This window comes from Moraxella canis (assembly GCF_002014965.1).
GTDB lineage: Bacteria > Pseudomonadota > Gammaproteobacteria > Pseudomonadales > Moraxellaceae > Moraxella > Moraxella canis.
The window spans coordinates 29347-87017 of record NZ_MUXT01000008.1 but is presented as its reverse complement, the minus strand read 5'-3'; the positions used below and the strand labels follow the sequence as shown (position 1 = coordinate 87017).

49 protein-coding genes, 1 pseudogene and 1 CRISPR repeat array (1 of these 51 running past the window's edge) are annotated in these 57671 nt (G+C 45.9%); of the genes and pseudogenes, 23 read left to right on the top strand and 27 right to left on the bottom strand.

Annotated elements, in window-relative coordinates; genetic code table 11:
* Positions 1–231, top strand: partial view of a hypothetical protein gene (locus B0180_RS06530; RefSeq protein ID WP_078256197.1) — the 3' portion only. 123 nt of this gene lie to the left of the window's left edge; the window shows 231 of its 354 coding nt (coding positions 124–354); its start codon lies beyond the left edge, outside the window; it ends in the stop codon at positions 229–231.
* Between the two features lie 68 nt (positions 232–299).
* Here the strand turns inward: B0180_RS06530 and B0180_RS06525 are convergent, their stop codons facing one another.
* Positions 300–782 (bottom strand): cytochrome c peroxidase, encoded by a 483-nt coding sequence (locus B0180_RS06525; protein WP_078256196.1) that lies wholly within the window; start codon positions 780–782, stop codon positions 300–302.
* A 104-nt stretch (positions 783–886) separates the two neighbouring features.
* Between B0180_RS06525 and B0180_RS06520 the strand changes: the two are divergent.
* A pseudogene (locus tag B0180_RS06520) lies at positions 887–1418 on the top strand (IS1595 family transposase).
* A gap of 199 nt (positions 1419–1617) precedes the next feature.
* Here the strand turns inward: B0180_RS06520 and ndk are convergent.
* Entirely contained in the window at positions 1618–2049 is a 432-nt protein-coding gene (gene ndk, locus B0180_RS06515; RefSeq protein ID WP_003658352.1) for a nucleoside-diphosphate kinase, read from the bottom strand.
* Between the two features lie 245 nt (positions 2050–2294).
* On the opposite strand from ndk, the gene ychF reads away from it, so the two are divergent.
* The 6 genes from ychF (at position 2295) to B0180_RS06485 (ending at position 9496) form a co-directional block, all read left to right on the top strand.
* Complete coding sequence (gene ychF, locus B0180_RS06510) at positions 2295–3386, top strand: redox-regulated ATPase YchF (protein WP_078256195.1); 1092 nt, start codon at positions 2295–2297, stop codon at positions 3384–3386.
* A gap of 185 nt (positions 3387–3571) precedes the next feature.
* Positions 3572–4063: a hypothetical protein gene (locus B0180_RS06505; protein ID WP_078256194.1), complete on the top strand. Its 492-nt coding sequence runs from the start codon at positions 3572–3574 to the stop codon at positions 4061–4063.
* 219 nt (positions 4064–4282) lie between these two features.
* A complete protein-coding gene (locus tag B0180_RS06500; RefSeq protein ID WP_078256193.1) occupies positions 4283–4999 on the top strand; it encodes a TetR family transcriptional regulator in 717 nt (238 codons plus the stop codon).
* A 246-nt stretch (positions 5000–5245) separates the two neighbouring features.
* Complete coding sequence (locus tag B0180_RS06495; protein WP_078256462.1) at positions 5246–6100, top strand: exodeoxyribonuclease III; 855 nt, start codon at positions 5246–5248, stop codon at positions 6098–6100.
* Between the two features lie 276 nt (positions 6101–6376).
* Positions 6377–8131 (top strand): L-lactate permease, encoded by a 1755-nt coding sequence (locus tag B0180_RS06490; RefSeq protein ID WP_078256192.1) that lies wholly within the window; start codon positions 6377–6379, stop codon positions 8129–8131.
* Positions 8132–8287: 156 nt separating this feature from the next.
* Complete coding sequence (locus tag B0180_RS06485; protein ID WP_049235901.1) at positions 8288–9496, top strand: alpha-hydroxy acid oxidase; 1209 nt, start codon at positions 8288–8290, stop codon at positions 9494–9496.
* Between the two features lie 207 nt (positions 9497–9703).
* Here the strand turns inward: B0180_RS06485 and B0180_RS06480 are convergent, their stop codons facing one another.
* From B0180_RS06480 to rsmG, 8 genes are all read right to left on the bottom strand, one after another.
* Positions 9704–10696, bottom strand: a complete 993-nt coding sequence (locus tag B0180_RS06480) for a DNA polymerase III subunit delta' (protein WP_078256191.1) — start codon at positions 10694–10696, stop codon at positions 9704–9706.
* Positions 10697–10710: 14 nt separating this feature from the next.
* Positions 10711–11472, bottom strand: coding sequence for a 3-deoxy-manno-octulosonate cytidylyltransferase (gene kdsB / locus B0180_RS06475; protein ID WP_078256190.1), 762 nt, complete (start codon positions 11470–11472; stop codon positions 10711–10713).
* Between the two features lie 15 nt (positions 11473–11487).
* On the bottom strand, positions 11488–12447 hold the full coding sequence (locus tag B0180_RS06470; RefSeq protein ID WP_078256189.1) for a bile acid:sodium symporter family protein: 960 nt from the start codon (positions 12445–12447) through the stop codon (positions 11488–11490).
* Positions 12448–12474: 27 nt separating this feature from the next.
* Positions 12475–13512 carry a tetraacyldisaccharide 4'-kinase gene (gene lpxK, locus B0180_RS06465; protein ID WP_078256188.1) on the bottom strand — a complete coding sequence of 346 codons (1038 nt, stop codon included), beginning with the start codon at positions 13510–13512 and terminating at the stop codon, positions 12475–12477.
* A gap of 30 nt (positions 13513–13542) precedes the next feature.
* On the bottom strand, positions 13543–14640 hold the full coding sequence (locus B0180_RS06460) for a ParB/RepB/Spo0J family partition protein (protein ID WP_078256187.1): 1098 nt from the start codon (positions 14638–14640) through the stop codon (positions 13543–13545).
* Positions 14641–14708: 68 nt separating this feature from the next.
* Positions 14709–15188, bottom strand: a complete 480-nt coding sequence (locus B0180_RS10275) for a hypothetical protein (RefSeq protein WP_233424946.1) — start codon at positions 15186–15188, stop codon at positions 14709–14711.
* Between the two features lie 15 nt (positions 15189–15203).
* Positions 15204–15980 (bottom strand): ParA family protein, encoded by a 777-nt coding sequence (locus B0180_RS06450; protein ID WP_049235894.1) that lies wholly within the window; start codon positions 15978–15980, stop codon positions 15204–15206.
* 40 nt (positions 15981–16020) lie between these two features.
* Complete coding sequence (gene rsmG, locus B0180_RS06445; protein WP_078256186.1) at positions 16021–16698, bottom strand: 16S rRNA (guanine(527)-N(7))-methyltransferase RsmG; 678 nt, start codon at positions 16696–16698, stop codon at positions 16021–16023.
* Between the two features lie 215 nt (positions 16699–16913).
* Here rsmG and B0180_RS06440 point away from each other — a divergent pair, with 215 nt between their 5' ends.
* From B0180_RS06440 to B0180_RS06425, 4 genes are all read left to right on the top strand, one after another.
* Complete coding sequence (locus B0180_RS06440) at positions 16914–19286, top strand: ATP-binding protein (protein WP_078256184.1); 2373 nt, start codon at positions 16914–16916, stop codon at positions 19284–19286.
* 52 nt (positions 19287–19338) lie between these two features.
* A complete protein-coding gene (locus tag B0180_RS06435) occupies positions 19339–19707 on the top strand; it encodes a DUF6636 domain-containing protein (protein WP_078256183.1) in 369 nt (122 codons plus the stop codon).
* 155 nt (positions 19708–19862) lie between these two features.
* Positions 19863–20516 (top strand): endonuclease III, encoded by a 654-nt coding sequence (gene nth, locus B0180_RS06430; protein WP_078256461.1) that lies wholly within the window; start codon positions 19863–19865, stop codon positions 20514–20516.
* Positions 20517–20818: 302 nt separating this feature from the next.
* The gene (locus B0180_RS06425) at positions 20819–21406 is read left to right on the top strand and encodes a biliverdin-producing heme oxygenase (protein WP_078256182.1); all 588 of its coding nucleotides are present in this window, start codon (positions 20819–20821) and stop codon (positions 21404–21406) included.
* Positions 21407–21500: 94 nt separating this feature from the next.
* Here B0180_RS06425 and B0180_RS06420 read toward each other — a convergent pair whose 3' ends face one another.
* The 4 genes from B0180_RS06420 to B0180_RS06405 all read right to left on the bottom strand — a co-directional run bounded on the left by B0180_RS06420 (position 21501) and on the right by B0180_RS06405 (position 26018).
* Entirely contained in the window at positions 21501–22496 is a 996-nt protein-coding gene (locus B0180_RS06420; RefSeq protein WP_078256181.1) for a fumarylacetoacetate hydrolase family protein, read from the bottom strand.
* Positions 22497–22537: 41 nt separating this feature from the next.
* On the bottom strand, positions 22538–23083 hold the full coding sequence (locus tag B0180_RS06415) for a VOC family protein (RefSeq protein WP_078256180.1): 546 nt from the start codon (positions 23081–23083) through the stop codon (positions 22538–22540).
* 298 nt (positions 23084–23381) lie between these two features.
* A complete protein-coding gene (locus B0180_RS06410; RefSeq protein ID WP_078256179.1) occupies positions 23382–24671 on the bottom strand; it encodes an adenylosuccinate synthase in 1290 nt (429 codons plus the stop codon).
* A gap of 54 nt (positions 24672–24725) precedes the next feature.
* A complete protein-coding gene (locus B0180_RS06405) occupies positions 24726–26018 on the bottom strand; it encodes an ATP phosphoribosyltransferase regulatory subunit (protein ID WP_078256178.1) in 1293 nt (430 codons plus the stop codon).
* Positions 26019–26388: 370 nt separating this feature from the next.
* On the opposite strand from B0180_RS06405, the gene B0180_RS06400 reads away from it, so the two are divergent.
* Together B0180_RS06400 and B0180_RS06395 are read left to right on the top strand one after the other, a co-directional pair.
* Positions 26389–27678, top strand: coding sequence for a magnesium and cobalt transport protein CorA (locus B0180_RS06400; RefSeq protein ID WP_078256177.1), 1290 nt, complete (start codon positions 26389–26391; stop codon positions 27676–27678).
* Positions 27679–27818: 140 nt separating this feature from the next.
* Complete coding sequence (locus B0180_RS06395; protein ID WP_078256176.1) at positions 27819–29672, top strand: monovalent cation:proton antiporter-2 (CPA2) family protein; 1854 nt, start codon at positions 27819–27821, stop codon at positions 29670–29672.
* 71 nt (positions 29673–29743) lie between these two features.
* Here the strand turns inward: B0180_RS06395 and B0180_RS06390 are convergent, their stop codons facing one another.
* A complete protein-coding gene (locus tag B0180_RS06390; RefSeq protein WP_078256460.1) occupies positions 29744–31060 on the bottom strand; it encodes a Na+/H+ antiporter family protein in 1317 nt (438 codons plus the stop codon).
* A gap of 254 nt (positions 31061–31314) precedes the next feature.
* Between B0180_RS06390 and lon the strand changes: the two genes are divergently transcribed.
* Both lon and B0180_RS06380 read left to right on the top strand, forming a co-directional pair.
* Complete coding sequence (lon, locus tag B0180_RS06385; RefSeq protein WP_233424945.1) at positions 31315–33762, top strand: endopeptidase La; 2448 nt, start codon at positions 31315–31317, stop codon at positions 33760–33762.
* Between the two features lie 62 nt (positions 33763–33824).
* A complete protein-coding gene (locus B0180_RS06380) occupies positions 33825–34436 on the top strand; it encodes an inner membrane-spanning protein YciB (protein ID WP_049237705.1) in 612 nt (203 codons plus the stop codon).
* Positions 34437–34497: 61 nt separating this feature from the next.
* Here the strand turns inward: B0180_RS06380 and B0180_RS06375 are convergent, their stop codons facing one another.
* The 3 genes from B0180_RS06375 to B0180_RS06365 are packed head-to-tail and all read right to left on the bottom strand — an operon-like array spanning position 34498 to position 36630.
* Positions 34498–34899, bottom strand: coding sequence for an ExbD/TolR family protein (locus tag B0180_RS06375; protein WP_049237703.1), 402 nt, complete (start codon positions 34897–34899; stop codon positions 34498–34500).
* Between the two features lie 10 nt (positions 34900–34909).
* Positions 34910–35458: a MotA/TolQ/ExbB proton channel family protein gene (locus tag B0180_RS06370; RefSeq protein WP_078256174.1), complete on the bottom strand. Its 549-nt coding sequence runs from the start codon at positions 35456–35458 to the stop codon at positions 34910–34912.
* Positions 35459–35514: 56 nt separating this feature from the next.
* Positions 35515–36630, bottom strand: a complete 1116-nt coding sequence (locus B0180_RS06365) for a TonB family protein (RefSeq protein ID WP_078256459.1) — start codon at positions 36628–36630, stop codon at positions 35515–35517.
* A 337-nt stretch (positions 36631–36967) separates the two neighbouring features.
* Between B0180_RS06365 and B0180_RS06360 the strand changes: the two genes are divergently transcribed.
* Positions 36968–38578, top strand: coding sequence for an ABC transporter substrate-binding protein (locus B0180_RS06360; protein ID WP_167366932.1), 1611 nt, complete (start codon positions 36968–36970; stop codon positions 38576–38578).
* A 16-nt stretch (positions 38579–38594) separates the two neighbouring features.
* Here the strand turns inward: B0180_RS06360 and nadB are convergent, their stop codons facing one another.
* Together nadB and nadA are read right to left on the bottom strand one after the other, a co-directional pair.
* Entirely contained in the window at positions 38595–40148 is a 1554-nt protein-coding gene (gene nadB / locus B0180_RS06355; protein ID WP_078256172.1) for an L-aspartate oxidase, read from the bottom strand.
* On the bottom strand, positions 40148–41257 hold the full coding sequence (gene nadA, locus B0180_RS06350) for a quinolinate synthase NadA (RefSeq protein ID WP_078256171.1): 1110 nt from the start codon (positions 41255–41257) through the stop codon (positions 40148–40150). The genes nadB and nadA overlap by 1 nt, the downstream gene beginning before the upstream one ends.
* Positions 41258–41468: 211 nt before the next feature.
* Here nadA and B0180_RS06345 point away from each other — a divergent pair, with 211 nt between their 5' ends.
* Positions 41469–42404 carry an NUDIX hydrolase gene (locus B0180_RS06345; protein WP_078256170.1) on the top strand — a complete coding sequence of 312 codons (936 nt, stop codon included), beginning with the start codon at positions 41469–41471 and terminating at the stop codon, positions 42402–42404.
* 22 nt (positions 42405–42426) lie between these two features.
* Positions 42427–43284 carry a carboxylating nicotinate-nucleotide diphosphorylase gene (nadC, locus tag B0180_RS06340; protein ID WP_078256169.1) on the top strand — a complete coding sequence of 286 codons (858 nt, stop codon included), beginning with the start codon at positions 42427–42429 and terminating at the stop codon, positions 43282–43284.
* Between the two features lie 62 nt (positions 43285–43346).
* Here the strand turns inward: nadC and B0180_RS06335 are convergent, their stop codons facing one another.
* Both B0180_RS06335 and prfA read right to left on the bottom strand, forming a co-directional pair.
* The gene (locus B0180_RS06335; protein ID WP_078256168.1) at positions 43347–43736 is read right to left on the bottom strand and encodes a tautomerase family protein; all 390 of its coding nucleotides are present in this window, start codon (positions 43734–43736) and stop codon (positions 43347–43349) included.
* Complete coding sequence (gene prfA / locus B0180_RS06330; protein ID WP_078256167.1) at positions 43736–44815, bottom strand: peptide chain release factor 1; 1080 nt, start codon at positions 44813–44815, stop codon at positions 43736–43738. Before prfA ends, B0180_RS06335 begins: the two co-directional genes overlap by 1 nt.
* Positions 44816–45070: 255 nt before the next feature.
* On the opposite strand from prfA, the gene B0180_RS06325 reads away from it, so the two are divergent.
* The 3 genes from B0180_RS06325 (at position 45071) to B0180_RS06310 (ending at position 49472) form a co-directional block, all read left to right on the top strand.
* Entirely contained in the window at positions 45071–46321 is a 1251-nt protein-coding gene (locus B0180_RS06325) for an NRAMP family divalent metal transporter (RefSeq protein WP_078256166.1), read from the top strand.
* Positions 46322–46567: 246 nt separating this feature from the next.
* Positions 46568–47830: a 4-aminobutyrate--2-oxoglutarate transaminase gene (gabT, locus tag B0180_RS06320; RefSeq protein WP_078256165.1), complete on the top strand. Its 1263-nt coding sequence runs from the start codon at positions 46568–46570 to the stop codon at positions 47828–47830.
* A 151-nt stretch (positions 47831–47981) separates the two neighbouring features.
* Positions 47982–49472: an APC family permease gene (locus B0180_RS06310; RefSeq protein WP_078256163.1), complete on the top strand. Its 1491-nt coding sequence runs from the start codon at positions 47982–47984 to the stop codon at positions 49470–49472.
* Between the two features lie 206 nt (positions 49473–49678).
* Here the strand turns inward: B0180_RS06310 and B0180_RS06305 are convergent, their stop codons facing one another.
* Entirely contained in the window at positions 49679–51163 is a 1485-nt protein-coding gene (locus B0180_RS06305) for an NAD-dependent succinate-semialdehyde dehydrogenase (RefSeq protein ID WP_078256162.1), read from the bottom strand.
* Positions 51164–51407: 244 nt separating this feature from the next.
* Here B0180_RS06305 and B0180_RS06300 point away from each other — a divergent pair, with 244 nt between their 5' ends.
* The gene (locus tag B0180_RS06300) at positions 51408–52202 is read left to right on the top strand and encodes an IclR family transcriptional regulator (RefSeq protein ID WP_078256458.1); all 795 of its coding nucleotides are present in this window, start codon (positions 51408–51410) and stop codon (positions 52200–52202) included.
* A 102-nt stretch (positions 52203–52304) separates the two neighbouring features.
* On the opposite strand, the gene B0180_RS06295 is transcribed toward B0180_RS06300, so the two are convergent.
* The 4 genes from B0180_RS06295 to B0180_RS10200 all read right to left on the bottom strand — a co-directional run bounded on the left by B0180_RS06295 (position 52305) and on the right by B0180_RS10200 (position 56651).
* A complete protein-coding gene (locus B0180_RS06295; RefSeq protein WP_233424944.1) occupies positions 52305–53519 on the bottom strand; it encodes a CaiB/BaiF CoA transferase family protein in 1215 nt (404 codons plus the stop codon).
* Between the two features lie 95 nt (positions 53520–53614).
* Positions 53615–54790, bottom strand: a complete 1176-nt coding sequence (locus B0180_RS06290; protein WP_078256160.1) for an acyl-CoA dehydrogenase — start codon at positions 54788–54790, stop codon at positions 53615–53617.
* Positions 54791–55129: 339 nt separating this feature from the next.
* Complete coding sequence (locus B0180_RS10205) at positions 55130–56011, bottom strand: glycine betaine ABC transporter substrate-binding protein (protein ID WP_205276495.1); 882 nt, start codon at positions 56009–56011, stop codon at positions 55130–55132.
* Positions 56004–56651, bottom strand: a complete 648-nt coding sequence (locus B0180_RS10200) for an ABC transporter permease (protein ID WP_208609390.1) — start codon at positions 56649–56651, stop codon at positions 56004–56006. The genes B0180_RS10205 and B0180_RS10200 overlap by 8 nt, the downstream gene beginning before the upstream one ends.
* Before the next feature lie 264 nt (positions 56652–56915).
* Positions 56916–57618: a CRISPR direct-repeat array (repeat unit 32 nt; unit sequence GTTTCAACACACGCTCCCGCGAAGGGAGCGAC).
* Between the last annotated feature and the right edge of the window lie 53 nt (positions 57619–57671).

Here is a 57671-nt window from a genome sequence, read left to right as displayed (position 1 = left end):
ACCAAAACCAAAGCCCAAGAGTCCGCCTTGACAGCCGCCAAAAAGCAATGTGGTATGCGCACGCCTGTGGTTGTGTCTGATAAGCTGACTTATAATGGTATTCTTGATGAGCGTACAGGTCGTATGATTGAGCAAGGGGTGAGTGTTGCAGGCGCTATTTTTGGTCAATCCGCTCCTAAGCTTAGTCGTGATGATGATTTTGAATATACCATAAAATTTCGTTGCCAATAATCGGTTAATTCAATCTAATCAAATAAAAACAAGCNNGCTTGTTTTTATTTGATTAGGACTTCTTTGAGTTATTCGCCAAATGGGTTTGGTAGTGGCGTCGAAGCATTTGAAGGTGGTAGCATTGGAAGCTTAATGTTCGGCTGATCACCTGTCAATGTTCTTAAAAATGCGACAATATCAGCCGTTTCTTCATTGGTGAATTGTTTATTTAGCTGAATTTTACCCATGATTTGTACAGCTTCTTCAAGAGAATTGACTTGACCGTCATGGAAATGAAGTCGGCATATTATCCGTTTACCCGTGCTACCCATGGCAAGGTTATGACACGGATTACAAGACAAACTGCCTGATTCTGATAAGTGTGGGTCGAACCAAAGCCCCCCCCCTAAATCAACTGCAGAAATATTTTCGACCACAGCAGGCTGAATGGGTTTGATTGGTTCATTTGGACGCACGCTGACCAAGGGTTTGGTCGGCTGATCTGCTGGCGTGATGACCGCTGCATCACTGATCCGCCGGTCAGGTTTGGCAAATTGTGTCAATGCCGGCATACTCAAGAATACCACTGCCAAAACAGTAATGATAACAGGAAGAAATTAAGCAATTAATAAAAAAGACTCCAATCTAGCAACCTAACCTAGGCTAGACTAACAATATGAAGTATAACAGTAATTTAAGTGTCTATAAACTCAAGAAAATCATAAAATGCTTTTGTATTGACATAGATGCAACAAGAACAGCACTTTTGCTTGAGTTAAATCGCAATACAATTCATCATTGGTTTGGTATTTTTAGACAAGAAATCTATGAGTATCAAACCAACCAAAAACGCTTATTATACGGTGCAATTGAACTGGATGAAAGCTATTTGGGGCAAAGCGACAAAGGGGCTTTCATAGCAAGTTAAAGCCAGGTTGTGGTACATTAAAGCAACCTGACAAGCTGTGATACTTGGTAAAGATGTAGGTTATGACAAACAGTTTAGAGTAAATCACGGCAACAATGAATTTGCTTACGGTAGATGTCAAATTAATGGCATTGAGAGCTTTTGGAGTTTTAGCAAAAGACGGCTTGCTAAATTTAACGGTGTTACTGACAAATTTGAACAACACTGAAAAGAATGTGAATGGCGTTGGAACAAAGATGTTGATGAGTTACAACGCCATTTATGGAGTTTGATTAAGTGAGATTTTTAACTTTGATAGTTTGGAGTCTAAGAAATTAATAAAAAGCTTGTCTAGCACATTATATTGAGTAGATAATGATCATGAATTAAAGATACGATGACACGTTATTTAACTATTTATATATAGACAAAATTTTTACAGAAACAAAAAACAGCCATCATATGACGGCTGTTTCTTGGGCGCTTAGACGCCTGAGCGATTAACGAGTACGTGGATAAACTTCATCATCACCAAAGAAGTAGGCGATTTCGCGCTCAGCAGATGCCACAGAGTCAGAACCGTGTGCTGCATTTTCATCGATGCTGACAGCAAAATCAGCACGGATGGTGCCTTGAGCAGCTTCTTGTGGGTTAGTTGCACCCAAGATCTCACGATGAGCCAAAACCGCATTTTCACCTTCAAGGACAGAAACAACCACAGGACCTGAAGTCATGAAAGACACCAAATCACCAAAGAAGCCACGCTCTTTATGCTCAGCATAAAAGCCTTCAGCATCAGCTTGAGACAGATGCTTATATTTCATTGCAACTGGCTTAAGACCTGCTTTTTCAAAACGAGCGATGATATCACCGATGTGGTTTTTGCCAACTGCGTCTGGTTTGATGATAGATAAAGTACGTTCGATAGCCATGGGTAAATCCTTATGCTAATTAAGTTTGAGGTAAATTCGCCATTGATTATAACAATTTTTTTGACACTTTTCATCTTTTTAACCCAGTTTGTCGTGAAATTTTTTGCAGAAAGTTGAAATTCATCAAATCAATCCAAACAGGTTTTGGGTACGGTTTTAGGCTTCGGAATTTGTCTTTTTTGATACCTTAATTTGATAAATTTTGGTATAATGATGAAATTTCACACAACATACGAGAATTTATTATGGGCTTTAATTGTGGTATTGTAGGCTTGCCAAATGTCGGTAAATCCACCCTATTTAATGCATTGACCAAAGCAGGCATTGCTGCAGAAAATTTTCCATTTTGTACCAAAGACCCAAATACAGGCATCGTCCCTGTGCCTGACCCACGCCTAAAAGCACTGGCAGGCATTGTTAATCCTGAGCGCACCATCCCAACGAGCATGGAGTTTGTGGATATTGCAGGTCTGGTGGCAGGCGCCTCAAAAGGCGAAGGCATGGGCAACCAATTTTTGGCAAATATCCGCGAAACCGACGCCATCGCCCATGTGGTGCGCTGCTTTGATGATGATAATGTCATCCATGTTGATGGGCGTGTTAATCCTTTGTCTGATATCGACACCATCAATACTGAACTTGCTTTGGCGGATTTGGATGCCGTTACTCGCGCCATCACAAATCTCAACAAAAAAGCCAAAGGCGGCGATAAAGATGCTCAAGCTGCCCTTGCAGTCTTTCAAAAAATTGAACCTTTACTTGCTGATGGCAAGCCTGCACGCTTGGCAGGCTTAGATGACGACGAAAAAAAGCTGATTAAAAGCTATGGCTTGATCACACTTAAGCCTGTCATGTACATCGCCAATGTGTCTGAAGACGGATTTGAAAATAATCCACATTTGGATGCGGTACGCGAATTTGCTGCCAATGAAGACGCCATCGTCGTCGCGCTTTGTAATCAAATCGAAGCCGAGATAGCGCAGCTTGATGAAGAAGAAAAAGCAGAGTTTTTAGAAGGCATGGGCATGAGCGAAGCAGGACTTGACCGTGTGATTCGCGCAGGCTACGAGCTACTTAACCTTCAAACTTATTTTACTGCTGGCGTCAAGGAAGTGCGTGCTTGGACTGTCAGAGTCGGTGCTACCGCGCCTGAAGCTGCTGGCGTGATTCATACTGATTTTGAGCGTGGCTTTATTCGTGCTGAAGTCATCAGCTATGACGATTTCATCGAATACGGCGGCGAAAAAGGTGCTGCCGCTGCTGGTAAGTCTCGCTTAGAAGGCAAGACCTATATCGTTCAAGATGGCGATGTCATGCATTTTAGATTCAATGTCTAAATAAATCATTTAGATTAATTTCTTTATCAGCCAGGTTATACTTGGCTGATTTTATTTGTAGATGATAATAAATCCGTTCATGATTTCACAAAATATCTGAGCGTGATTTGAAATTGTTGGTTGGTTTTGTTATATTATCACGGTCACTATTTTTAATGATGTTAATGTTATCTCAAAGGATGATTATGAACCAAAAATTACTTTTAGCTTCTGTCGTGGCTGCGCTGACTTTGACCGCATGTAGCAAACCTGCCGAAGAAGCATCTCAAGCTGATACTCCAGCCACTGAACAAGTACAAACCACGGACGCCGCTCCAGCAGATACCCAACAATCACCTGAAACGGCTCAGATGACTGAAGATGCGCATGATCATGATGACCATGATGATCACAGTCATGCCGGTCATGATCACAGCCATGCTGATGGCGATGCCTATCAGTGCGGCAATCACACTGTTCATATCGCCGTCCATAATCATGATGGTGAAATGGAAGCTTATCTAAATCACGATGGCATCGAATACGACTTTGATCAAAATCCTGCTAATAACAATGAGTATACCAGCGATAATGGATTTGGTGACAATCAAAACACCACCCTGACCATCGATGGTAACAAAGCTGTCGTGACTGGCGATAATAATCAAGTATTACTTGACTGCGTCAAAGCAAGCTGATCAGTATCTTAATACTGAGTCTTAATACTGATTTTAAATCACTCATTTTAGCGATGAGTGATTTTTATTTGTCTGTTAAAGTCATCGCCGTCATGCACCTAAGAGCATTGATGCTATAAAATTTTGGCAAGCCCTCTTGAATGACTTGCAACTGGCAAAGTTTTTATCCATAATATACAGTCATTCACTCAAACTTTTAAGTTTATCACTGGACGGACTATGAGTATCGAAAAAGCAACCAACCGTGAGCAAAAAAAGCGTCAAACTCGCCAAGCGTTCTTTAATGCCGTGCTTGATCTATGTATGAGCGGTCAAGGCTATAGCTCAATCAGCTTGCGTCAAGTGACGCGTGAGGTTGGTGTAGTGCCGACAGCTTTTTATCGCCATTTTGATGACATGGAGAGCCTTGGCAAAGCCTTGGTTGAAGATGAGCTTGGAAGTGCGCTTGCTTTACTTCGTGAGCATATGCAGCTTGGACGCAAGCGAAGCTTTGACCGTCAGATCGCCAAAAGTGTACAGCTATTTTTTAAAGCGGTTAATGCTCAGCCGCGTTATTGGCAATTCATCGCCAGTGAGCGCTTTGGTGGCTCTGAAGCGGTCAGACGCGCCATCAGCGAGCAGATCGATACTTTTGCTAAGATCATGACGACCGATTTGGGTTTACAGCCTGCGTTTGAGCATATTAACAGCTATGATCGTTATTTATTGGCAGAAACTGGCGTTAATTTATCTTTTTCTTGGATCATTGATTGGCTGGATTTGACTTATATGCCAGAGTTTTTGGATGAAGAAGATCGCCCTTCTCAAAATGAGTTAGACGCCAAAAAACAGCAGATGCTACACCGCTGCACGCGCCAAATGCAAATGGTGCTTTATGGCGCTTACAACTGGAAATCCAACGAAGAAACCTTATTAGACGAACCTACCAACACCTAATCAGCCATATCTGGGCGATTATTTCGCCCTTTTTTAATCCTAATATTAAGCACTACCATGACCCAAAATACTCTCAAGATGCCAAATAAACCAAAATCTATTCTTAATAAAAGCCTGACCAAGCCTCAAATCACACCAACTCAAACGACATCAATCACCCCTTTACCCAAGCAAGATACCACATCAGCCATCAAAAACACGCAAAAAACGCCCAATTCTAAAGCTTTAACCGTCAAGCCAAATGACATTGTGCCATCCAAGTCCATCTATGATAATGCCGATCATGTGCTGCGCGTGGTTTCTATCAATGTCAATGGCTTACGCGCGGCTCAAAAAAAGGGGTTTTTTGAGTGGTTGGCTGTTAGTGATGCTGATGTGGTGTGCATCCAAGAATCACGCATCACTCACGAACAGTGGACGGATCAATTTCGCCCAGACGGCTGGCACACGCATCTATTTCCTGCCCAAAAAGCAGGTTATGCTGGCACAGCCATTTATAGCCGCCTCCCTTTTGTGTCGGTGGTGGATGGCTTAGGCTTTGATCTTGCCGACAGTCAAGGACGATTTATCAGCGCACAGTTTGATTTGTCCGCCCAAGGCATCGATCATCCAGTGCACATTGCCTCGTTGTACCTACCTTCTGGCTCATCAGGTGAAGATGCCCAAGCCAGAAAAGATCTTTTTTTGGAAAAATACCGCCACATCCTCAAACAATGGCGAGATGAGAATAAATCCGTTATCGTATGCGGTGATTATAATATCGTGCATAAGCGCATCGACATCAAAAACTGGTCAGGTAATCAAAAAGCGTCGGGCTGTCTGCCACATGAGCGGGCTTGGCTTGATCATATCTATGATGAACTTGGCTATGTGGATACATTCAGGGTGGTTCGACAAGATGCTGACATTTATTCTTGGTGGTCAAATCGTGGTCAAGCCCGTGCCAAAAATGTAGGATGGCGCATCGACTATCACGCCTGCTCGCCTGATTGGAAAGAGCGCACTTTGAATGCTTGGGTCTATAAAGATACTTGGTTTAGTGATCATGCGCCTGTGATCATTGATTATCAATTATCATCACATGACGAAAACATAAAATAAATCATAGATTTATTTATAAATAATTCTTATTTTAATTTAAAATCTAGCTATTAGATAATTTTTTAGGTAAAATACCGCATTTTTATTTGTCTAGTAGATTTCATGAGTTTTTAATAGTGTCTCTTTAAGTGTTTGCCGCACAACTGCTTGTATATCGCTCATAGGTTTTGACACTTGTTAAAAAGCATCATCACGAATCTATCTTTCCAAAAGTCGCCTGAACATCTCTCGGCAGGCGACTTTTTTGGCTCAATTTTATGCAAACAAGGAGTGGGCATGCTTACTTTTTTGGCGATGTTGCCAATCATGATTGTTTTTTTGCTCTTGGTGGTGATGCGTCTGCCAGCCAAATATGCGATGAGCTTGGCTTATCTTGCGACAGCTGCTTTGTCATATTTTGTCTGGCATACCAGCGGTCATCAAATCGCTGCAGCGACCATTCACGGTGTATTAACGGCGGTGAATGTCTTATTCATCGTTTTTTCTGCCATTTTGATTTTAAACACCTTAAAACACAGCGGTGCAATTAACGCCATCCGCCAAGGCTTTATGGACATTTCACCAGATCGCCGTGTGCAAATGATCATCGTTGCTTGGCTGTTTGGCTGTCTGATCGAAGGCTCAACAGGCTGGGGTACGCCGTCGGCAGTGGCAGCGCCTTTATTATTGGCATTAGGCTTTCCTGCGATGGCGTGTGTGATGGCAGTACTAATCATTCAGTCCACCCCTGTGTCTTATGGTGCGGTAGGCACTCCGCTACTGATTGGCGTCAATTCAGGCCTTGAAAATAAAGAAGATGTTGCCAACGCTTTGGCAAATGTCGGCATGGATTTACCGGCTTATATTTTTAATATCTCAGGCAATGTCGGCATGATTCATGGTACCGTCGGCTTTTTGATTCCGCTGATATTGTGCGGGTTTTTGACATTATTTTTTGGTCAAAAACGCTCATTCACCGAAGGTCTAAAAGCTGCGCCCTTTGCAATTTTTGCAGGCTTGGCATTCACCATTCCTTATGCCTTGACCGCCAAATTTATCGGTCCTGAACTGCCATCCATTGTGGGTGCCGTCGTTGGCTTGTCATTGGTCATTCCTGCTGCCAAGCGTGGCTTTTTGATTCCCAAAGAAATCTTTGACTTTGGTCCGCGTGACAGCTGGGAAAAAGAATGGGTCAGTGAATTTACTGTCACCGAATCAGTTGGCACGACTGCCCCAAAATTTTCAGTCGTGCGTGCGTTTCTGCCCTACCTACTAATCATTGTCATTTTGATCGTCACGCGCACTATTGCACCACTCAAAGCGTGGCTAACCAGTGACTCAGTTTCGATTATTTTTGCTAATATTCTAGGCACTAGCATTACGAATAAAACACAGCTATTATATTCCCCTGGCGGCGTGCTCTTGTTGGTGTCAATTTTGTGTATTTTTATTTTTGGCATGACAGGTAATATGGTCAAAAAAAGCTGGTCAGAATCTGGCAAAACCATGCTTGCTGCTGCGCCTGCTTTACTATTTTCCATTCCGATGGTTCAGGTATTTATCAATTCAGGCACCGCGCCTGACGCTGCGGTACAAATGATCGCCATGCCAAAAGTTTTGGCAGCGTCTGCTGCACAAGCCTTTGAAGGGATGTGGCCACTTGTCTCGCCTTGGATTGGCGGCCTGGGCGCCTTTATTGCTGGCTCAAATACAGTATCGAATATGATGTTTTCACATTTCCAATGGGGCACTGCGACCCAAATTGGCTTAGGTGTCATGGATGCCGCCAAGGTCGTGTCCTTACAAGCGGTGGGCGGCGCAGCGGGCAATATGATCTCGGTGCATAATGTTGTTGCAGCGTGCGCGGTCGTGGGTTTGGTCAATCGCGAAGGCTATGTGATTCGCAAAACCTTGATCGCCATGACTTATTATGTGATTCAAGCTGGTCTTGTGGGCATGGCGATCATTTTTAATCCGCTATACTGGGTGGGTGCGATCATCTGGCCACTGGCGTTTTTATTCATCATGAGCAAAGTGGGCAACAAAGCCTAAGCAGGATTAGCAAATGGCTCAATTGATTTGGGCTATTTGCAATAAATCACTGCCTGCTGATAGTTTTTACTTGCCGATTTGGGGTAAAAACAAGTAAAATAGCCTGCTAAATTTGAAAATAATTTTTAAAAACTCTTGATTAAATGAGAAATTAGAATGGCTGATTTAAGCAAAATTACCGAAATTGAAGATCTGCGTCGTATCGCTGAGCGTAAAGTACCGCGCATGTTTTATGATTATGTAGATTCAGGCTCGTGGACACAGACCACTTATCGCAATAACGAAACGGACTTTGATCGCATCAAGCTGCGTCAGCGCGTCCTTGTCGATATGGATAATCGCTCGCTTGCCACACAAATGATCGGTCAAGATGTCACCATGCCTGTGGCGATTGCACCGACTGGATTTACTGGCATGATGTGGGCGGATGGCGAGATTCACGCGGCGCGCGCTGCCGAGAAATTTGGCATTCCATTTTCGCTGTCTACCATGTCGATTTGCTCAATCGAAGATGTCGCCGAAAATACTACCAAGCCGTTTTGGTTTCAGCTGTATGTCATGCGCGATAAAGAATTTATGGAAAATTTAATCAAGCGTGCTAAAGCTGCCAATTGTTCGGCACTGATTTTGACGGCGGATCTACAAGTCTTAGGTCAGCGTCATAAAGACATTAAAAACGGGCTATCAGCACCGCCAAAACCGACGCTAAAAAATATCTTAAACTTAATGACTAAGCCTGAGTGGTGCTATAACATGCTTGGCACTAAGCGTCATACTTTCAGAAATATCGCAGGTCATGCCAAAAATGTGTCCGATCTGTCTAGCTTGTCAGCTTGGACAGCGGAGCAATTTGACCCAGGTCTAAGCTGGGATGATGTGGCGCGCATCAAAGATCTGTGGGGCGGCCCATTGATCCTAAAAGGCATCATGGAGCCTGAAGATGCCATTATGGCGGCTCGCTCGGGTGCTGATGCGATGGTGATCTCAAACCACGGCGGTCGTCAGCTTGATGGCGCGCCAAGCTCTATTGCGTCTTTGACTGAGTGTGTGCAGGCATCTCAAGCCGAGAATCCCAACTGCGAAGTTTGGCTAGACAGTGGGATTCGCTCAGGTCAAGATGTTCTAAAAGCCATCGCCTTGGGGGCGAAAGGTACGATGATTGGGCGTTCGTTTTTGTATGGCTTGGGTGCTTACGGCGAAGACGGTGTACGCCGTGCGCTAGAGATCATTTATAAAGAATGTGATGTGACGATGGCGTTTTGTGGTCATACCAACATCAATACGGTGAACTCTGATATTTTGGTCAAGGGCACTTATGAACATCTCAAAGCCAATCAGCCACATATCACACCAATTCGCTGGTAACTTTCGATAAAAAGCAAGTTTCACCTAGCCAATGAAACTTGCCAAAATATTATCAAAAAAGGTTTCGGCTTTTGATTTTAAATAATTAACCAAAACCTTTTTATTCTCTTGCTGCTATGATCAAATTCTTCATCGGTCGTCATCAAACGGTTTAAATTTTAATTACTAATCATCAGCCCACACTGCTTGTATTGATGAATGAAGCCGTCATTTTGCCATCTCAATTAAAATACGGTCAAAGCCCAAAGCCTCTTGCACATTTTGGGCATGAGCTGTCTGCACATCATTGATACAGATTAGCAGTGAGTCAAGTTTTGCAGCCTCAAGCTGAACCTGACCAACCAGCATCTGAGCATCTATATCCTGATGCAAGCTTGGCAATCCCAACAGCATGCGCCACAAATCGGTTAGCATGACTCTTGACAAAGTGATGAATTCATCCAAAGTCAAAGCGTTTTGCCAATAGCTACTGGCGGCGCTGGCGGTACGCTTGGATAGTTGTAGCGCAGCGTAGGTTTTTAGCCAAAGTATGCGCTGATCAAACCAGTTGGCGTCAGCCAATGCTTTGGCTTGCAAGACCGCGCCATCACTGATGTCCAGTAAAATCTGTGATAGCTCAGGTGACATAAAGTCACTTAAATAACCAATCGCCTCTACTTTGTCGATATAAGATAAAGGCATTGTCTGTACGCGGCTTTTGATGGTAGGTAAAAGTCTGGACGGATGATCGGTAATGAGTATCAAAAACACGCCATCCCTAGGCTCCTCAAGTGTCTTTAAAAATGCGTTGGCAGCGCCTAGCGTCAGCGTATCCGCTCCATCAAGCACAATGACCTTTACCCCATGTCCTTTGGTTTGACTGTATTCTTGGAGCGCGCGGATATCATCAATCTTAATACTCTCACCCTGTGAATCACCAGATTTGGCGCCCTGTGGCAACACCAATAAGTCAGGATGTGTTCCAGCACGCAGCCATTGACAGCTCTGGCAGTGACCACACGCGCCATGCTGATCTCGCTGCAGACACAGTAGATACGCTACAAATCGCCAAACAAACTCACGCTTACCGATGCCTTTTTGACCTACGGCGAGTAAGCCATGCGGCAAATGCTGCTCAGTAAACTGTCCTGTCAGCTGCTGCCAAGCCTGCCTCTGCCAAGGCAAAAGTGGCGCAAAATAAGCCTCATGCAAAGCGTCCATCAAATTAACACCAATCAATAAGCCAAAAATTCATCCAGCGGCATGGCATTTAGTCGCTCCAAATCCTGAGGCGTATCCACCCCTGCTGGCAGTGCGACTTTTGCAATATCAATGGCGATACGCTCACCATTTTCAAGCACCCTAAGCTGCTCTAGATTTTCTAATTTTTCAAGCACTCCTTGAGTCCAGCTTGTAAATTGCTTAAGCATACGCACACGATAAGCATACAAGCCCAAATGGCGAAATGCGTTATTCGGCGCATCTGATGAGCCATCGCGGTCATGCGGAATGGGCGCACGGCTAAAATACAAGGCGCGTTTTGCCTGATCCATCACCACTTTGACCACCGAGAGGCGCAAAAACTCTTCTTGATCATAAATTGGCTCACATAAAGTCGCCATCGCGCAATCTGGATTGTCAATCAAAAGCTGCGCCACCTGCTCAAGCAGCACTGGCGGCACCAAAGGTTCATCGCCCTGCATATTCACAATAATATCATCATCACCAAAGCCTAAGTCTGATGCCACTTGAGCCAATCTATCCGTTCCAGATGGATGGGCGCTGTCGGTCATCACCACAGGTATGTCTGCATCAGCGCAAGTTTGATAAATCCGCTCATCATCGGTAGCCACACAGATGGTATCTGCAAAGCTTGCTTTTAGGGCTTTTTTTGCTGTCCACAGAATCATCGGCTGATCATGCAATCGCAATAAAGGCTTACCTGGTAGGCGAGAAGATTGATAACGCGCTGGAATGATCAAATGAATTTTTTGCATAGCTATCCTTACAAATTAAATTAAGGTATTTTTACGCTTATCCCACCGTCCAAAGGCATTTCCAAGCAAAGTCCCTGAGATTGAATGCCATACTACTGCAACTGCTGCAGCGATGGCGACTTCCGCATTGGTGGGGAAAAATTTGGCGCTAAGCCCTGTGGCAAGACCAGTATTTTGGATGCCTGTTTCGATCGATACTGTCCGCTTTTTTGTGGTGGTCATACCCGCTGTCGCAGCTGCATAATATCCCAAAACATACCCTGCGGTATTATGGGCAGCCACAGCCAAAAACATCACTAACGCCGATTCCATAAAACGATGCACATTCGCCCCTACCACTCCACCAACAATGCAAGCAAAAGCTAATACAGCGACAGCAGGCATCACATCTTTAAGGCTTGAAAACCAAGCCTGTTTATGCAATGCCATATTTAAAATCGATCCTAATATGACAGGAAATAAAGTCACCAAAACCATGACTTTGAACATTCCCCAAGCATCCATGTTCACCGTCTCACCCATCAGTAGCATGAGCCAAAGTGGAGTCATCACAGGCGCAAGCAGTGTCGAGGCTGTCGTCATACCCACCGAAAAAGCCACATCACCACGCGCCAAATATGTCATGATATTCGACGACACGCCACCAGGACAAGACCCCACCAAAACCAACCCCAGCGTTAAGCCATCCGACAGCCCAAGCCCTCGCCCAATGCCGATGGCAAGCAGTGGCATCACGGTGTACTGAATCATAGATCCTATAAAAATATCCAATGGGCGCTGCGCTAGGATCTTATAGTCTTTTTTACCTAATGTGATGCCCATTCCTAGCATCACGACACCCACCAGCAGCAGCTGAATATCGCCTCTAACCCAAGAAAAAATCTCAGGAGCTATGATAGCGATCAGTGTCGCCAAAATAATAATGATTGTGGTAAATCGTGTCGCCTGCTGACCAATCACAGAAAAAACTGACATCCAAACCCTTAAAATAGTTACAGCTAATTAATTTAATTGATAATTGGCAATCAAACGATCGATCTGCTCAAAAACCGCACAAGACAATACCGCCTCCACAGGCAGCACCCAAATCCGATCAAAAATATCATGAGTCGTTTGAGCAGCCAAATGACGCAATTTGACCGCATCCTTACTGGTGACAATGATGGGATAATCTGTCAAATCGACCAAGTCTTCAACCCTAAAATCATGATGATCCCCAAAAGGATGCGGAATAACCAAAAACCCCTTATCCGATAAAGTATCAAAAAACCGCTTAGGATACCCGATACCGCTGACCGCGTGAACGCGCGTACCTCCAGATGGTGCAGGGCTTTTGGCAGTGCCCATAAGCGGCTCAATCCGCCCTGCCTTTAAACTCATCGTCATAGCATCATCAGGATAACTGGCAGTGTCTTTATCATGGTAGATCACCAACGCGCCTTGCAATCGGTCAATGGGCTCTCTTAAAAAGCCTTGCGGCAGAAGCTTACCATTACCAAAACCTCTGGCAGCATCAACAACGATCCATTCTTCATCACGATGCAGTGCATAATGCTGCAGACCATCATCACTGATGATGAGCGTCGTTTCAGGAAAATTTTGTAATAATAAATCGATGGCTTGACCGCGATCTGGCGCAACCGCCATCGGCAGATGCAAGCCACCAGAATGCAGGCTTTGGACAATTAAACAAGGCTCATCACCCACTTCGCTGGGCGTGCTACTAGGGGTGACCAGTTTGGGCATTTGGGCAGTATCACCGCCATAGCCTCGGCTGATGACAGCGACGCTCATACCCTGCTTAAGTAAAATTTTAGTTAGAGCAATGATCAGCGGCGTTTTGCCACTACCGCCAACGGTGATATTACCAATGACAAGAACAGGTACAGGTGCTCGATAAATGGGGAATTTACCTGAATCATATAAAGACTTTCTGGCATGAGTGACCACGCTGTATAGCCCTGATAATGGTGTTAAGACCTTTAGCCAAGGCGCATTGTTTTGCCACGCCTGCGTAAGCATCAGCTCAAGCTTCTTCATGATGACTGCCCTGCCTATTTTGTGTGATTATCAATAATTCGACATCTGGCGCAGTCTGTCTATCAGCTCACCAAGCTCATCGTGACTATAAAAGAAAATCTCCACACTGCCTTTGCCATCTTTGCCTTGCTTTAGCTTAACCTTGGCACCCAAGGCGTCCGATATCTGCTGAGACAGTGCCAACACCTCATGGTCTGGCTGAACTGTGTGCTTAGGATCAGGATCTAAAATTGATTTGACCAGTCTTTCGGCATCTCGCACAGTCATACCGCCATCAACAATTTTCTTGGCGATGACTGGCTGCTGCTCTTGAGATAGTGATAAAAGTGCGCGTGCGTGCCCCATGTCCATCACGCCATCTAGCATATATTGTTTGACTTGATTATGCAGATGATTGAGTCGCATTAAATTGGAAACCGTCGTGCGCGCCTTACCGACTACAGATGCGATCATGGCATGACTCATACCAAATTCGGTATGAAATCGCTGCAGCGCCGCCGCTTGCTCCAAGACATTGAGATCTTCACGCTGAATATTTTCAATCAATGCCAAGGCAATGGCGATCTCATCGGACAAGACACGCTCAATGGCAGGAATGGTCTCAAGCCCTGCCAGTTTCGCCGCTCGCCACCGACGCTCGCCAGCGATGATCTCGTGTGTCACCGTATCACTGGACTTGTCCTCATCTGACAAAAGCGGACGAATCACGATCGGCTGCATCACGCCATGCTGTTTGATAGAAAGCGACAACTCATTGAGCGCCTCTTCGTTCATGTCACGCCGTGGCTGATATTTGCCTGATTGTAGACGATTGGTAGCAATTTGCACAAGGGCAACTTTCTCACCCGTGCCAGCCTCTAAAGCTTGGTTATCATCGCTGGGTTTTTTGCTTTTTTTGGATTTTTTATCGCTTTTTGGGGTCTTTTTTGGCGCTTCTTCCAAAGAGATGAGAGTATCGGCTTCTGATACCGACTGATCCACGCCTTGATCAGACTTATTATCGGTCTGCTCACTTGTAGCACTCGCCGCCAAAGACTGGGCATCGGCGATGATTTTCTTCTCTGCTGAGATGTTGCCTAGCAGGGCATCCAGCCCACGATTCATACCCAATCCACGCTTTTTAATCATGAAAATTTCCAGTCTGTATTAGTGATTATTCAGTTAAAATTCATCTTTGGCGCATCCGCCAAATCAGATTATCGCGGCTCAGCCAAACCAAACTGCCAAAACAAAGCGATCTGTGTTTGTTGATATTCAGGCAGGTTATCCAAACCACTTGCCACCGCCTTATCATCGCTGCCAGTGGGCTCGTCGGTATCTTGTGGTATTGGATCAGCTTGCCCAGAAGCCTCTAACAACACAGACTCATCAACCAGCTCAAGCTTATCATCCGCGCGGTGATGGTAGCTATCAAGCTGATCGGCGCTATCATCTTGTAAGGCAATTTCATGAGTATCATGAGTGGCTGACTCAGATACTTTTGAGACATCAGCATCATGAGCGGTATCAGGCTCAGCGGTAACTGATGCCACCTGCGACTGATCAGCAGAGTTGTCTTCACCTGCCATCACCAGTTTGGCATCATCGATCACATCAACGACTTGGCGACCGACTTTTGTCCCGCTTAAGAGCGCATCCAACCCGTATTTGACCCCAAGTCCGCGTTTTCTTGCCATGGCTATGTATCCGTTTTATTTGGCTTTGGTCTGTGCAACCACTTCATTCATGAGTTTATGATAAGCGATCGCGCCCTTGGATGATTTTTCATAAGTAAAAATCGATTGCCCAAAACTCGGTGCTTCTGCCAAACGCACATTTCTTGGAATACTGGTTTGATAAACCAAATCACCAAAATGACGCTCAAGCTCATTAGAAACATCTTGCGCCAATGTGTTGCGATAATCAAACAAAGTGCGCACCACGCCGCGAATGTGTAAAGCATCGTTGATGGATTTAAGCTTATCAATCGTCGCGATCAAGTCCGCCACACCTTCAAGCGCATAATACTCGCACTGCATCGGGATGATGACGCCATCAGTCGCCGCAAAGGCATTGACCGTAATCATGCTAAGACTTGGGGCGCAGTCCATCACGATATAATCATACTCAAGCTTGCCTGCCGCCTTGGCATCTGCCATCGCTTGCTTGAGCAAAAAAGGCGCATCAGGAACACCAGCCAATGACACATCAATCCCTGCCAAATCACGGTTGGCACCGATGACATCCAAGCCGATATCTGTAGATAAGATGGCATCTTGTAGAGACACGCCATCAAGCAGCACATCCGCCATCGTGTATTCTAAGGTATTTTTATCCAAGCCGACACTGGTGGTGGCATTCCCCTGAGAATCCAAATCTATCAGCAGCACCTTTTTTTTGGCAATCATCGCCAACGCCGCCGCCAAATTGACTGTGGTTGTGGTCTTGCCAACACCCCCTTTTTGATTGGCAATTGCAATAACTTCCATAATAAAACCTTCAAAAATATATCATAAAAATGATTAAAAATTACTGTTTTGTGAGATAAACCACGCACCTGTCGTCATTTAATTTGGGCACTAAGATGGGCTCAATGTCGATATGCCAAGCCTGCAAATCTGCCATCTCTTCAGCGTTCGGGACTTTGCCTTTCATCGCGTATAAGACACCCGACTCAGCCAAGCACGGCTCGGCAAGGCTAACAAAATCAGCCAGTGACGCAAATGCACGTGAAGTAATCACATCGTACGCATTCGCCTTTTGGGCATGATGGTGCTCAATTCTAGAAGCAATTGGTGTAATATTTTTTAAGCCAATTTCACTGGTGATTTGGCGTATAAAGCGGATTTTCTTTTGATTGCTGTCAAGGGCATCAATGTGCCAATCAGGCTTTAAAATCGCTAAGATCACCGACGGCAGACCTGCGCCTGTACCAATATCAAGCAACGATTGGTTTGACTGCGTCTTAAAAGGCAATTTTGGGACGATCGCCATACAGTCAAAAATATGCTTAACCAAAGCCTCATCAGGATCTGTGATGGCGGTGAGATTGTACGCTTTACCCCACAACAAAAGACCGTCTAAATACCGTAAAATCTGCACAATCTGCTCGTCAGTGATAGTCAATCCAAGCGATTGGGCGGCTGCCTCAATGGCAGCTGCAAAGCTTTGAGATTTGTGGGAGATTTTAGAAAATTTGGGGGTCATATCATCGTTCTTAATAAATTTAACACATCAACAAACAACACAAGACTGCCAAACAAGGCAGCATAAAATAAAAGTTTGCGCACAGCAAAGCCTATTTTATCATGCTTTAATCTGCTAAAATACCCTTTTTAACCAACCCACTGCGTTTTTTGAGCATTTCATCACATTTTACCGTTTTGCACAAAGGATAGGCAGGCTGAGCTGATTTCAATTTTATGAAAGACAACGCATATCACATTTTAAAAAACAACCACCGATTACAAGCCTGCGACTTAAAGCGTTATACCGATCCCAAAAAGCTGCCCAAATCTAGCCGCGCGCGCCTGCCCAAGCCTGATTTGGCATTTGGTCAAAGCCGTGCGATTAAGGCATTAAACACAGCGCTTGATATCCGCGCCAATGGCTATCATGTGTTCGCGGTGGGTGAAAATGGACTGGGCAAACGCACCTTGGTTACGCGCCTTTTGACTGAGCGTGCCAAACAGATGCCCACGCCCAATGACTGGGTGTATGTCCATCACTTTGCAGATGCGCGCCGTCCGATCGCGATTGATTTTCCTGCAGGAATGGCAAGCGTATTTCAGCAAAAAGTGCATAAGCTTTGGCAGGACGCCAAGAAAAAACTTGCCGCCAAATTGCTTGGTGACACCCACCAAAGCCACATCGAAGTCATCAAATCCGCCACCGTCACACTGCAACATGAACGCTTTAGCAGTATCAATGATGACGCCAAAAATCATAATCTGATGCTAAAGACGGCTGCTGATGGGCGCGTGCATTTTATGGCGATAGATGACCAAAAACCGATCGATACCCAAGCACTCAGCAAACTTCAAAAACAGCTTTCAGAAGCACAGCTTGAGCTTGGTGAGCTTGAAGATAGCACGCATGATCAGCTAGAAGCGCTGCACCAAAGCACCGCCCAAAAAGTGCTTGAACCGATGTTTAAGCCCATTTTGGCAAGCTTTAATCATCAGCCAAAAGCCGTGCGCCATCTAAATGCCATGCTAGATGATATGGTCAAGAATGTCGCGCGGATCATCAATGAAGATGATGAAAATTTTGTGGCGGCAGCGTTATCTGATGTGCCTAGCCGATATGCGGTCAATGTCTTGGTCAGTCATAAGCCTTCAGCTGGCGCGCCAATTGTGTTTGAAGATTTGCCAACGCATCTTAATTTACTTGGGCATATTGAGTACACCACAGAGCTTGGCACCGTCTTGACTGATGTGAGCATGATTCGAGCTGGCGCTCTGCATAAAGCCAATGGTGGCTATCTTTTGCTTGAAGCTCAAAGCCTGCTTGAACATCCTTATGCATGGCAGGGCTTAAAACGAGCACTGCAGTCCAAACAAATCAAAATCTCAAGCCTAGAGCAGATGCTCACCTTGACAGGCAGCTTATCGCTTGAGCCTGACAGCGTGGCGCTGGATGTTAAGGTGATTTTGTTGGGCGAAGCTGATTTGTATTATGAACTTTTGGAGTTTGAACCTGAATTTAATTCGGTATTTAAAGTTCGTGCTGATTTTCATGACGATATCAAGCGCGACGACCTAAGCGAACACGGCATGGTGCTAAAGATGGTAGATATGATCAAAGCGTATCAACTGCCAGCCTTTGATAATACAGCGTTTGCGGTGATAATTGATAAATTATCCGAACTTAGCGACGACAAAAATAAGCTGGATTTGCACGCTGACCGATTGGCAGGCTTGATCGTGGAATCTGCGCGCATTGCTGCCCTTCAAAATGACAAAACCGTCACCGCCAAACATGTGCAAACCGCGCTTGATGACATCACCGAACGCACAAGCTATCTAAAAGACCTGTATTGGCAAGAAATTTTAAACGGTCAACAAATCATCTGCACCAAAGGTTGGGCGGTTGGACAAATCAACGCACTCACCGTCATCAGCTATGCCGACAGCGAATTTGGACTGCCTGCACGCCTGACCGCCTTGATTCAGCCCAATTTCGGTCATGGCGAGATTTTGGATATTGAGCGCGATGTCGAGCTTGGCGGTAGCTTGCACGCCAAAGGTATGCTGATCATGTCAAGCTTTTTACGATCATTGTTCAGTGAATTTCATGAGCTTAACTTTAGTGCGTCATTGGCATTTGAACAAAGCTATGGTCAAATAGATGGTGATAGCGCCACCCTAGCCGAAGCTTGCGCCCTACTGTCTGCCTTAGCCAAAGTACCCATCGCCCAAAATCTTGCCATCACCGGCTCCATGAATCAGCTTGGTCAAGCTCAGGCGGTCGGCGGTGTCAATGCCAAAATCGCTGGATTTTTTGATGCTTGCCGCGATAAAGGTCTAGATGGCAGCCAAGGCGTGATATTGCCGCGCGCTAATATCGACCAGCTGATGCTGCGTGATGACATCGTACAAGCGGTTACAGATGGTCAGTTTCATATTTATGCCATCGATCACATCACCGATGCACTCGCCCTTTTATCGGGCATACCCATCGATGACAAAAACAAGCATGGTGAATATAAGCGTAATACTTTATTTGGCAAGATCATTAAGCGCCTTGAAAGTTGGGCTCATGATGACAAAGACGACAAATCAGACAAAAAGTAAGGCTGCCTATCACTCCCAAAACTTCAGCAATTGATCATAGGTTAAACTGCTCATGAGATTATTAAGCTCATTGATTTTAGCGGCACTATTGCCGATCAGTGCTTTTGCACAATCAACCGCCTTTGAGAGCCCATCAGGCAACATCTACTGCGAAGCGCACGACGATATGGTCGCCTGTTTTATTCACCAAACCCAAACAGGTAATGACGGCTGCGCTTATATCATCGAAGCTTATGCCCCATCCGCCTACAGAACATGTGCTGCCGATGGTGGTTATGACGGCTATATCACCACCTTAGGCTATGGTAACAGCATTCGTGGTCAAGGGTGGACTTGCACCAGTCAGCAAACGGGTATGTATTGTGTGAATCGTCTTAAAAAAGGTTTCAAAATTAGTCGTTCAAAACAGATCATGTTTTAAGCACTTATTTTTTAGCGACCAATTTTACTCAGTTTATTAAATTAATAGTTAAAATAACTCTAAACCTTAGAACCATGACAACCAAACCCAAAGCCGTACGCCCCAAGACCAAACTGGCGATCACCAAAACAGCTGATACACCGCCTTCTCGCCCGATGAATGCTGACAAGCGCTTGGCTTTTTTTCAAAAACTCTCGCAGCACATCAATGAGCCAGTGACCGAGCTCAATTATTCTTCTGAATTTGAGCTACTCATTGCAGTCATGCTATCAGCACAGGCGACCGATAAAAGCGTGAATATCGCCACAGACAAACTCTTTAAAGTTGCCAACACCCCTCAAGCCATTTTAGATTTAGGTTTAGATGGTCTAAAAAGCTACATCAGCTCGATTGGGCTATATAATTCAAAAGCTGCCAATGTCATCAAAACTTGTCAAGCTCTCATCGATCAGCATGAAGGTCAAGTCCCTCGCACCCGCGCAGAGCTTGAAGCCTTGGCAGGCGTCGGCAGAAAGACCGCCAATGTGGTCCTCAATACGGCTTTTGGTGAGCCTGTCATGGCGGTAGATACGCATATTTTTCGTGTGGGCAATCGCACAGGTCTTGCCACAGGCAAAACCGTGCTCGCTGTTGAAAAAGCCTTGATGAAGCGCATTCCTTCAGAATTTTTGGTTGATGCGCACCATTATTTGATCTTACATGGTCGCTATACTTGCATGGCACGTGCCCCAAAATGCGGATCGTGTGTCGTTTTTGATGAGTGCATGTTCAAAGACAAGCAAAAGTGGGCTGTTAAGGATTTGGGCTAAACCGCCCTTATCAGCATTGATCGTACAACCACACCCTTACATTTTTATAATGCCTATATTCGTCATCATTATTGCAGGATGGACGCTTACGGTTTTTTCACGCAGTAAATTTGAGTTAAATTTGTAAAATTACCTATTGCAATCATGCTTTAATTTGGCTATTATACGCCATTAATGATAATAATTATCATTGGTATTATTTTTATTGTTTATAAAAAGTCAATTTCGCTCATCTACCTTATCAGCTGAGCGGTTAAATTATACAAATTAGCCAATCTCTTATCACTTATTGGGAAGATTTTATGACAACTTCAAATTTTACTGAACGCCTCAAAGAAGAAACACGCAAAACACACGACAGCGTCGATCAGATGGTCATGTCGGTCAAGCCCTTTGACAGCATTGAAAACTATATCAAATTTTTAAATTTACAATCAGTGTTTCATCATATCGTTGATGATATCTACAAAAACCCTGCGCTAAACCAAGCCATTCCAGATTTAGCGTCTATGGCGCGCCACGAAGCGGTACTGACAGATTTAAGCGATCTTAAGCAGTCGGCTTATCACTTTGAAGGCACCCTACCAAAGCCTACCGACGCCAAAGCCATTGGTTGGCTTTATTGTGCTGAAGGCTCGAATATCGGCGCGGCGTTTTTGTTCAAAGACGCCAAAGAAAAACTTGGCTTTGATGAGAATTTTGGCGCACATCATTTGGATGCTCATCCCGATGGACGCGGCAAGCACTGGAAAGCATTCCGCGAATCTTTAAATGCACTCAACCTAAGCACAGAAGATCAAGATGCCGCCATTGAAGGGGCGCTAGAAGCTTTTGAATTTTATAAAGTTGCACTTAAGCAAATTTTTGGCGAAGCCACGCCAAGCGCATGAACAACAGCCCACCGATTGAACTTGATGATCAAGGGTGGGCTAACTTAGCTGACTTAAATTGTGTAATATTAAGAATGTTTGATATAAAGTGAAACTAAATCCCTCTAACCACATTCTCAATCTTACCAAAGATCGTGTTGCCGTCTTTGTCAAACATCTCAATACGCACCACATCACCGTGTTTCATAAATGGCGTTTGTTCTTTACCTTCAATCTTTTGGTACATACGAAGCTCCGCCAAGCAGCAGTAACCGACGCCGCCATGCTCGACACTTGAGCCCCACAGACTGTCTTGTTTGTTAGACACCGTCCCTGAGCCAATGATCGTCCCTGCCGCCAGATTGCGCGTTTTGGCAGCATGAGCGATAAGCTGACCAAAATCAAAAGTCATGTCTGTGCCAGCATTAGGACGACCAAAGAGTGCGTCATTGAGATGCACAACCAGCGGTAGGTTTAATTTATTGTCCTGCCAATCGTCTAGCTCATCTGGCGTCACTGCGACAGGACTAAACGCCGAGGCAGGTTTAGACTGAAAAAACCCAAAGCCTTTGGCAAGCTCATCTGGGATCAAATTTCTTAAAGACACATCATTGACCAGCATCACTAGGCGGATTTGTTCAGCGGCTTGTTTTGGGGTGCTGCCCATTTTTACTTTGCCTGTAATGACCGCCACTTCAGCCTCCATATCAATGCCCCACGCTTCGCTTGCGATGATATCATCATTTGGAGCGATGAAGCCATCCGAGCCACCTTGATACATCAAAGGATCGTCATAAAATGACTTGGGTACTTCTGAATTTCGGGCTTTACGCACCAATTCCACATGATTGATGTACGCTGAACCATCCGCCCATTGATACGCTCGAGGCAGTGGCGAGTGGCATTTTGTGCTGTCAAATGGTAAGCCGTCAGTGCTCTCATTGAGCTTTTGATAGATATCTTGAAGCTTAGGCGCTGTGTTTTCCCAATCATCGAGAGCAGCTTGCAAGGTGGGCGCGATGTCGCTTACGGTGACATAGCGGCTCAGATCACGACTGACGACGACCAAGGTGCCATCTAGTCCGCCTTGTTTTAGGGTGGCTAATTTCATAAAAACTCCTGATTATTTTTATATTTTAAAAAACACATCACTCACACATCGGGTGGCTCTGTGCCATCATGAACCCACTGTGCGTGTTTGGGGGCTTTTTTGGTTTGCGCCCATTCATTGAGCATCTGCCATTTGACCTGATCAAGCGCGCGGTTCATCCGATCGGTTGAGATATCACAGGCAAGCTCAATGCGATGTCCATTAGGATCAAAAAAATAAATACTCTTAAATAGCGTATGATTCACAGGTCCCAAAACCTCCAAGCCTTCATCAATCAACCTGTGTTTGGTGGCGTTTAATGTCTCTTCGCTATCAACTTTGAGCGCCAAATGCTGAGTCCAAATCGGCGTATTTTCATCACGTCCCATCTCAGGTTTGGTCGGTAGCTCAAAAAATGCCAAAATATTACCACCCCCTGCATCCAAAAAAATATGCATATAAGGGTCAGGTTCGCCCGTAGATGGTACTTTATCCTCGGCGATGGCAAGCACAAAGTCCATGTGTAAGTGCTTTTGATACCATTCAACCGTCTGTTTGGCATCCTTGCAGCGATACGCCACATGATGCACGCCTTTGGTCAGGGACATGAAAACTCTCCTTGGTGATGTGCGGTTTGTTCTATCATTTCATCAAAAAATGACCCTAAATAAAAGTTGGATTTTATGGATTATTTATCAGACTATACGATAATTCCTGTGATTTAATGCATGAATTTACCAATGAATACTAAGAAACCTCGATATACAAGCTCACCGACCTTGAAAGCTGATGGATTCTCAAATCATGAATAGCTATGATAAATATTGACGGTCATTAAAGTAATTAAAATCCCCCAGAAGCAATCATGCAACTGGGGGATTTTAATTGGATTAACCAAACAATCAATTAAGCGTCATAAGGATCGCGCAACACGATGGTCTCATCTCGATCTGGACCTGTTGAGATAATGTCCACAGGGCAACCGACAAGCTCTTCGATGCGCTTAATATATGCTTGGGCATTGGCAGGCAATGCATCAAAATTGGTCACACCAATCGTTGACTCGCTCCAACCTGGCAAGGTTTCATATTTTGGGGTGACTTTTTCATAATATTCAGCATCATAAGCGCCTGCACATTCACCTTCTGGCACTTCGTAGCTCGTACAGATATTAATCTCATCCAAGCCATCAAGCACATCAAGCTTGGTCAAGCAAATTCCACTCATTGAGTTTAGCACAACTGCACGGCGTAAGCTTACCGCATCAAACCAACCACAGCGACGAGCACGTCCAGTTGTAGCGCCAAATTCATGACCTACTTTTGCCAAATGGGCGCCCACATCATCAAACAGCTCTGTTGGGAATGGACCTGAGCCAACACGCGTGGTGTATGCCTTAGTAATACCCAGTACATAATCCAAATACAAAGGACCTAGACCTGTCCCAGTAGATACGCCGCCAGCTGTCGTGTTTGAGCTGGTAACAAACGGATATGTCCCATGATCAATATCAAGTAGCGTCCCTTGAGCACCCTCAAACATCAGATTTTCGCCATTTTGGCGGCGAGTCTCTAGCGCGTCGGTCACATCTACCACCAAGTCTTTGAGCTCGGCTGCCCATTCTTGACATAGTTTAAGTGTTGCGTCAAAATCGATGCCATCGACTTTATAATATTCAGTCAGTGCAAAGTTATGATATTCAAGCAAATTTTCTAGCTTTTCAGGCAGATCCGCTCGGAACAGATCGGCGACTTTCAGCGCGCGACGAGAAACCTTATCTTCATAAGCAGGACCAATGCCGCGTCCTGTGGTGCCGATTTTACCATTACCACGCTTGATTTCGCGCGCTTGATCCAAGGCAACATGATAAGGCATGATCAATGGACAAGCAGGCGAGATGCGCAACCGCTCACGCACAGGTACGCCCTTTTCGATCAAGCCATTCATCTCTTTGAGCAGTGCATCAGGGGCAAGCACAACGCCATTACCAATAAAACAAGTCACGCCTTCGCGCAAAATGCCTGATGGAATCAAGTGCAAGACGGTTTTTTCGCCGCCAACGACTAGCGTATGACCTGCATTATGACCGCCTTGAAAGCGAGCGACGGCGGTGGCTTTTTCGGTGAGCAAATCCACAATCTTGCCTTTACCTTCATCGCCCCACTGACTGCCCAGCACTACGACATTCTTACCCATAATGTATCCTTAAAAGTTACTCAATAAATCAATCAACAATCAAATCAGCGACAGTCAGCACTCATCACCAACTAAGCGCACCGCCCAAACAGGCTTATCTTGATCAGTATCCCAATGCAGGATACCATCAATCTGATCAGGCTTATCATCCACAGTCAAAGGCTTAATCACAATACAGCCTTCAGATTGCAAAGTTTTAATTTGTGCCGCCAAATTGGCTTTCGTGTCTGAATCGGCATTTTGTAGATCATGATAATCCACCCAAATCACGGTGTCTTCTTCAAGCTCTACAAATTCAAGCAAGCGATTAATATCCATGCTAAAGCCAGTCGCGCCACGTGCCACGCCTTGAGTTGAGATCCCGTCAAAGCGTCCGCCGCGCACCAAAGCCTGAGTCTGCGTGGTTCTATTGCTCAAATACACATCAAAGACCACGCCAGTGTGATAATGATAGCCTGACAATTCAGTCACATCAATGCTCACGCTCATGCCAACTGCTCTGATATGCGCCGCCAAAGTCGCAAGCTCATTTGCCGCTTGGATGATGTCATCATCTTGGCGAGCTTTATCAGACAATTTACTTAATAAAGCCTCGGCATTTGGCGTACGATCACTGCTTAGCGTATGTTTAGCCAACACCAAAAAATCGGTTGCATCACTTGGGCTACTTAGGCTTTGTCCAATATTTTGGCACCATTTGGCAAGCTCTGGCATGGCTTTTTTATGATAAATACCAATCAGCTCGTCAGCGTCTTTGCTTGAAACGTCATGCAACTGGCATAAGCGATCAAAAATAGCCACATGTCCAATATCCACATGCAACGTCTCTCGATCCAGTCCGATCTCATCCACCAGTGCTGCCAGCAGGTCAATCAGCTCAAGCTCAGCACGGATGTCATCCACCCCAAAAATCTCAGCACCCAACTGAAGCGGCGTACGCAGTCCAAACAGACCAGTCGGTAGGGTTTTGACAACCTGCCCAACATAACAGTAACGGCTAATGCCTTTGCCATATTTGCTGTCGATGCGTAAAATTTGCGGCGTAATATCGGCACGCAAGCCCATCAAGCGTCCATTGAGCTGATCGATAAATTTGAAAGTTTGGCGTTTTAAATCTTCATCGGCATTATTAAGTAGGCTTTCGGTGTACTCAATCAAAGGTGGCGATACTAAGCGATAACCGTGCGCTGTGAGCACAAATAGTAAGGCGTCACGCAAGCTTTCTTGTTTTTGAGCATCGGTAAATAGGACATCAGCCACGCCATCAGGTAGGAGCCAATTTTGCTGAATGTGTTTTGCATCCATTTGGTGTTCGGCGTTAGAATTGGTAGTGCTATGCTTTGGCACAAAAAACCCCTGTCAGCAAATAAAAACAGTCAAACAAGCGTTTGACCAAAAATACTGTGTCATGAAAAAATAAATTGGGCTATAATAAGCACCACAACAATAAATGGGCTGTCATTGACCCATTTGTGATCACAGTGAGAATTTTTTCTTGACTAGTGTACCATACCTTAGCAGGCTTGCAAGGTTAATTTGAAAAAAATTTTCATCAGTGGCTAAATTATCCATGAAGTCATCAAAAGCCATGATTTAACTGATGAAAAATTGCTGCATTATTGCTATAATAATCAACTGAATATAAAAATCTGCTCTATATTTTTAGGGTTTTGGCAAACTGATCATCACGAAATTTGCGATTTTTTTTGGGGATTTTATGACACAGCATAATACACAAACCGATCACACCCCAAATCCAAACGACCTTAATAACTCAACCGAACCCATCACCATTCCTGATCCTGTCATTCAGCAAGATGAGCTGTTTGATGAATCAGACATGATCAAAGTCACCACTGACTCTGAGCATACTCCCGAAAGTGCAGAAACATTCCACGATACGCATGACAGTTACATCTATGGCGATGCCGATGCTACGGATGAAGACACCATCGAGACGATGACCGTCTATGATCCTGATGCAGATCGTTTGGAGGATATTGAGCAATCAGGTGGCAATGAAACGGTCATTTGTTATTCTTATTCTCGTAAAACGGGTGCGCCGATTGAGGCTTTGGCGATCGAGGATGTCAGCCGCACGCTCACTAATAATAATCAGTTTATTTGGCTTGGCTTGTATGACCCAAGCCTTGAGACGGTGCAAGAGGTTCAAGATGCTTTTGATTTGCATGAGCTTGCCTTGGAAGATGCATTTGCCGATCATCAGCGCCCTAAAGTCGAAAGCTATGGCAACGATACCATCTTCGTCGTCGTGCGAACTGCCAAGCTTGAGGACAATCAAATTCGCTATGGCACCACCGCCATTTTTATGGGCAAAAATTTCATCATCAGTGTGCGCCGAGGAGCGTCCAACTCCTACACACCTGTCCGAGAGCACTGTCACCGCCGCCCCGAAAAGCTGCGCTTAGGTCCGATTTTTGTACTGCATGCGATTTTGGACTTTATCGTCGATAACTATTTGCCAATCACTGACCGATTGGGTAATTATCTGCGCGAGCAAGAGCGTAATATTTTTTCGCACGAATTTAGCAAATCTACCCTAAAAAGCTTGTATGAGCTGAAATCTCAGCTGGTGCACATGCGAGCGGTGATTTTACCTGTTCAAGATGTGTGTAACTTTTTTATTAATCATAAAAAAAATGAGCTGATCTCTGCCTTCCCTGTCGCCGCTAAGCCATATTTCCGCGACGTTAACGACCACCTTTTGCGCTCTATTGATGCGGTCAATGGTCTGAACGAAATGCTGTCTGTGGCGATGGATACGTATATGGCGATGGTCACGATGGGGCAAAACGACGTCGTGCGTAAGCTTGCGGCATGGGCTGGTATAGCGGCTGTGCCGACGGCGGTAGCTGGCATCTATGGCATGAACTTTGACTACATGCCTGAGCTGCAGATCAAATATGCGTATTTTGTCGTACTCGGTGCCGTGATTGGTGTGTGTTTGTTCTTATATTCTAAATTTAGAAAGGCAGGTTGGTTGTAATTTATCATTTAAACTGATAACTTCATAAGTTTTATATATAATTTTTGATTTTATTGGCACAGTGCTTAAGTTTCCATTAAAATGGCTGCTTAATTATTGTGCTTTTTTATTTGAGTTTATCATCAAAATAAGGGATGGCTATGGCTGAAGCTGGTATGGCAAGCGAGCTGATACAAGTCGTTACACTGCTTGGGGCTGCCGTGATTGCAGTTCCTGTTTTTCGTAAAATTGGCTTAGGATCCGTCCTTGGCTATTTGGCTGGCGGTCTGATCATCGGACCGTTTGGCTTGGGGGTATTTACCGATCCACAGACCATCATCCATATCGCTGAGCTTGGCGTGGTGATGTTTTTATTCATTATCGGTCTTGAGATGCATCCATCGCACTTATGGGGTCTCAGACGGCAAATCTTCGGGCTTGGCTCTTTGCAGGTGCTAGGTGCCACCGCCTTAATGATGCTGGTGATGAAGCTGTTTGGGGTATCATGGCAAGTGGCTTTTGTGGGTGCATCAGGCTTTGTGCTGACCTCGACGGCGATCGTCATGCAAACTTTGGGCGAAAACAATGAGTTATCCACCGCCAAAGGTCAAAGCATGGTGTCCATCTTATTATTTGAAGATCTGCTGATCGTGCCGCTGCTTGCCATTGTGGCTTTTTTATCACCGGTGGTGCACGCCAGCGAAACGCCAGCTTGGCAGGCGATCGTGGTCGCATTGGGTTCATTGCTTGCACTGCTGGTTGTTGGACGCGTGCTGATTAATCCATTATTTAAAATACTTGCAAAAACTGGAGTGCGTGAGATCATGACTGCAGCAGCGCTATTAGTCGTGCTCGGATCGGCGCTTCTCATGGAACTTGGCGGTCTGTCGATGGCGATGGGCGCGTTCGTCGCTGGTGTGCTGCTGTCTGAATCCAGTTTTCGACATCAGCTTGAAGCGGACATTGAGCCTTTTCGCGGTCTTTTATTGGGCTTATTTTTCTTGGGCGTCGGCATGGCGCTTGATTTATCCATCGTCGCTAAGAACTGGCAGCTGATCGGTCTTGGCGTCATCGCACTGATGCTTACCAAAGGTCTTTGGATTTATTTGGCGGCGCGCATGACCAAATCTGATCACGCCATCGCCATTGAACGCGCGGTCATGATGGCTCAGGGCGGCGAGTTTGCTTTTGTGCTGTTTTCGGCAGCGGCGACTCATTCGGTGATATCTGCCGATACCCATGCCAATTTGACCGCAGTCGTTGTGATATCCATGGTGCTCACGCCACTATTTTTAGTGATCCATCAAAAATACACAGCCAAGCACAGCGCCAAAGCTTCTTTTAGAGACAGTGATGCGATCGACGAAGAAAACCCCATCATCATCTTAGGACATGGCAGATACGGACAAGTCGTGAATGGTATGATGACCGCTTGTGGCTATCACACCACATTGATTGATAGTGATGCTGATCATGTGGATGGGTTGTCAAGCTTGGGTATCAAAACCTATTATGGTGATGCCACACGATTTGATCTGCTTGACATGGCGGGCATCGCCAAAGCTAAGCTGGTGATCATTGCCATTGATCACCCTGAAAAAGCGCTGTCCATTGTACGCCATTTGCGCCATACTTATAGCGACTTGCCGATCGTGGCGCGCGCTTATGATCGCGTTCATGCCTATCAGCTGCACAGAGCAGGCGCCAATGCAGTGATTCGTGAGACTTTTGACTCAGCGGTGCGTAGCGCACGCACAGGGCTTGAGCTTCTGGGGATGGACAGTGAGATTGCCGAGCGCATCGCACATTTATACCATCACCGAGATCGGGACGGCGTCGCCGCAGCTGCCCAAACCTATGACCCAAATGTCAGCCGCTATAAAAACACGCACATGATCAGCATGCTCAATGAGCATCGCGCGCATACCAAGGTGATGATTGAAAAACTCTTGCGCGGTGAAGAAATCGAATGGCAGCCAAAACGGGGTACTTATTTGGGTCAAGAAAATCACTAATCAATTAAAATGCCTTGAACTTAATTCAAGGCATTTTAATATGAATTTAACATTAAATTAACCAAAAGCTACTAAAGCACCATAGCAGCAATCCAACCAAAAATAATCAAAGGAATATTATAATGAATAAAAGTTGGAATGACAGAATCACGAATATGATCATGCTGACCGTCTGCATTTAGCCCCAGGGTAGGTCCCAGCGTAGAGTCCGACGCAGGCGAGCCAGCATCGCCCAACACGCCTGCTGTCGCAATCAAAGCCACCGTAGCAGGCACACTAAAGCCCATCGCCATGCATAGCGGCACATAGATGGTCGCAATGATGGGGACGGTAGAAAATGACGAACCAATCCCCAGCGTCACCACCAAACCAACAAGCAGCATCGAAAACGCCGCAAGCATTTTGTTATCGCCAAAGATACCCACCACGCCATCAACCAACGCATCAATTTGCCCTGTGGCTTTCATCACTTCTGCAAAACCTTGAGCGCAAATCATGATAAAGCCAATCATCGCCATCATCTTGATGCCATCATTAAACACGTCATTGGCATCGCGCCACTTGACGACGCCTGTCGCCATAAATATCGCAAAACCCACGAGCGAGCCAATCAATAAAGAATCCGTCATCAGTTGCGCCACAAATGCCGCGACAATCGCCGCCACCGCCACGACGACATTGAGCGTGCCAACGTGAGTGGGTGCTTGACTGACCGCCACCGCTTTTTCTTGGTAATCGCGGGGTTTGCGATAAGTCACAAAAATCGCGATCAAAAGCCCGATCAGCATACCCAAAGCAGGAATCGTCATGGTTTGCATCATTGAGATATTATCGGTTGCCATGCCTGCTTCATTGACATTTTTAAGAATAATTTGATTCAAAAAAATATCGCCAAATCCATAAGGAATGAACATATATGTATTGACCAATCCAAAGGTCAAAATACACGTCACAGCACGGCGATCCAAGCGCAAACGATTCATCACCAATAATAGCGGCGGCACGATCAGCGGAATGAAAGCAATATGAATCGGCACAATGTTTTGGGACATCATCGCCATGATAATCAAGATAAAAAATAAGAAAAACTTAAGCTTGCCTGCGCCATCGGTGTGCTGCACTTGAGCAATCAGCTTATCTGCCAACATCTGCGGCAGTCCTGAATGAGCGATCGCCATCGCAAACGCGCCAAGCATGGCATAAGACAAAGCGATCTGTGCACCGTTTTTAATACCATCTTGAAAAGAAGTCAGCGTATCAGCGACTGACATGCCCGCCACCAAACCGCCGACGAGCGCCCCAACCACCAAGCTTAGCACCACATGCACTCGTGCAAGCGATAAGCCCACCATCACAATGACAGCAAGCAACACAGCATTAATCATCATCACTCCCAACTCACCCATCAAAATCAAACGAAGTATTATACCCCAAAAACCAGTAAGATTTTTTTAATAATATGATGATAAATCAATAACTTAGAGATTTAATTATTATAGACAATTTGCACAACTGCAATCATCTAGCAATGTTTATTAAAAGCTCATTGATCATTTGCCAAGTTTTTATGGGCAAGCCTTGCAATTTATTGCAGATGCCACCATAAAACTGTCATCATTTTAACACATAAGGAATGACAACAATGACGATTTCAAAATCCGATTATTATGAAAACCCAGGGCAGCTGCCACTGTTAGCGGTGCGCGATGTGGTGGTTTACCCTTATATGCAAATCGCTTTGTTTGTGGGTCGTGAGCAATCCATCAAAGCCATTGAACTGGCTCAAGAAGCACACGATGGCGAGCTGATCGTCGTCTCCCAAAAAGACTCGCTTGCCGAAGAGATTAACATCAATGATCTGTATCAATTCGGTACTCGCTGCCGCATTGTCAGCACCATGCCGCATGATTCTGATGACAAATGCCTAAAGGTGCTGATCGAAGGTCTTGAGCGTGTACAAATCGGTCACATCCAAAATGCCAGTGATGATGCCGATGATAGCCTGATCGTGGAATTTACTGCTGCCGATGTTGAGCTAAATCTTAGCCAAGAAGAAGCCGATGCCCAAAAGTCAGTGCTGCTTGAGCTATTTAGTGACTATGCCGAAAGTGCACTGAGAAATTCGCGCGAGCTGATCCGTGTTGCCAATGGCTTTGACAATTTGCTTGAGCTGATCTACTTTGTCGCGACGCGCACGCAGCTACCCCTTGACAAAAAGCAAGCCTTGCTTGAATCAGGTGATACCGCTGAATACTTTAAGGCGCTGAGTGAATATTTCACCAACACCAAAACCGAGCGCAGCATCGAAAGCGAGCTGCAAGACACCGTCCGCAAGCAGATGGAAAATAATCAGCGCGAATATTTCTTAAATGAAAAAATGAAAGCCATCAAATCAGAGCTGTCTGATTTAAATAATGGCGCTGAAGATGATGATGCTGAGCTTGAAAATCGTCTAAAAGAAGCTGACCTGCCTGACGATGTCCGCAAAAAAGCCGAAAGCGAATTTAAAAAGCTTAAACAAATGCCTGCGTCTTCTTCTGAAGCGTCAGTGGTGCGCGGTTATGTTGAGTGGATTTTGGACACGCCTTGGAATAAAGCCAGTAAAGTCAGTATCAACCTTGACAAAGCCAAGCAAACACTGGATAAAGACCACTATGGCTTAGATGATGTCAAAGATCGCATCTTGGAGTATTTGGCGGTACAATCCCGCGTCAAACAAATCCGCGGTCCGATTCTGTGCTTAGTAGGCCCTCCAGGTGTGGGTAAGACCTCTTTGGGCGAGAGCATCGCGCGTGCTACAGGTCGTAAGTTTGTGCGTATGGCGCTGGGCGGCGTGCGTGATGAAGCCGAAATTCGTGGTCATCGCCGCACTTATATCGGTGCGATGCCTGGCAAGATTGTGCAATCGCTTGCCAAAGTCGAGGTCAAAAATCCGCTATTTTTATTGGATGAAATTGACAAAATGGCGCAAGATTTTCGTGGTGATCCTGCCTCAGCCTTGCTTGAGGTCTTAGATCCTTCCCAAAATAAAGCGTTCAATGACCATTATTTGGATTTGGATTTGGATTTGTCGCAGGTGATGTTTATTTGTACTGCCAATAGTATGAATATCCCGCCTGCCCTGCTTGATCGCATGGAGGTTATCCGCCTGCCTGGTTATACCGAAGATGAAAAAATGGCGATCGCCAATAATTATCTGACGCCAAAAGCCTTAGAACAAAATGGCTTAAAAGCCGATGAGCTGACGATCACCGATGAGGCGATTACCAGTATTATCCGTCATTATACCAGAGAGGCAGGTGTACGAAACCTTGAGCGCGAGATTAATAAAATCAGCCGAAAAGCAGTTCGCACACAAATTGAAAAGTACGGCACTAAGCCTAAAAAAGGTGTAAAAATCGAGGGGCTGACCATTAATGATGAGAATATCTCAGACTTTTTAGGCGTCAAGCCATTTGACTATGGCTTAGCAGAAAAAGAACCTGAAATTGGTCGCATCACAGGTCTTGCATGGACTTCTGTAGGTGGGGAGCTTTTGACCATCGAGTCTGCGACGATGCAAGGCAAAGGCGAGCTTGTGTTTACAGGATCGCTTGGCGATGTCATGAAAGAGTCTATCCGAGCCGCGATGAGCGTCGTGCGTGCCAATGGCGAGCGATTTGGTATTGATTATGAAAAATTTAAAAATACCGATTTGCACATCCACATGCCCGAAGGCGCCACGCCCAAAGACGGTCCATCGGCAGGTATCGCACTCACCACTGCCATCGTCTCTGCGATGACGGGTATTGCCATCCGCGCCGATATAGCAATGACTGGCGAGGTGACTTTGCGTGGTAAAGTCCTGCGCATCGGCGGGCTCAAAGAAAAGCTCTTGGCGGCGCATCGCGGCGGGATCAAGCATGTTTTGATACCCAAGTCCAATGAGCGTGATTTGGTCGAGATTCCTGACAATGTCAAAGAAGGCTTAATCATTCAGCCAGTTGAGACGATTGATGAGGTGTTAGCGGCGGCATTAGTTGAGCCGATTCGCCCAATCCCACCAAAAGCAGTCACGCACGATAGCAGTAGCGATACTGTCCGCAGCTAAACGACAGCACACCTTGCGCAGATCTTGGCAAGGTGTGCTTTATTTATGAAAAGATACGCCTCATGAAAGCCTTGTTTGATTATATCCCACTCATCATATTTTTTATCCTATATAAAACGACCGAACCCACCGACAGCACTCATCCGATCTTACAGCTGATTGGGTCATCAGGCACGGATAATAACCACATTTTGGTAGCGACCTTTGGTTTGATTGCTGCGACGGTGGCGGTCTATGGCTACTTATTCATCAGTCAAAAGTTTCGTCTAGAAAAACAGCAGTGGTTTGTGCTGCTGATGACGGTGGTCTTTGGCGGGATTACCTTAGCGCTGAGCGATGCCTTTTATATTATGCTAAAAGCGGTGCTGATTAACGGAGCATTCGCCTTAGGGCTCTTGATCTCCCCTTTATTTACCAAGGATAATAGCCCCATCATCAAGCGACTGTTTGAGCCTGTATTTCACCTGACAGATCAGGGTTGGCGTCGGCTTAATTTGGCGTGGGTAGCGATGTTTAGTGTCATGGCAGGCTTGCACGCATTTTTTGCATTTGTGTTCGCTGATGGTAAGTACTGGGGTGAGTTTACCGCATTTGGTGATATGATTGTGATGTTTGGATTTTTGGGTGTGATGTTTTTTTGTTTAAGAAAAAATATCAGAAAAGACATCGCCTAAGGTGTCAATACAGCAAAAAAGCACTGTCTTTGGCAGTGCTTTTTCATATTAAGATGATGACTCATTCGCTGACAAAGGCGATTTTACCCAGTCCTGCTTTTGAAGCTTCTGCAAGCACCTGCGCGACGGTGTCATACTTGCCTTCTTTGTCGGCGCGTAGATTAATTTGGGGATTTTTACCTGCAGCCACCTGCTCACCAAGGCGGGCAGAAAGCTCATCTAGGCTTAGCTTTTCTCGATCCCAATAGATCCCACCTTCGGCATCAATGCTGATCTGTAAGACTTCAGGTGGAGCGTCATTCACCGATGCTGATGTTTTTGGCAAATCAAGCGGTACGCTTGGGTTTAGCACCGTCGCCGTCACCAAAAAAATAATCATCAAAACCAGCATGATATCAATCAGCGGGATCAAATTCATCTCATTCATACCGCTATCGTCATGATTACCCAATTCAAAAGCCATCGTGTACCTCTTATTGTGCAACTTTTGCTAAGATTTGATGCGCTGTATCGGTCGCTTGGTGGATCGCCTGCTTATTAATACGCGTGGCAATATTATAAAACACCACCGCAGGAATCGCCACTGCCAAGCCCAGTCCTGTCATGATCAGCGCCTCGCCCACAGGTCCTGCTACTTGCGCTAAGCCTGCTTGACCAGTCGCACCGATGCTGTGAAGCGCATGAAAAATCCCCCAAACCGTACCAAACAGTCCAATAAATGGCGCAATGGAGGCGGTCGTGCCAAGTATAGGCAATCCCTTTTCAAGTTCATAGCGATGGCGTGCGATCTGTTGAAGCAGTTTTTGTTCTGCGACCATCTTACGCTGAGCAAATGGCAGGCTCTCTAGCTCATCTGACCAAACCTTCGCGCTCAGCTGATTGCCGATACTCATTGCTTGACGACGAGAATTTAGCACACGCATGATACCAATCACCCACGAAACCAAAGACAAGGCGATCAAGATAAAAAACAGTGTCTTACTCACTGCATCAGTGTGCGACCAATAAAATGCAAAATCCATAAACTTACCTCAACTCTTAAATCAATCATATCATTTTTAAATTTCAATCAGCCGAATCAATTCGTACAGGCTTCATCTTTTTGCAATCTGAGCACGATCGGATAAATCGCCTTACCCACGCGCGTGACATTCCCCTCTTTGAATGGATGTAGGCGACCACGCCCTACCTGACGCGTGATTTGTCTGTCTAGATTTCTATCACCTGTTGAGCCATTCAGGCTGACATTTGAGATTTTACCTTCGGCATCAACACGGAAGCTGACTTGAACGGTCATATCCACATCTTTTCTTGATGAACAAAAATTACTGACTCTTGGCTTGGTTCTCCAGCTGGCATCGCTGATCGTGCCGATACCGCCTTCGATCACCTGATTTTGATTGTTCTGACCGCCACCGCCTTGGTCGTTGTTATTGCCTGCATTTTGTTTTTTCTTGGCAGCAGCGTCAGCGGCTTGTCTTTCGACTTTTTCGCGCGCCTCTCGCTGAGCTTTTTCGTGAGCTTGGCGTTCTTGCTCTAGACGCTCACGCTCGCGCTGCTCATTTGCCAAGCGTTCTTGTTCTCTGCGCTCATGATCCAACCGTTCTTGCTCGCGTCTTGCATTCTCTAGGCGCTCTTGTTCAAGGCGTTCTTGCTCAAGGCGCTGCTGTTCTCTACGCTCGTTTTCTAGGCGCTGCTGTTCTTGGAGTTTAGCAAGCTGTCTTTGGTGCGCCTCCCAAGCTTCTTGAAGCCGCCTTTGTTCAAGCAACTGCTCTGCATCAAGCTTAAGGTCGACTTCAGGTTCTGGATCGGGTGTAAGCTCATTGACAGGTTCAGGCTCAATATCTGGCTCAACTTCGGTTTTTTGCTCAACTTCAGGTTCTGGCTCATCTTGTGTGGACTGCTTAGGCTCAGTCTCGACTTCAGCTGCTGGCGCCTGCAATGAAGCACGCATCTGAGCCAAGCTTGCCTGCGCTACCTTTGGCTCGTTGGATGGGGCAGCGGATTCAAGATTATTTAAAATGACAGGCTTAGGTGGCGGCTCAATGGTGATAAATTCAATCTCCAAAGGCGGTGTGATGGGTGGTGTGGTCAGCGGTTTTATGGTCATATTTGCCAATCCCAATCCCACCAATCCATGCAAGGCAGCTGCCACCGATAAAGCTAATACTTTGATTTTCTTGGAATTATCCACCACAAACACCCATAAACACCCAAATATGGCACATCTATTGACAAAATTAAAAATAAGAATAGTAACGATAACGATTATCAATTGGCGTATTATGAACGATTTGGTCATAAATTGCAATGTTTGAGTAAAATTTATTTTACCAAAATCGGCTGCCAACTGATCGCAAAAGGTTATATTATAACATTAATTATCAATCTGCCAACCCTTCTCAAACAAGTTTACTTAAATTTTAAGCATAGTATTTTTTCTTGACAATTTATATAACTTTGCTAAGATTTGAAAACTTTTTTATTATACAACTCTCCTCAAATCCATAAAATTAGTTATAAGGATGACTATGAACTTAAAATTGACCATGCTGACTGCCACTTTAGTGACAGCTTTAGGAATCAGCGCTTGTAGCTCCCCATCGCAGCCATCAGCATCACTGCCGCCCAATAAAGACACACTCATCATCGCCAATGGTGCGGAGCCTGCCACGCTAGACCCCCAAAAAAGCCAAGATACCACCAGCTCTGCCATCATTCGGCAGATGTTTGAAGGCTTGGTGATGACTGATGCCCAAGGCAAAATCATACCTGGTCTAGCCGAAAGTTGGGAGACGACGGATAATAAAGTTTGGATCTTTAAACTGCGTGATGCCAACTGGTCAAATGGCGATGCCATCAGCGCGCATGATGCCGTCTTTGCGCTTCAAAGATTGGTCGATCCTGCTACTGCTGCTTATTATTCTAGCTATTTGGTCGACGCCAAAGTCCACAATGCGGAAAAAGTCGTAACAGGCGATCTGCCTGTGGACGCTCTAGGCGTTAAGGCATTGGACGATAAGACCTTACAGATCACCTTGGATGAGCCTGTACCTTATTTGGTGGATATGTTGGCGCTGCCAGTTGCTTATCCTGTGCCCAAAGCGGTCGTACAGGCACATGGGGACAGCTGGCTATCACTTGACAACATCGTGGTGAGCGGTGCTTATCGATTAAGCGACTGGGTGGTGAATAGCCATATTAATCTTGAGCGAAATCCTGCTTATTATGATAACGCCAATACAGCCATCGAAAAGGTGCAATTTTTACCGATCACATCAAGTGCTGGCATGAATCGCTACATGACTGGTGAGCTGGATATCAATGGCGTGCCGCCAGAAGTGATGGATAAAGTTCGCAAAGATTTGCCTAATGAGATGCATTCCGCTCCCCAGCTTTGTACATTCTATCTAGAGCCGAATTTTAAGTCAGCGCCATTTGATGATGTGCGCGTACGCCAGGCGCTATCTATGAGTATTGAGCGTAAAACACTGACCGATATTCTAAAACGCGATAACCCTGAAGCGTATCAGTTTACGCCCCTAGCCATTCAAGGCATCACTAAGATTAGCCCAAATTGGCAAGCGTTTGACCAATCCGCACGCTACGAACAAGCGATCAGCTTACTCAAAGACGCAGGATACGATGCTAACAATCCACTGAAATTTGAATTTTTTTATAGCACCAGCGAAACAGCCAAGATGCTCGCCAGTGCGATTGATTCCATGTGGAGACAAAATTTAGGGGGCGCTGTCCAAGCGTCTTTGATCAACCAAGAATGGAAAACTTTTTTGGATGCCAAAAACCAAGGGCGATATAATTTGGCGTTTTCGGGCTGGTGCGCTGATTATAATGAGCCAAGCAGCTTTTTGAATATCCTAAAAACAGGCAATAGCAACAACACTGGCAAATATAGCAGTGCGCAGTACGACGCCGTTATGGCACAAACGCTGCAGCCAGGCATTGATGATGCTGCTCGCAGCCGCCTGTATCAAGAAGCCGAAACCTTGATCGCCAAAGACACCGCAATCATTCCAATGTACTCAGCAATCAGCGTACGCTTGGTAAAACCCTATGTCAAAGGCTTTTCGCATGACAATCCTATGGATGATTATCATGTCAAAGACATGTCTTTTGAATGATATCTAATAAAAGTGCTTATCCAGCTTTTGGCAGCCGATTTGCTATCAGATCCAATCCATCTTCCGCCCAATGATGGCAGCCAATGCTGTGAGCACGATCTAAGCTTGCTTTTGCCACCAAATAAGCGCATGTGGTGAGATTAAGCTGCTCAATTTGGCTTTGGGTGGTGAGGTTTTGGGTGGATAACTCAGCCAAAGCCCCCGCCAAAAGCTCGACAGTTTTTGCCACATCATCTTGCCTGCGCATCACCCCAAGATGCTGCTGCATCAGTCGCTTGATTTGAGCGACATCCAGTGGCGCGCTTGATACAAGATTAAGCTGCTTTTGCGTCTGAATCGACCAGTTGGGCAGCACATCGCGGCTTACCCAATTTATCAATGACTCTTGTAACGATTTGGCAGCATTTTGCCCCATCACCAAGCATTCTAATAATGAATTGCTCGCCAACCGATTGGCACCATGCAGCCCTGTATACGCCATCTCACCCAAACAATACAAGCCCACCACATCACTTCGCCCACTGGCATCCGTCAAAACACCCCCACAAAAATAATGCTGTACAGGCGTTACAGGGATCGGCTGCTTGGTCATGTCCACGCCTTTGGCTAAGCAAGATTGATGAATTTTTGGAAAATGCAGTTTGATAAACGCATCCGATTGATGACTGATGTCCAAAAATACGCCCTGCGCGGTGCGCTGCATCTCCTGCGTGATGCTTCTTGCGACAATATCTCTGGGTGCAAGCTCCAGACGATCATCATAATTTGACATGAAGCGCTCACCTTGAGCATTGATAAGCCGCCCACCCTCACCTCTTACCGCCTCTGAAATCAGCGCCGTCTGAGCCATACCGTCATCAAAGCCTGTCGGATGAAATTGAACAAATTCAGCATTCACGATGCGGCAGCCTGCCCGATACGCCATCGCGATGCCATCACCAGTACACACTTCTGGGGCTGTGGTGTATTGATAAATCTGCCCCAAGCCGCCAGTGGCAAGCACCACTTTATCAGCATAATATTTTTTGGATTGATGATTCATCAAACAGACGACGCCTTGACAGTGTACTTTTTTTGTCTTTGCATTATAAGCAGTCAAAATATCTGTGACAAAACACCACTCAAGCACGTGGATATTTGGGCAAGATTGCATCTGCACCCAAAGACACTCCATGACTGATTGACCTGTATAATCACCCACATGACAAATACGCCGCCTACTGTGTCCGCCTTCTTTGGTTAAGTGTAAACCTTGTTCGGTGGCGCTAAAAGGTACTGCCAAATCACGAAGCCAAGCGATCGCATCAGCACCTTGGCGGATGATCTGCTCGGTCGTGTGGGGATCGCACAGACCTGCACCTGCGATGAATGTGTCTGTCATATGCGCTTCAATGCTGTCGGTCGGCGCCATCACCGCAGCGATACCGCCTTGAGCAAAGCGGCTTGACGCGTCAGCAATCTTACCTTTGCACATTAATAAAATTTGACAGTCCTTTGGCAAAGATAAAGCCGTCGTCAAAGCCGCCAAGCCACTACCGACGATCAGCACATCGTAGGATCCTTGCTCCATTATGCCGCCCCTAAGCCATGCGTGGGCTGTTTGGGCAATGTTTGTGAAAATTCTATCATCTTATTGAGTGCATGACGCGCATCAGCCATCAAAGACTCGGTCAGCTGAATCTCACCGGTGCCATATTTGAGCGCTTCATAAACGCCCTGAACGCCATTCATCGCCATCCAAGGACAAAACGCACAGCTTTTACAAGTTGCACTATTTCCTGCTGTCGGTGCTGCGATGAAAGTTTTTTGTGGGGCGTGTTTTTTCATTTCATGCAAAATCCCCAAATCAGTTGCGACGATAAAAGTTTTTTCGGGTCGGTGAATGGCGGCTTGTAGCAGCTTACTGGTAGAGCCCACCACATCGCCTTGGGCGACCACTTCAGCGGGAGATTCTGGATGCACCAAAATTACCGCTTCAGGGTGCTCTGCTTTCAGCTGCTCAAGCTCCAAAGCTTTAAATTCATTATGCACAATACAAGAGCCTTGCCATAAGATCATATCCGCGCCCGTCATTTGGCGAATATACTTCCCCAAATGACGATCAGGACCCCAAATGATCTTTTCTCCTTTGGCGTGTAAATGACTGACAATTTCAAGCGCCACCGAAGAAGTGACCACCCAATCAGCACGCGCCTTAACAGCGGCACTGGTATTGGCATAGACCACCACCGTTCTATCAGGATGCGCATCACAAAATGCGCTAAATTCATCAATCGGACACCCCAAATCTAGCGAACATTCAGCACCCAAATCAGGCATGAGCACGGTTTTATGCGGGCTTAATATTTTGGCACTCTCACCCATAAAGCGCACCCCCGCCACCAATAATGTTTTGGCATCGTGGGCAGCGCCAAACTTAGCCATCTCAAGCGAATCCCCAACGCAGCCACCTGTCGCCAATGCCAAATCTTGAATGTCAGGATCAACATAATAGTGCGCAACGATGACCGCCTCTTTTTGGATCAAAAGATCTTGAATATTTTGCTGATATTTAGCCAGCATATCTCTTGGTAACTCAGGTGGCACCTTCGCCCAAGCTTGCTTGATACGGCAAGCGGTTGTTGGCATATTGGATAATGGCGCTTCATAGTCAAACGCTTTTTGGGTATTTTTGTGCATCATAACCTCCTTTTACACCCTCTAACCCACATGGCCATTCAAATTATTTATGCTCATTTTGAGTATTAGTTTGACATATTATGCTCATTTTGAGTATAATGTAAAGCAGTTTTTGACAATGCGTCGTTTTTTGAAGGGTTTTGTCATAAAAAGTCCATTGAAAGTCAGTCAGATTTTTTTTAAAATGATGATTTTTCAATGACTTTTAATTATGAGCGTACATTCATCGCCCAATACCTTTCCAGATGATGGCTTGGTTGAACTGGTGACCGTTTTGACGGCTGTGACCGACCATAGACCTCGGGTGCTGACGGTCTGTGGCGGCGCCAAACTTCCCAGTGGTCAGCTGACGCCCATCCATCATTCGCTTCAAGCTGGCGTGAAAGACTGGGTGCGCAGTCAGACCACCCAGCCCATGGGCTATGTTGAACAGCTTTATACTTTTGTGGATGGTGAGCGTAAAAATGCTCAAGGAATGCCCATTTTGTATGTCAGCTATCTTGGGCTGGTCAAAGAAGCCACAGAACACAGCCTAAATCCTGATGCCACCTGGCAGGATTGGTATGATTATTTTCCATGGGAAGATCGGCGCAATAGCAGTGAGCCTACCAAGATTTTGGCAGGTCTGTATGCATGGGTGGATGCTGGCAACGATGCCCAAGAACGCCAAGAACGCCTAAGACGCGTACAGCTTTGCTGGGGTTTGTCGCCTTATACATGGTCAGAAGAACAGGTGCTGCTGCGCTATGAGCTGCTCTATGAGACAGGCTTAGTTGCCGAATCGCCTTGGCAAAACCCAAATTTTGAGCTTCGCCATACTGGTCGGCATATGCAGCACAGCCATCGCCGTGTATTGGCGACAGCGCTCGCCAGACTGCGTGCCAAGATAAAATATCGCCCTGTTATTTTTGAGCTCATGGCGGATGAATTTACCCTACTTCAGCTCCAAAAAAGCGTCGAAGCATTATCAGGTCAAGAACTCCATAAACAAAATTTTCGCAGGCAAGTTCAGCAGCAGAATCTGATAGAAGCCATCGAAGGCAGGTTTGCGCATGAGCGCGGTCGCCCAGCACAGCTTTACCGATTCAGGGACACCGTGCTACTTGAGCGCTTGCTGTCTAATACTCGCCTGCCCGTGAGTAAATGATTGATCATATAAGGATAACTTCATGAAAACGCCATTATTTGCGCTGCCGGATGCCCTGCTCATACCCACAGTTCAGGCGGCACTTTTGGAAGATCTGGGACGACGCGGCGACATCACCTCAGCTGCCGTCATCGACAAAAGCAGCACAGCAAATCTTGCCATCGTCAGCCGAGATACAGGCGTATTGGCAGGGATGGATTTGGCACGACTGGCATTTGAATGTAGTGATAAATCAATCACCTTTAATATTCAGGCATCGGATGGGGATATGATCAAGCCAGGTCAAGTGCTGGCTCATGTGTCGGGCAATACCCAAGCCTTACTCCAAGCCGAACGGACAGCGCTAAATTTTTTGACGCACTTAAGCGGTATCGCCAGCATGACAGCCAAAGCGGTCGCTCAAGTATCGCACACTCAAGCCAAAATTACCTGCACACGTAAAACCACGCCTCTTTTAAGAAATCTTCAAAAATATGCCGTACGTGCAGGGGGCGGCTGTAATCATCGCTTGGGTCTTGATGATGCCATATTAATCAAAGATAATCACTTGATCTATTCAGGCACCCTTAAGCAAACGCTAACACATGCCAAAGCTGCGGCAGGTCATCTGATCCCCATCGAAGTTGAAGTGGATACCATCGCACAGCTTGAAGCAGCCTTGGATGCGGGCGCTGAATTTGTTTTGCTTGATAATATGGATAATGACACGCTAAAACAGGCGGTCAAGCTGTGCCAAGGCAAAGCCAAGACCGAAGCCTCAGGCGGTATTACATTTGATCGCTTGCGCGCTGTCGCCGAATGCGGTGTGGATTATATTGCTTTGGGCTATCTGACCCACAGCGTCATCAATCACGATATCGGTTTGGATTTTTTGGATTAATGGTCTAAAACATCCAAAAAACCTGCAATCATATTTGATTAGCAGGTTTTTATTCGTCACATTTAAACCTCAACTTGATAGTTTAAAAATAATTCATCCGCTGGTTTGCCACGGATACCCCAATTTTCTTTAGGTGTCTCAAAAATGGTTATTTCCACATCTTGGGGGCAGATTTGGCACTCTTTAGATAAATACTCAAAAATCAGCTGAATGAAACGCTTCTTAGCAGCCACACTTCTGCCCACAAACATCGAAACCTCAATGATAATATAGTCATCACTTCTATCATCTGGATAAATAAAATCCTGAGCATCCAAAGCAATGAACCGCTGAAAACGCTTTTGGGCAGGGTATGCTAAAGCATCAACCAAAGCGCGGTGAATGGCATCACTAACAAGTTGTCTTTTTTGCTCAATCAGTGCTTTATGTGCATAAATCTTGATTTGGGACATCAATCCGCACCCACACTTGCCATCAGATCTGCCTGATGCTCGCGTAATAAGCTGTCCAAAAGCTCGGTCAAATCCCCTTCCATAATCGCATCAAGCTTATATAAAGTCAGATTGATGCGGTGATCGGTCATACGCCCTTGGGGGAAATTGTAGGTGCGAATGCGCTCAGAGCGATCGCCAGAGCCAACGAGATTACGCCTCATATCACTGGTGGCGTCAATTTGGGCTTGCACTTTGGCTTGCTGAATGCGCGCCACCAACATTTTCATGGCTTTTTCTTTATTGGCGTGCTGACTACGCTCTTGTTGGCATTCAGCCACCACCCCTGTTGGGATATGCGTGATACGCACCGCCGAATCCGTCGTGTTTACGTGCTGACCACCTGCACCGCTTGAGCGATATGTATCAATCCGCAAATCACTTGGGTTAATCTCCACACTATCATCAATCTCAACCTCAGGCATCACCGCAACCGTACACGCCGAAGTATGCACGCGCCCTTGAGATTCAGTAGCAGGGACGCGCTGTACGCGGTGCGCGCCGCTTTCAAATTTCAATTTACCGTACACGCCCACGCCAGAGACTCGGCTGATGATTTCTTTATAGCCGCCATGTTCGCCTTCATTGGCTGAGAGCACTTCGACTTGCCAGCCTTGAGATTGCGCAAATTTTTGATACATACGAAACAAATCGCCCGAAAAAATCGCCGCCTCATCACCGCCTGTACCCGCGCGAATCTCCAAAAATGCCGTCGCCTTATCATTGGGATCTTTGGGTAGCATCATCACATTGAGCGCCTCCTCAAGCGTCTCAATGCTTGCACGCGCCGTCTCGATCTCGTCAAGCGCCATTTCCTTCATATCAGGATCATTCAAAAGCTCGTTGGCAGTTTGTAAGTCTGCTTCTGCTTGCAAAAAGTCCTTCCAAGCAGCGGTGATCTCAGACAGATCGCTGTGCTCCATAGACAGCTCACGAAACTTTTTATTATCGCTGATGGTGTCAGGATCTGACAAAAGCGCGGTCACTTCTTCAAAACGATCAACCATTTGATCCAAGCGGTGGCGTAAAGATTCTTTCATAAATTTATTTCGGCTAAATATTTAGTAAATCAGTTATTTTGCCATATTTTTTAGGTTTTTGCACCGTTTTATGGGTGTCATTGCGTGGTTATAAGGATTATTCCTGAAATTTTGGTTGTTTCATCATGCTTGATTGTGCTAATCTGTCGCAAATTGTAATCTTTTATCAAGTAATCTTTGCAGTACTTGTACGTCTTGGCAGGCTTTCATAAAACACAGCAGCTGCGATGTTTGAACCTTTTTGAGTATGAACTTATGACTGATACAACCCTAAACCAAAGCCATAAATTGACTTGGCGCTCATTTGGACCTGGTATTTTGATGGCTTCTGCTGCCATCGGCGGCTCACATTTGGTCGCCTCGACACAAGCAGGTGCTTTATACGGATGGCAGCTTGCGATTATGATCATTCTTGCCAATTTTTTTAAATATCCGTTTTATCGTTTTGGCACAGAATACGCCTACTCAACAGGTAATAGCCTAGTGGCAGGCTATGCCAAAATCTCACGCGTGTATCTTTGGGCATTTTTTGTCTTGTGTATCATTTCGGGCATCATCAGTACAGGCGCGGTGGCGCTGCTTTGTGCGGTGATCTTAGGGCAGATTTTACCTTGGGAACTAAACACGCTTGCGCTTTCAGGCATCGTGATGGTCACTGCATGGGTGCTGTTATTTGCAGGTCATTATCGCTTTTTGGATGGCTTAACCAAGTGGATCATCGCCTCATTGACAGTGGCAACTGTGGCAGCTGTATTTATCGCTGCAGGCAAGCCTTCTGCCATGGCAGCCGACTTTATGCCTGCCTCACCTTGGAATTTGGCGGCTCTTGGATTCATTGTCGCACTCATGGGCTGGATGCCGGCGCCGCTTGAGTTTTCTGCCATCACTTCGGTGTGGACTTCCAAGAAAATTCGCACCGATCATACCAGCCGTTTTCAGGGTTTTGTCGATTTTAATGTTGGCTACTTTACTTCAGCGATCTTGGCAGTGCTATTTTTGGCGCTTGGCGTATTTGTACAATATGGCACAGGCACTGAGATCGCGATGCAAGGCGGCGCTTATGTGCCACAGCTGATCAATATGTACACTGAAACCATCGGCAGCTGGTCAAAAATGCTGGTCGCTGCGATCGCCTTTTTATGCATGTATGGCACAGTCATCACCTGTGCTGACGGCTATGGTCGTACCAATTCAGAAAGCCTATCGCTGATTTTGACCAACACCACAGCCGACACCGAAAAATATGTCGCCAAATGGACTGCATTCACGATTGTGGCAGGCTATGGCTTGATCGCATTCTTCTTAGGTCAAATGGCGGCACTGCTCAAATTTGCCATGATTTCAGCATTTGTGACCGCACCGATTTTTGCCTATTTGAATTACTCTTTGGTCAAAAAAGAAGGTCATCTGAGCACCACCATGAAATGGTATGCGCTGGCAGGCATTGTGTTTTTGACAGGCTTTACCATACTGTTTTTATTGCAATTTTTTGGTATCATTGGCTAAATTTATCCATCTTACCCCAAGCGATCGCCAAGCCAAAGTTGCTTGGCGATTTTTTATGATTATTCGATAGTTGTAGATTGGTTTATGCATTAGCTTATTTTTGATCAGTCATCCGTCAAAAAAGCCAAAAATTTATCAAAATCGGTTGCCAAGCCTTAAAAAATATGGTTTGATATACTCATTCCATATCAAGAACAAATGTTCAGTATAAAGAACATATCACCCACTGGAACAAAAGGAAGTCCTATGAGCCAAACCAATCAGTCTTTACTCACCCGTCGCCAAAACGTGTTACCCACAGGGCTTGGCGTAGCATTCCCCATCTTTGCCGATCATGCCAAAAACAGTGAGATTTGGGATGTCGAAGGCAAGCGCTACATTGATTTTATCGGTGGCATCTCGGTGCTCAACACAGGGCACAGCCATCCGCGTATCGTCGAAGCTGTCAAGGCTCAATTAGACCGCTTTTCACACACATCAGCGCAGATTGTCAATTATGAAAGCTATGTTGAGCTGTGCGAAAAATTATGTGAGCTTGCCCCCATTTCTGGCGACAAAAAAGCCTTTTTATTGACCACAGGTGCCGAAGCGGTGGAAAATGCTGTCAAGGTGGCGCGCGCTAAGACGCGTCGTCATGGTGTGATTGCTTTTCAGGGCGGCTGGCATGGGCGCACTTTGCTTGCGATGGGCTTGACTGGTAAAGTCATTCCTTACAAAAAGAACTTTGGTCCCATGCCTGCGTCCATTTATCACGCGCCGTTTCCTTGTGAAGAAAATCATGTCACCGAAGAAGAGGCGCTGCATGGGCTTGAGATGATCTTTAAATGTGACATCGATCCTAGTGAAGTGGCAGCTATCATCATTGAGCCTGTCCAAGGCGAAGGCGGTTTTCACCAGCTAACGCCCAGTTTTGCCAAATCACTGCGTAAGATTTGTGATGAGCATGGCATTGTACTGATTTTTGATGAAGTTCAGTGCGGTTTTGCTCGTACAGGCACGCTGTTTTGTGCTGAACAGCTTGGTGTTGAGCCAGATTTGATGACCTGCGCCAAAGCACTGGCGGGTGGTTTTCCCATCTCGGCACTGATCGGACGCGCGGACATCATGGATGCGCCGCAAGTCGGCGGCTTGGGCGGCACTTACGCTGGGTCGCCGCTTGGCACAGTGGCAGCACTGGAAGTCATCAAGATCATCAAAGAGGAAAATTTGCTAGAAAAAAGTCAAGCCATTGGCAATAAAATGTCAGCATTTTTGGAAAATTTAAACAGCCCAATGATTCAGCACATCCGCCATAAGGGCGCCATGCTTGCCTTTGATATCGTTGATGAACAAGGCAATCCTGATGTCGATCAAACCAACGCCCTAAAATCTTATGCCTTTGAGCAGGGGCTACTACTGGCATCTTGTGGCACAAACTTCAATACCATCCGCGTGATGATGCCTTTGACCATTCAAGATGAAGTATTGGAGGAAGCTTTTGAAATCATTGGCAAATTTTTTCAGCGCTAAGCATTGATAGCGATGTGCCAAACTTACCCAAACTGCAAAGTTTGACACAAAACATCTTGGCATCCAAAATCAGTGATATTTTGGATGTCAGCCATTCAAATAAAAAATCATGGCTTTGAGTGGCTAAATTCACATAAAATAAGGATTTTTTATGGCAAATCAACATGGTTTAAGTAAATCTTTAAGCACCATTGACATCGTCGCACTCGCTTTTGGTGCGATGATTGGCTGGGGCTGGGTTGTGCTGGCGGGCGGCTGGGTCAGCTCTGCTGGCGTGCTTGGTGCGGTCGTTGCTTTTTTCATTGGCGGACTTGCGGTGCTACTCATTGGGCTGGCTTATGCTGAATTGGCAGCGTGTATGCCCATCACAGGTGGTGAGCACACTTATACGCATCGTGCTTTTGGGGTGCATGTCTCTTTTATCTGTTCATGGAGTATTTTATTTGGCTACTTGTCTGTCGTCGCCTTTGAGGCAGTTGCCCTACCGACTGTGGTTGAATATCTCATTCCTAATTTTAATCAAGGCTATATGTACAACATCGCAGGTTGGGATGTCTATGCCACTTGGGTGGCAGTTGGGATGCTTGGTTCCATCATCGTCACTTGGCTGAATGTTCGTGGTTTAGAAGTCGCTGCATGGTTCCAAAAACTTGCCGTATTTGGCATTGTTTTGGTTGGGATCATGCTGTTTGTTGGGGCACTGCTATTCAATCCTGAAGCCAGATTTGATAATCTTGGCTTACCAAACTTTATCAATGGTACAGCAGGCATTATGACGGTGATTATTATGGTACCGTTTATGTTTGTGGGCTTTGATGTGATTCCACAGGCAGCCGAAGAGATTGATCTTAGCCGTCCTAAGATCGGTTTGTTTTTGTTTGTCTCGCTCATCATGGCGATCATGTGGTACATGGGGATTGCTTGGAGTGTGGGCTATACATTATCCGCCGAGCAAGCTGCCAGCTCAAGCCTAGGTACTGCGGATGCGATGGTGAATGCTTGGAATAGCAAATGGGCAGGCGTATTGCTGATTATTGGTGGTGTTTTGGGCATTTTGTCCAGCTGGAATGCGTTTTTGATTGGCGGCAGCCGCCTGATGTACGCCATGGCAAAATCACATATGTTGCCAGAATTTTTGGGTAAAATTCATCCAAAATACGGCACGCCTGCCACAGCGATCATGCTGATTGGTGGTTTGGCGACACTGGCACCATTATTTGGTCGTAAGACGCTTGTGTGGATTGTAGATGCAGGTGGCGTGGGCATTGTCATTGCTTATACTTGTGTGGCAGCAGCGTTTTTATATTTACGCTTTAAAGAGCCTGACATGGTGCGACCTTTTAGAGTACCTGCCGGCAAATTGGTTGGCGTCATCATCTTATTGGTCAGCATCGGTATGATTAGCCTGTATCTGCCTTGGGTACCATCAGCGCTGACGCCTGTTGAATGGGTTATCTTTGGCGTGTGGTGCTTGATTGGCGCACTCTTATATGGCTATGCTTATAAGAAAAATCCTGGCAAGAGCCAAGCTTTTATGGACGAAGAAATCCGCGCCATCAAAGAAGCCAATCAAGTCTGGCTCAAAGAAAATGGCATGCCAAGTCTTGCCATTGAGCGACAAGCTAGTCGCCGCAATCCCTAAACAAAATCAGTCTATGATTTGACAGCGGCTTTTGTCGCTGTTTTTATTTTATGAATTAACCCAAAATTCAAAGGTCAAATTGCAAGGTCGAAATCAATCAAGCCAAAAGGGTGAATCATTTATGACCACTTCATTCAGTCAATCAATCACACATAAATAAGCAGCGCCTTTTGCACTGCTTTTATTGATGAGAGATTTAGTGAAAGTTATTCGCTGACATCCATGCACCAATATTTGGTGGTGACATATTCTTCGATGCCATATTTTGAGCCTTCACGCCCAAAGCCTGACTGCTTCACACCGCCAAATGGTGCAACTTCGGTTGATAAAAGCCCTGTATTTTGGGCGACCATGCCATATTCTAGCGCTTCAGAGACGCGCCAAGCACGAGCATGGCTTTGGGTATAAAAATACGCTGCCAAGCCATAGATGGTATCATTAGCATGGCGGATGACTTCTTTTTCATCCTCAAAGGTCATGATCGGTGCAATCGGACCAAATATCTCCTCATGAGCGATATCCATCTCATCACTGATGCCACTGATGACAGTTGGCGTAAATGACAGATCGCTTGCTTTATGCGGTGCACCGCCAGTGACCAAGGTCGCCCCTTTGTCAAGCGCATCATCCAAAAGTGACTGCACTTTTTTGAGCGCCTGTTGGTTGATCAGCGGTCCGACATCGGTTGAGTCATCAGCGCCGTCACCGACCTTGAGCGCCTCTACTTTTTGCTTAAACTTCGCCAAAAATTCATCCTTAACCGAGCTTTGGACATAGACGCGGTTAGCACACACACAAGTTTGCCCTGCGTTTCGATACTTTGAAGCAATCAGCCCTTCTGCTGCCTTTTCTAGATCAGCATCATCAAACACGATGAAAGGTGCATTGCCGCCGAGCTCCATGGACAGCTTTTTGACGGTGCTTGCGCACTGCTCCATGAGCACTCGCCCTACTTCGGTGGAGCCTGTGAATGACAGCTTATGGATGCGTGCATCTTTGGTGAGCACCTCGCCAACCACAGACGATTTGCCAGTGACGACTTGTAATACACCCTCAGGAATGCCTGCTTGTTTTGCCAAATATCCGAGTGCCAGTGCAGAAAATGGCGTCTCGGTGGCAGGCTTGATGATCATGGTGCAGCCAGCCGCCAGCGCAGGCGCCGCCTTACGCGTGATCATCGCCGATGGGAAATTCCAAGGCGTAATCGCGGCGCACACACCCACTGGCTGCTTGAGCACCACATAGCGCAGTGACTGATTGGCGCTTGGGATGACATCTCCATAAATGCGCTTGGCTTCATCAGCGAACCAGCGTATGAAGCTATTGGCATAACCAATCTCACCGCGCGACTCCTTGATGGGCTTGCCTTGTTCATAAGTCATGATCAGCGCCAAATCCTCTTTGTGCGCATCAATCAAATCTGCCCAAGCATGTAAAAGCTTGGCGCGCTCACTTGCTGTCGTATTCGCCCAGCCTACCTGAGCGGTATCGGCGCACTCAACCGCTTTTAGGACAGCCTCTTTTGATAAACTGGGTATCGTCCCTAGCGTCTCACCTGTAAAGGGATTGGTCACTGTGATGGTATCGCCTGAGTCGGCATTGACCCATTCGCCGCCGATTAAGCAAGCCTGCTTTAGCAAATCAGGGCAGTCAAGGGGAATGGATGAAGTTTTGGTCGTCGGTTGGTTCATAGCACATCCTTTTTACTGATAAATTATGACCTAAAAATGGTGGATTGAATTAATTGTTCGATATATTGAACATATGTTCTTTATATTGTACAATATAGCACTAAATATTTTGGAATACAAGACCAAAATTCAGGGTTTTGCCAAGCAAGATCAGTTGCATGAATATCTTGTATAGACAGTTTAAGATATGCGATAATTTGGCAATTTTACACATTTAACCTCATCAATGACATCAGAACCCACCATGAACAGTACACCAAAATCATCAGCCGCTCCCAAGGCAGCCAGCGTACCTGCGCTTGATAAAGCCTTTGAAATTCTTGACTTTATCACCCAAAGCCCCTCGCCCGTCTCTGCTGCTGCCATCGCCAAAGAGCTGGGGCTGGCTCGCTCTACCACTCACAACATCTTGCAAGCACTCAGCGCAAAAGGCGTGCTGTACAAAGATGCCAATCATTTGTTTAGCTTAGGTTCGTATTTATTGTATTGGGCGGGACGGTTTGAGATGGCGCATGGCGTGGCTGGGGTATTTCATGAGCTTGTGGCAAGTTTTGATGAGCTTACGCCCTATACGGTCACCTTATCGACGATAGATTTTGAGCGCGGCGAAACGGTTTTTTTGAGCTCGCATCAAGGCACCAGCGCGATTGACTTTGTGTTTCGGCGCGGCGTTCGAGTACCTGCCCTTTTTTCGGCGACAGGCAAAGCCATCCTAAGCCAGCAGCCTTTTGAGCAGGTTGTCTCAATGTATCCAGACTTCCCCGCACCGCTGACCGAGCGCGGCGTGGCTGATTTTGATCAGCTCAAAGGGGAGTTTGAGCATATCAAGCAAACACGCTTATCGCTTGACGACGGTCAGCTGCGACTTGGCATGACGTGTATCGGCACCTACATCCAAAGCCCTGATGATAAGGTCAAGCTTGGCATTGCTGTGTCTTTATCCGACAGCGAATATGACGACAAAAAAGCAGAAATTGGCGATGCGCTCATCAAGCTTGCCCAAGCCATCGAAAATCGCATGGGAATTAGTAAAATTTAATCATCCGATCCGATAGCTTGATCACCAAAACAGCCTAAGCTCTTGATATTTATAAAATAAAAGCAGCGGATGGCTGCTTTTATTGATCCTTAAATCACAGGCTTAGATGACGCCATTTTGCTTAAGTGTTTCGATGCTTTGATCATCCAGATATTTGGCAAGCACTTGAGCGGTGTCCGCGCCAAGCAGTGGTGGTGCGGTGCGGTACTGCACGGGCGTATCGGATAATTTGATGGGATTACCCAGCACCTTGACAGGCGAGCCTGCAAACTGATGCACCATGCCGCGGTGGCGTGCTTGCGGTGTGCCGAGCGCTTCATCAATGGTGTTGATTGAGCCACAAGGAACGCCTGCATCATCTAGCAGATCCAACCAATACGCCCGAGTCTGACTGACAAAAACCGCTTGCATGGCAGGAATCAGCAGCTCACGGTTTATCACACGCTTAGGGTTTGTAGCGTAGCGCTCATCGGTATGCCATACCTGCCCAAGCGCCTGACATAGCCGCTCAAACTGTCCATCATTACCACAGGCAATAATAAAATGCCCATCCAAAGCCGCAAAAACTTGATAAGGCACAATGCTTGCATGAGCATTCCCCAGTCTTGGCGGCGTGGCGTTGGTTGCCAAATGATTCATGCCGACATTAGCGAGCATGGCAAGCGCACTGTCAAACAGCGCCACATCCACCCACTGCCCCCTGCCTGTCTGCTGGCGTGCATATAAAGCAGTCAAGATACCTACCGTCAGCTGGAGACCTGAAAACAGATCCACCACCGCCACCCCGACTTTTTGGGGCGCGCCATCAGCCTCACCAGTGATACTCATCAATCCTGATATACCTTGGATGATATAATCATAGCCCGCTTTATGAGCATCTACTCCCGTCTGCCCAAATCCTGTCAAAGACGCATAAATCAGACGCGGATTGATCGCTTTTAGGCTATCATAATCCAGCCCATATTTTGCCAAATTACCCACCTTAAAATTCTCAACCAAAACATCGGCATCTTTGACCAGCTTTCGTATGACTGCCTGACCGTCTGGATGTGAGATATCCAGGGTCAGCGACTGCTTATTGCGATTGACTGTGGCAAAATAAGCACTGGTCATGTTGCCATTGTCATCTTCAAAATTGGGCGGGTTCCAGTGGCGAGTCTCATCGCCTACTTTTGGACGCTCAATTTTTATCACTTGGGCGCCAAAATCCGCCAAAATCTGTGTGGCACTCGGTGCCGCCAAAACTCGTGATAAATCAATCACCTTAATCCCTTGAAGTGCCTGCGGCGACAAACCCAAATCACTGACGTTATCCATCATCATTCCTTTTGATCATAAACTTTATAACAATAAAAAACGGGCAGAAGTACGCCCTCGCCCGTTTTAAAAAATATTTTAAGACATGAAACCAATCAGGCAAAGGCTTGGATACCTGTGATCGCACGACCCAAAATCAGTGCATGGACATCGTGCGTGCCTTCGTAGGTATTCACCGCCTCCAAATTCATGGCGTGGCGAATCACATGGAACTCATCGCTGATGCCATTGCCGCCATGCATATCGCGTGCCACACGGGCGATGTTCAGCGCCTTACCGCAGTTATTACGCTTAATCAAAGAAATCATTTCAGGCGCTGCCTTGCCCTCGTCCATCAAACGACCCACTTGTAGGGCAGCTTGTAAGCCTAAGGTAATCTCAGTTTGCATATCGGCAAGCTTGAGCTGCATCAGCTGAGTGGCGGCTAAAGGACGACCAAACTGCTTGCGATCAAGCGTATAAGTGCGCGCCGCCTGCCAACAAAATTCTGCCGCACCCATCGCGCCCCAAGCGATGCCATAGCGAGCTTTATTTAGGCAGCCAAACGGTCCTTTGAGCCCGCGAATGTCGGGGAACGCGTTTTCTTCTGGAACTAACACGCGATCCATGACGATCTCCCCTGTGATTGATGCCCGCAGGGAAAATTTGCCTTCGATTTTTGGGGCAGATAAGCCTTTCATACCTTTTTCAAGGACAAATCCACGAATCTGACCTTCGTCATCTTTTGCCCACACCACGAATACATCCGCAACCGGTGAGTTGGTAATCCACATCTTAGAGCCGTGTAGCTCATAGCCACCCTCGACTTTTTTGGCGCGCGTTTTCATACTGGCAGGGTCAGAGCCTGCATCAGGTTCGGTCAAGCCAAAGCAGCCAATGTACTCGCCTGTCGCAAGCTTGGGTAGGTATTTTTGTTTTTGGGCTTCGGTGCCATAAGCATAAATCGGGTACATTACCAAGCTTGACTGCACACTCATCGCCGAGCGATAGCCAGAGTCCACCGACTCCACCGCTCGCGCCACCAAGCCATAGGCGACATGCGAAAGCCCCGCACAGCCATAGCCTTCAAGGGTCATGCCCAGCAATCCAAGCTCGCCCATCTGTCTCATGATATTGGTATCAAAGTTTTCATGGCGGTTGGCTTCGATGATGTTTGGCATCAGCTGTTTTTGACAAAAGCTCTTAGCAGTGTCATAAATCATGCGCTCTTCTTCGGTGAGCTGAGTATCTAATAACAAGGCATCTTGCCAATCAAAAGGTGGGCGACTCATGATATCTCCTTATCAATGCAATGAATGTCATGGTTATTCAATATACTGTACAAAAGTTCTGTATATTGAAACATGTCCCTATTTAATCAAATAAAACGTGCTTTGTAAAGGGGCGGCGGATAAATTTATTCACCCCTTTTTATTTCGTTAGCCTTAAGCCTGTTAGCGGATATGGACTGACTTACCATAACTTGGATAATACATGCCATCACTTAGATGGCTGCTTACGATGACTGCTTACAGTTTAATCTCATATTAAAATAGCTCACCACCCAAAAGATGATGAGCCGCCAATAAGGTCATGGTGCATTAGCGATGATTTGGTTAATGGTTAACCAATTAAGATGCCAATAAAGATTTTTCACGCAAAAAATCTTCCGCCACTTTCTTTTCGTTCTGACCTTGATTTTCTACCAAGTCGTTCATGCGCGCCATATCTTGTTCTGAAATCAGCCCATCGATTTTCATCAGTGCCGATTCAAGCTTTGGGTGCTTTTGTAGCGCTTCTTGTCTGACGACTGTGCCTGCATGATAATGGGTATAAAATCCTTGGTCATCTGTCAGTACTTTTAGGTTTGGATTGGCTAAGGCGCCATCAGTGGTTGAGATGCTCACAACATCAATTTGACCATTATTCAGCGCTTGGTATTTTAGGCTGATATCTAGGTCTTTGGTGCTCTTAAATTGATAACCATAAGCATCACTCAAAGCCTTGTAGCCATCATCACGCTCAAAAAAATCATACTCAGCGCCAAAAGTCAGATTTGGGCTATAAGGCGCAAGCTGACTAAAGGTGGCGATCTGATGATCATTGGCGTAGTCTGAGCGCACCGCCAAGCCAAAAGTGTTATTAAAGCCGTACATCCCCACCCAGCGAAAGTCGTATTCCTTTTGATAGCTTTTTTTGAGCTCTTCTAACAGTACAGCTTGATCAGCGATCGGTTCATTTTTTAGGACATAAAGCCACGCGGTACCTGTATATTCTGGATATAAATCGAACTCACCTTTAACCATGGCAGGATGAATATTTGCCGTACCCCCGCCGATACCTTTGGTGATTTCGACCTTTGAGCCGGTTTCTTGCTCAATGAGTATGGCGAGCATCTCAGCGATGATGAATTGTTCGGTCATGGGCTTGGTAGCGATACGAATTTTATCATCTTGGCTTTGGCAAGCGACCAATAAAACACTCATCAGCAGCAAAGCGGATTTTTTAAGCATAAGATTTTCTCCATTTGATTGATTTTTCAAAACGCGCTAGCACAAAGTCAGCCAAAAAGGCAATGAGCATGATCAAAATACTGCCAACCACCGTCATGGCAGTGCTATTCGTCGTGATGCCGCGATAGATCGCCACGCCAAGCCCGCCTGCGCCAATAAAAGATGCAATACCCGCCAGCGCAATGGTCATCACAAGCATCGTACGAATGGATGATAAAATAATCGGCAGCGCAAGCGGCAGCTTGATACGGCGCAAAATCTGCCAACGCGTCATCCCAAAAGCTTCAGCAGCTTCTATCAACCCCACATCAATCTGCTTAAGCCCCGTATGCGTGCCATTGACCATCGGCAATAGCGCATAAATCACCAGCGCAATGATCGCCGAGACATTACCAATACCACTCACCAAAATCAGCAAGCCGAACAAAGAGATGCTTGGAATGGTATAAATGATGTTGCTCATCTGAATGACAAACGGTGCTAGCTTCCTATTTTCGGTGATCAGCACACCAAGCCCGACCCCGATCACGATCGCAAAGCCTGCTGCAATACCACAGATCATCAAATGCTCAGCAAAAAGTCGCATAAAAAACGCAGAGCGAGTGGTCAGCAGCTGCAAGGATTCCTGAATGATAGTCACGCCATATCCTTTGATTTTTTTATAAATTTATTTAAGTGAGTATAAATACTTACCACTTCATTTTATATGACCAAGGCGCATATTACAATGTTAAGCTTTGTAAAGATTGTAATAGTGGGTAAATAAAAGATGGGTTCCATCTGCTATTAAAATACTCGGGGGTATTTTGAGATTAGAAAAATTACGCATATCACACAAAGTCATTTAGTGACTTATGGTCAATTATATTTTATTTTTTTGTATATTCCATCAAAGATATTTATGTTTTTGATATACGCTCCCGTGAAGGGAGCGACGCCGGTCGCACAGCTAAATTTGTCAAAGCAATGGCTGTTTCAACACACGCTCCCGCGAAGGGAGCGACTTGATGAGTTTATCTCAAAGTCGCAAAAAACGGATGTTTCAACACACGCTCCCGCGAAGGGAGCGACATGCGATCAGCTGTCGATTTGTCAGCTTCAGTTAGTTTCAACACACGCTCCCGCGAAGGGAGCGACTCTTGATGATTCAAGAGCTGCTGTAACTCGCTCTCGTTTCAACACACGCTCCCGCGAAGGGAGCGACGCAAGGCTGGCACAAAACCCTATCGAACGTCGTGGTGTTTCAACACACGCTCCCGCGAAGGGAGCGACTAGCCCAAATGATTTATATGAGATAACTAAAGACGTTTCAACACACGCTCCCGCGAAGGGAGTGACTATCTTAAGAAAAACACAGTTTTCATTAAACGATGTTTCAACACACGCTCCCGCGAAGGGAGCGACGCCCAAATGTCGGCATCAAAGCTAAGATTGCAACAGCAGTTTCAACACACGCTCCCGCGAAGGGAGCGACTAACTTAAGCTCAAGCTATGAAACGCTTGACGAAGTTTCAACACACGCTCCCGCGAAGGGAGCGACTAGACTAAAACGACGAGCATTGGAGCGTAAAAATGGTTTCAACACACGCTCCCGCGAAGGGAGCGACTTTTTACTTACGCCGTTAAAGAGCTGTTTTTAATCGTTTCAACACACGCTCCC

Coding starts and splice junctions, on each gene's coding strand:
- nadC (WP_078256169.1), top strand. CDS start 42,427: ATGAAAACGCCATTATTTGCGCTGCCGGATGCCCTGCTCATACCCACA.
- gabT (WP_078256165.1), top strand. CDS start 46,568: ATGAGCCAAACCAATCAGTCTTTACTCACCCGTCGCCAAAACGTGTTA.
- prfA (WP_078256167.1), bottom strand. CDS start 44,815: ATGAAAGAATCTTTACGCCACCGCTTGGATCAAATGGTTGATCGTTTT.
- lpxK (WP_078256188.1), bottom strand. CDS start 13,512: ATGAAGAAGCTTGAGCTGATGCTTACGCAGGCGTGGCAAAACAATGCG.
- B0180_RS06490 (WP_078256192.1), top strand. CDS start 6,377: ATGCTTACTTTTTTGGCGATGTTGCCAATCATGATTGTTTTTTTGCTC.
- nth (WP_078256461.1), top strand. CDS start 19,863: ATGAATGCTGACAAGCGCTTGGCTTTTTTTCAAAAACTCTCGCAGCAC.
- B0180_RS06480 (WP_078256191.1), bottom strand. CDS start 10,696: ATGGACGCTTTGCATGAGGCTTATTTTGCGCCACTTTTGCCTTGGCAG.
- B0180_RS06400 (WP_078256177.1), top strand. CDS start 26,389: ATGACACAGCATAATACACAAACCGATCACACCCCAAATCCAAACGAC.
- B0180_RS06450 (WP_049235894.1), bottom strand. CDS start 15,980: ATGGAAGTTATTGCAATTGCCAATCAAAAAGGGGGTGTTGGCAAGACC.
- B0180_RS06305 (WP_078256162.1), bottom strand. CDS start 51,163: ATGAACCAACCGACGACCAAAACTTCATCCATTCCCCTTGACTGCCCT.
- B0180_RS10205 (WP_205276495.1), bottom strand. CDS start 56,011: ATGCTTAAAAAATCCGCTTTGCTGCTGATGAGTGTTTTATTGGTCGCT.
- B0180_RS06435 (WP_078256183.1), top strand. CDS start 19,339: ATGAGATTATTAAGCTCATTGATTTTAGCGGCACTATTGCCGATCAGT.
- kdsB (WP_078256190.1), bottom strand. CDS start 11,472: ATGCAAAAAATTCATTTGATCATTCCAGCGCGTTATCAATCTTCTCGC.
- B0180_RS06525 (WP_078256196.1), bottom strand. CDS start 782: ATGCCGGCATTGACACAATTTGCCAAACCTGACCGGCGGATCAGTGAT.
- B0180_RS06370 (WP_078256174.1), bottom strand. CDS start 35,458: ATGGATTTTGCATTTTATTGGTCGCACACTGATGCAGTGAGTAAGACA.
- lon (WP_233424945.1), top strand. CDS start 31,315: ATGACGATTTCAAAATCCGATTATTATGAAAACCCAGGGCAGCTGCCA.
- B0180_RS06290 (WP_078256160.1), bottom strand. CDS start 54,790: ATGAGTCGCCCACCTTTTGATTGGCAAGATGCCTTGTTATTAGATACT.
- nadA (WP_078256171.1), bottom strand. CDS start 41,257: ATGCACAAAAATACCCAAAAAGCGTTTGACTATGAAGCGCCATTATCC.
- B0180_RS06300 (WP_078256458.1), top strand. CDS start 51,408: ATGAACAGTACACCAAAATCATCAGCCGCTCCCAAGGCAGCCAGCGTA.
- B0180_RS06485 (WP_049235901.1), top strand. CDS start 8,288: ATGGCTGATTTAAGCAAAATTACCGAAATTGAAGATCTGCGTCGTATC.
- B0180_RS06325 (WP_078256166.1), top strand. CDS start 45,071: ATGACTGATACAACCCTAAACCAAAGCCATAAATTGACTTGGCGCTCA.
- B0180_RS06440 (WP_078256184.1), top strand. CDS start 16,914: ATGAAAGACAACGCATATCACATTTTAAAAAACAACCACCGATTACAA.
- B0180_RS06395 (WP_078256176.1), top strand. CDS start 27,819: ATGGCTGAAGCTGGTATGGCAAGCGAGCTGATACAAGTCGTTACACTG.
- B0180_RS10275 (WP_233424946.1), bottom strand. CDS start 15,188: ATGGCAAGAAAACGCGGACTTGGGGTCAAATACGGGTTGGATGCGCTC.
- B0180_RS06380 (WP_049237705.1), top strand. CDS start 33,825: ATGAAAGCCTTGTTTGATTATATCCCACTCATCATATTTTTTATCCTA.
- B0180_RS06360 (WP_167366932.1), top strand. CDS start 36,968: ATGAACTTAAAATTGACCATGCTGACTGCCACTTTAGTGACAGCTTTA.
- B0180_RS06505 (WP_078256194.1), top strand. CDS start 3,572: ATGAACCAAAAATTACTTTTAGCTTCTGTCGTGGCTGCGCTGACTTTG.
- B0180_RS06425 (WP_078256182.1), top strand. CDS start 20,819: ATGACAACTTCAAATTTTACTGAACGCCTCAAAGAAGAAACACGCAAA.
- B0180_RS06415 (WP_078256180.1), bottom strand. CDS start 23,083: ATGTCCCTGACCAAAGGCGTGCATCATGTGGCGTATCGCTGCAAGGAT.
- B0180_RS06460 (WP_078256187.1), bottom strand. CDS start 14,640: ATGATTAAAAAGCGTGGATTGGGTATGAATCGTGGGCTGGATGCCCTG.
- B0180_RS06295 (WP_233424944.1), bottom strand. CDS start 53,519: ATGGATAACGTCAGTGATTTGGGTTTGTCGCCGCAGGCACTTCAAGGG.
- B0180_RS06375 (WP_049237703.1), bottom strand. CDS start 34,899: ATGGCTTTTGAATTGGGTAATCATGACGATAGCGGTATGAATGAGATG.
- ychF (WP_078256195.1), top strand. CDS start 2,295: ATGGGCTTTAATTGTGGTATTGTAGGCTTGCCAAATGTCGGTAAATCC.
- B0180_RS06500 (WP_078256193.1), top strand. CDS start 4,283: ATGAGTATCGAAAAAGCAACCAACCGTGAGCAAAAAAAGCGTCAAACT.
- B0180_RS06410 (WP_078256179.1), bottom strand. CDS start 24,671: ATGGGTAAGAATGTCGTAGTGCTGGGCAGTCAGTGGGGCGATGAAGGT.
- B0180_RS06390 (WP_078256460.1), bottom strand. CDS start 31,060: ATGATGATTAATGCTGTGTTGCTTGCTGTCATTGTGATGGTGGGCTTA.
- B0180_RS06470 (WP_078256189.1), bottom strand. CDS start 12,447: ATGTCAGTTTTTTCTGTGATTGGTCAGCAGGCGACACGATTTACCACA.
- rsmG (WP_078256186.1), bottom strand. CDS start 16,698: ATGACCCCCAAATTTTCTAAAATCTCCCACAAATCTCAAAGCTTTGCA.
- B0180_RS06335 (WP_078256168.1), bottom strand. CDS start 43,736: ATGTCCCAAATCAAGATTTATGCACATAAAGCACTGATTGAGCAAAAA.
- nadB (WP_078256172.1), bottom strand. CDS start 40,148: ATGGAGCAAGGATCCTACGATGTGCTGATCGTCGGTAGTGGCTTGGCG.
- B0180_RS06310 (WP_078256163.1), top strand. CDS start 47,982: ATGGCAAATCAACATGGTTTAAGTAAATCTTTAAGCACCATTGACATC.
- B0180_RS06420 (WP_078256181.1), bottom strand. CDS start 22,496: ATGAAATTAGCCACCCTAAAACAAGGCGGACTAGATGGCACCTTGGTC.
- ndk (WP_003658352.1), bottom strand. CDS start 2,049: ATGGCTATCGAACGTACTTTATCTATCATCAAACCAGACGCAGTTGGC.
- B0180_RS06345 (WP_078256170.1), top strand. CDS start 41,469: ATGAGCGTACATTCATCGCCCAATACCTTTCCAGATGATGGCTTGGTT.